The organism is Candidatus Nanosynbacter sp. HMT-352 (genome assembly GCF_021222645.1).
GTDB lineage: Bacteria > Patescibacteriota > Saccharimonadia > Saccharimonadales > Saccharimonadaceae > Nanosynbacter.
Genome location: NZ_CP089520.1, coordinates 631,974 through 677,938, shown reverse-complemented (window position 1 = coordinate 677,938; position 45,965 = coordinate 631,974). Strand labels below are relative to the sequence as shown.

45 protein-coding genes and 6 tRNA genes (1 of these 51 only partly in view) are annotated in these 45,965 nt (G+C 41.4%); 24 read left to right on the top strand and 27 right to left on the bottom strand.

Annotated elements, in window-relative coordinates; translation table 11 throughout:
• The first annotated feature begins 19 nt into the window (after positions 1–19).
• Entirely contained in the window at positions 20–631 is a 612-nt protein-coding gene (locus tag LR957_RS03645) for a hypothetical protein (RefSeq protein ID WP_232272969.1), read from the top strand.
• Here LR957_RS03645 and LR957_RS03640 read toward each other — a convergent pair.
• Together LR957_RS03640 and orn are read right to left on the bottom strand one after the other, a co-directional pair.
• A complete protein-coding gene (locus tag LR957_RS03640; protein WP_129635327.1) occupies positions 628–966 on the bottom strand; it encodes an MmcQ/YjbR family DNA-binding protein in 339 nt (112 codons plus the stop codon). The two genes, LR957_RS03645 and LR957_RS03640, sit on opposite strands and share 4 nt — an antisense overlap.
• The gene (gene orn, locus LR957_RS03635; RefSeq protein ID WP_232272968.1) at positions 963–1,514 is read right to left on the bottom strand and encodes an oligoribonuclease; all 552 of its coding nucleotides are present in this window, start codon (positions 1,512–1,514) and stop codon (positions 963–965) included. The genes LR957_RS03640 and orn overlap by 4 nt, the downstream gene beginning before the upstream one ends.
• 43 nt (positions 1,515–1,557) lie before the next feature.
• On the opposite strand from orn, the gene pyrH reads away from it, so the two are divergent.
• Positions 1,558–2,262 carry a UMP kinase gene (pyrH, locus tag LR957_RS03630; RefSeq protein ID WP_232272967.1) on the top strand — a complete coding sequence of 235 codons (705 nt, stop codon included), beginning with the start codon at positions 1,558–1,560 and terminating at the stop codon, positions 2,260–2,262.
• Positions 2,263–2,266: 4 nt separating this feature from the next.
• Here the strand turns inward: pyrH and LR957_RS03625 are convergent, their stop codons facing one another.
• From LR957_RS03625 to LR957_RS03580, 10 genes are all read right to left on the bottom strand, one after another.
• Positions 2,267–2,704 carry an MscL family protein gene (locus tag LR957_RS03625; RefSeq protein ID WP_232272966.1) on the bottom strand — a complete coding sequence of 146 codons (438 nt, stop codon included), beginning with the start codon at positions 2,702–2,704 and terminating at the stop codon, positions 2,267–2,269.
• A 34-nt stretch (positions 2,705–2,738) separates the two neighbouring features.
• Positions 2,739–4,370 (bottom strand): arginine--tRNA ligase, encoded by a 1,632-nt coding sequence (gene argS / locus LR957_RS03620; protein WP_232272965.1) that lies wholly within the window; start codon positions 4,368–4,370, stop codon positions 2,739–2,741.
• A gap of 45 nt (positions 4,371–4,415) precedes the next feature.
• Positions 4,416–4,574, bottom strand: a complete 159-nt coding sequence (locus tag LR957_RS03615; RefSeq protein ID WP_164999857.1) for a hypothetical protein — start codon at positions 4,572–4,574, stop codon at positions 4,416–4,418.
• Between the two features lie 89 nt (positions 4,575–4,663).
• The gene (locus tag LR957_RS03610) at positions 4,664–5,635 is read right to left on the bottom strand and encodes a hypothetical protein (protein ID WP_232272964.1); all 972 of its coding nucleotides are present in this window, start codon (positions 5,633–5,635) and stop codon (positions 4,664–4,666) included.
• A gap of 66 nt (positions 5,636–5,701) precedes the next feature.
• Entirely contained in the window at positions 5,702–6,607 is a 906-nt protein-coding gene (locus tag LR957_RS03605; protein ID WP_232272963.1) for a hypothetical protein, read from the bottom strand.
• 62 nt (positions 6,608–6,669) lie between these two features.
• The gene (locus LR957_RS03600; RefSeq protein WP_129634555.1) at positions 6,670–6,849 is read right to left on the bottom strand and encodes a hypothetical protein; all 180 of its coding nucleotides are present in this window, start codon (positions 6,847–6,849) and stop codon (positions 6,670–6,672) included.
• Positions 6,850–6,900: 51 nt separating this feature from the next.
• Positions 6,901–7,296 carry a pyridoxamine 5'-phosphate oxidase family protein gene (locus LR957_RS03595; RefSeq protein ID WP_232272962.1) on the bottom strand — a complete coding sequence of 132 codons (396 nt, stop codon included), beginning with the start codon at positions 7,294–7,296 and terminating at the stop codon, positions 6,901–6,903.
• A gap of 14 nt (positions 7,297–7,310) precedes the next feature.
• Complete coding sequence (locus tag LR957_RS03590) at positions 7,311–8,288, bottom strand: ribonucleotide-diphosphate reductase subunit beta (RefSeq protein WP_039327939.1); 978 nt, start codon at positions 8,286–8,288, stop codon at positions 7,311–7,313.
• 13 nt (positions 8,289–8,301) lie between these two features.
• Positions 8,302–10,704, bottom strand: a complete 2,403-nt coding sequence (locus LR957_RS03585; RefSeq protein ID WP_232272961.1) for a ribonucleoside-diphosphate reductase subunit alpha — start codon at positions 10,702–10,704, stop codon at positions 8,302–8,304.
• Positions 10,705–10,960: 256 nt separating this feature from the next.
• Positions 10,961–11,050: transfer RNA gene (locus tag LR957_RS03580), tRNA-Ser, on the bottom strand.
• A 78-nt stretch (positions 11,051–11,128) separates the two neighbouring features.
• On the opposite strand from LR957_RS03580, the gene LR957_RS03575 reads away from it, so the two are divergent.
• Both LR957_RS03575 and LR957_RS03570 read left to right on the top strand, forming a co-directional pair.
• Positions 11,129–11,923: an ABC transporter ATP-binding protein gene (locus LR957_RS03575; RefSeq protein WP_232272960.1), complete on the top strand. Its 795-nt coding sequence runs from the start codon at positions 11,129–11,131 to the stop codon at positions 11,921–11,923.
• A complete protein-coding gene (locus LR957_RS03570) occupies positions 11,920–13,131 on the top strand; it encodes an ABC transporter permease (RefSeq protein ID WP_232272959.1) in 1,212 nt (403 codons plus the stop codon). The genes LR957_RS03575 and LR957_RS03570 overlap by 4 nt, the downstream gene beginning before the upstream one ends.
• 1 nt (position 13,132) lies before the next feature.
• Here the strand turns inward: LR957_RS03570 and LR957_RS03565 are convergent, their stop codons facing one another.
• A complete protein-coding gene (locus LR957_RS03565) occupies positions 13,133–14,173 on the bottom strand; it encodes a bifunctional phosphoglucose/phosphomannose isomerase (protein WP_146555084.1) in 1,041 nt (346 codons plus the stop codon).
• Between the two features lie 77 nt (positions 14,174–14,250).
• On the opposite strand from LR957_RS03565, the gene LR957_RS03560 reads away from it, so the two are divergent.
• Positions 14,251–14,766 (top strand): hypothetical protein, encoded by a 516-nt coding sequence (locus tag LR957_RS03560; protein ID WP_146555085.1) that lies wholly within the window; start codon positions 14,251–14,253, stop codon positions 14,764–14,766.
• Between the two features lie 60 nt (positions 14,767–14,826).
• Here the strand turns inward: LR957_RS03560 and groL are convergent, their stop codons facing one another.
• From groL to LR957_RS03545, 3 genes are all read right to left on the bottom strand, one after another.
• Complete coding sequence (groL, locus tag LR957_RS03555; protein ID WP_129632049.1) at positions 14,827–16,470, bottom strand: chaperonin GroEL; 1,644 nt, start codon at positions 16,468–16,470, stop codon at positions 14,827–14,829.
• Positions 16,471–16,486: 16 nt separating this feature from the next.
• Entirely contained in the window at positions 16,487–16,756 is a 270-nt protein-coding gene (locus tag LR957_RS03550) for a co-chaperone GroES (protein ID WP_232272958.1), read from the bottom strand.
• Between the two features lie 73 nt (positions 16,757–16,829).
• Positions 16,830–17,768: a hypothetical protein gene (locus LR957_RS03545; RefSeq protein WP_232272957.1), complete on the bottom strand. Its 939-nt coding sequence runs from the start codon at positions 17,766–17,768 to the stop codon at positions 16,830–16,832.
• 41 nt (positions 17,769–17,809) lie between these two features.
• Between LR957_RS03545 and LR957_RS03540 the strand changes: the two genes are divergently transcribed.
• Positions 17,810–19,099, top strand: coding sequence for a Mur ligase family protein (locus LR957_RS03540; RefSeq protein WP_232272956.1), 1,290 nt, complete (start codon positions 17,810–17,812; stop codon positions 19,097–19,099).
• Here the strand turns inward: LR957_RS03540 and LR957_RS03535 are convergent.
• Positions 19,056–20,372, bottom strand: a complete 1,317-nt coding sequence (locus LR957_RS03535; RefSeq protein ID WP_232272955.1) for a UDP-N-acetylmuramoyl-L-alanyl-D-glutamate--2,6-diaminopimelate ligase — start codon at positions 20,370–20,372, stop codon at positions 19,056–19,058. The two genes, LR957_RS03540 and LR957_RS03535, sit on opposite strands and share 44 nt — an antisense overlap.
• Positions 20,373–20,413: 41 nt before the next feature.
• Here LR957_RS03535 and tsaD point away from each other — a divergent pair, with 41 nt between their 5' ends.
• The 3 genes from tsaD (at position 20,414) to LR957_RS03520 (ending at position 25,147) form a co-directional block, all read left to right on the top strand.
• Positions 20,414–21,484, top strand: a complete 1,071-nt coding sequence (gene tsaD / locus LR957_RS03530; protein WP_232272954.1) for a tRNA (adenosine(37)-N6)-threonylcarbamoyltransferase complex transferase subunit TsaD — start codon at positions 20,414–20,416, stop codon at positions 21,482–21,484.
• Positions 21,485–21,502: 18 nt separating this feature from the next.
• The gene (locus LR957_RS03525; RefSeq protein ID WP_232272953.1) at positions 21,503–22,429 is read left to right on the top strand and encodes a lipid II:glycine glycyltransferase FemX; all 927 of its coding nucleotides are present in this window, start codon (positions 21,503–21,505) and stop codon (positions 22,427–22,429) included.
• A 162-nt stretch (positions 22,430–22,591) separates the two neighbouring features.
• A complete protein-coding gene (locus LR957_RS03520; RefSeq protein ID WP_232272952.1) occupies positions 22,592–25,147 on the top strand; it encodes a valine--tRNA ligase in 2,556 nt (851 codons plus the stop codon).
• Position 25,148: 1 nt separating this feature from the next.
• Here LR957_RS03520 and LR957_RS03515 read toward each other — a convergent pair whose 3' ends face one another.
• Complete coding sequence (locus tag LR957_RS03515) at positions 25,149–25,490, bottom strand: hypothetical protein (RefSeq protein WP_232272951.1); 342 nt, start codon at positions 25,488–25,490, stop codon at positions 25,149–25,151.
• A 142-nt stretch (positions 25,491–25,632) separates the two neighbouring features.
• On the opposite strand from LR957_RS03515, the gene LR957_RS03510 reads away from it, so the two are divergent.
• Positions 25,633–26,715, top strand: a complete 1,083-nt coding sequence (locus LR957_RS03510; protein ID WP_232272950.1) for a VanZ family protein — start codon at positions 25,633–25,635, stop codon at positions 26,713–26,715.
• Between the two features lie 53 nt (positions 26,716–26,768).
• Here LR957_RS03510 and LR957_RS03505 read toward each other — a convergent pair.
• Positions 26,769–26,858, bottom strand: a tRNA-Ser gene (locus tag LR957_RS03505).
• Between the two features lie 17 nt (positions 26,859–26,875).
• A tRNA-Ser gene (locus LR957_RS03500) sits at positions 26,876–26,968 on the bottom strand.
• Between the two features lie 72 nt (positions 26,969–27,040).
• On the opposite strand from LR957_RS03500, the gene LR957_RS03495 reads away from it, so the two are divergent.
• The 5 genes from LR957_RS03495 to LR957_RS03475 all read left to right on the top strand — a co-directional run bounded on the left by LR957_RS03495 (position 27,041) and on the right by LR957_RS03475 (position 28,748).
• Positions 27,041–27,448: a hypothetical protein gene (locus tag LR957_RS03495; RefSeq protein WP_232272949.1), complete on the top strand. Its 408-nt coding sequence runs from the start codon at positions 27,041–27,043 to the stop codon at positions 27,446–27,448.
• A gap of 35 nt (positions 27,449–27,483) precedes the next feature.
• Complete coding sequence (locus LR957_RS03490; RefSeq protein ID WP_232272948.1) at positions 27,484–28,002, top strand: hypothetical protein; 519 nt, start codon at positions 27,484–27,486, stop codon at positions 28,000–28,002.
• A gap of 108 nt (positions 28,003–28,110) precedes the next feature.
• Positions 28,111–28,187, top strand: a tRNA-Arg gene (locus LR957_RS03485).
• 12 nt (positions 28,188–28,199) lie between these two features.
• Positions 28,200–28,287, top strand: a tRNA-Ser gene (locus LR957_RS03480).
• 8 nt (positions 28,288–28,295) lie between these two features.
• Positions 28,296–28,748, top strand: a complete 453-nt coding sequence (locus LR957_RS03475) for a 23S rRNA (pseudouridine(1915)-N(3))-methyltransferase RlmH (RefSeq protein ID WP_232272947.1) — start codon at positions 28,296–28,298, stop codon at positions 28,746–28,748.
• Here the strand turns inward: LR957_RS03475 and LR957_RS03470 are convergent.
• On the bottom strand, positions 28,743–29,408 hold the full coding sequence (locus LR957_RS03470; RefSeq protein WP_232272946.1) for a ComF family protein: 666 nt from the start codon (positions 29,406–29,408) through the stop codon (positions 28,743–28,745). The genes LR957_RS03475 and LR957_RS03470 overlap by 6 nt on opposite strands.
• 113 nt (positions 29,409–29,521) lie before the next feature.
• On the opposite strand from LR957_RS03470, the gene LR957_RS03465 reads away from it, so the two are divergent.
• Positions 29,522–30,022, top strand: a complete 501-nt coding sequence (locus LR957_RS03465; RefSeq protein WP_232272945.1) for an Hsp20/alpha crystallin family protein — start codon at positions 29,522–29,524, stop codon at positions 30,020–30,022.
• Between the two features lie 102 nt (positions 30,023–30,124).
• On the opposite strand, the gene LR957_RS03460 is transcribed toward LR957_RS03465, so the two are convergent.
• From LR957_RS03460 to LR957_RS03435, 6 genes are all read right to left on the bottom strand, one after another.
• Positions 30,125–30,508, bottom strand: coding sequence for a pilin (locus LR957_RS03460; RefSeq protein ID WP_232272944.1), 384 nt, complete (start codon positions 30,506–30,508; stop codon positions 30,125–30,127).
• Positions 30,509–30,569: 61 nt separating this feature from the next.
• Entirely contained in the window at positions 30,570–30,995 is a 426-nt protein-coding gene (locus LR957_RS03455; RefSeq protein ID WP_232272943.1) for a pilin, read from the bottom strand.
• Between the two features lie 8 nt (positions 30,996–31,003).
• The gene (locus LR957_RS03450; protein WP_232272942.1) at positions 31,004–31,384 is read right to left on the bottom strand and encodes a pilin; all 381 of its coding nucleotides are present in this window, start codon (positions 31,382–31,384) and stop codon (positions 31,004–31,006) included.
• 1 nt (position 31,385) lies between these two features.
• Positions 31,386–31,673 (bottom strand): hypothetical protein, encoded by a 288-nt coding sequence (locus tag LR957_RS03445; RefSeq protein ID WP_232272941.1) that lies wholly within the window; start codon positions 31,671–31,673, stop codon positions 31,386–31,388.
• On the bottom strand, positions 31,670–32,131 hold the full coding sequence (locus tag LR957_RS03440) for a pilin (RefSeq protein ID WP_232272940.1): 462 nt from the start codon (positions 32,129–32,131) through the stop codon (positions 31,670–31,672). Before LR957_RS03440 ends, LR957_RS03445 begins: the two co-directional genes overlap by 4 nt.
• A complete protein-coding gene (locus tag LR957_RS03435; protein ID WP_232272939.1) occupies positions 32,131–32,502 on the bottom strand; it encodes a hypothetical protein in 372 nt (123 codons plus the stop codon). Before LR957_RS03435 ends, LR957_RS03440 begins: the two co-directional genes overlap by 1 nt.
• 103 nt (positions 32,503–32,605) lie before the next feature.
• Between LR957_RS03435 and LR957_RS03430 the strand changes: the two genes are divergently transcribed.
• The 8 genes from LR957_RS03430 to LR957_RS03395 form a co-directional block, all read left to right on the top strand.
• A tRNA-Asp gene (locus LR957_RS03430) sits at positions 32,606–32,683 on the top strand.
• A gap of 159 nt (positions 32,684–32,842) precedes the next feature.
• The gene (locus LR957_RS03425; protein WP_232272938.1) at positions 32,843–33,997 is read left to right on the top strand and encodes a hypothetical protein; all 1,155 of its coding nucleotides are present in this window, start codon (positions 32,843–32,845) and stop codon (positions 33,995–33,997) included.
• Between the two features lie 31 nt (positions 33,998–34,028).
• Positions 34,029–36,908, top strand: a complete 2,880-nt coding sequence (locus tag LR957_RS03420; RefSeq protein WP_232272937.1) for a type IV secretion system protein — start codon at positions 34,029–34,031, stop codon at positions 36,906–36,908.
• Between the two features lie 69 nt (positions 36,909–36,977).
• A complete protein-coding gene (locus LR957_RS03415) occupies positions 36,978–39,512 on the top strand; it encodes a TrbL/VirB6 family protein (RefSeq protein WP_232272936.1) in 2,535 nt (844 codons plus the stop codon).
• A gap of 29 nt (positions 39,513–39,541) precedes the next feature.
• Positions 39,542–40,459: a PrgI family protein gene (locus tag LR957_RS03410; RefSeq protein ID WP_232272935.1), complete on the top strand. Its 918-nt coding sequence runs from the start codon at positions 39,542–39,544 to the stop codon at positions 40,457–40,459.
• Positions 40,460–40,468: 9 nt separating this feature from the next.
• Positions 40,469–41,344, top strand: a complete 876-nt coding sequence (locus LR957_RS03405) for a TraC-like domain-containing protein (RefSeq protein ID WP_232272934.1) — start codon at positions 40,469–40,471, stop codon at positions 41,342–41,344.
• Positions 41,344–43,203, top strand: a complete 1,860-nt coding sequence (locus tag LR957_RS03400) for a VirB4-like conjugal transfer ATPase, CD1110 family (protein ID WP_232272933.1) — start codon at positions 41,344–41,346, stop codon at positions 43,201–43,203. The genes LR957_RS03405 and LR957_RS03400 overlap by 1 nt, the downstream gene beginning before the upstream one ends.
• Positions 43,204–43,220: 17 nt before the next feature.
• Positions 43,221–45,965: the 5' portion of a M15 family metallopeptidase gene (locus LR957_RS03395; RefSeq protein ID WP_232272932.1), read on the top strand. Its footprint extends 264 nt past the window's final position; only the first 2,745 of its 3,009 coding nucleotides appear in the window; its start codon is at positions 43,221–43,223; the stop codon falls past the right edge of the window.

Below are 45,965 nucleotides of genomic sequence, written 5' to 3'. Positions count from 1 at the left end.
TTTGTGGTTAAATAGAAATATGTATCCTGACAATTTGAACAACCAACCTCAAGGTATCGATTACCTAAATCAAATTGCCACACCTCCGCCAGCGGAAGGTTTTGATAAAAAAACCAAAATTATCATCGCTATTTTGAGCCTTATCGGCTTGATAACCCTGATCGCGATATTTGTTTTTTCACAAGACTCTATGCCAAATACTAGCCCATCACAAGTTGCAGCGCGTGTTAATAAATTACTCACTATTTCCAAAAAATACAATAATAAGTTCCGCTCGACCAGTTTACAAACCACCAATAGTTCTCTGGTTGCAGTGCTGACCACTGCGAATGCCTCAATGGGCGAAGCGCTTCAAGCAACCGGCATCAATTATAAGGAGAAACAGAAGGACATCCTCGCTCTAGATCCGTCAGAAAAATTAGAGAAAAAATTGGACGAAGCCCTTCTGAACACGCAATTGGATATTACCTATGCTCATGAGATGAATGTGCAAATAACAGATACGATCAACATGATGAAAAAGGTATATAAATCCACCAAGTCAAAAAAGATGCGCGAATGGCTAGTAAAAACTGCTGGCGATTTAGAAAATATCCAGAAGCAGATCAATCAAATCATTAAAGCAGATTAAGCTTCCGAGACTAATCGATAGCTCAGCCTCGCCAAGTCAAAGACTTCTTCGTCGGTCAATTGACCTGAACAAATAATTGTATTCCAATGCTTCTTGTTTAAGTGATAGCCCGGTAAAACCGTTTCGTATTTTTCTCGTAAATTCTGCGCCAACAACGGATCGCATTTTAGGCTTACTCTGAGCGGCTTTGAACCTTCCGTAACCAATGCTACCATTTTCCCCGCACCGTCATTATCTCTACCAAATTTATATACCGCAACATCCTCACCAAACGGATAATCCAGCCATACGCCCGGCAAACTTAGGATAAATTCTTCAAATTGTTTATGTGTCATACCTTTACCTTTTTCAAATAATATTCAAGTTCCATAATACTGCCGCGGATGTCTTCCAGCGCTCGATGATCTTCCGGCTTGGCGAATTTCTTACCGTATTTGCCTTCAAACACAACCTTCCAAGCACTCACATCCAACACACGATAATGTAGTTTTTTTGACAACGTCGGCCACCATTGATCAATAAATCGTCTATCCTGATGGATTGAATTACCTGCTAACAAAATCTTCGTTTCACCCGTAAAATACTCATCACAAAACGCCAACAATTCGTGCTCTATTTCCGCCAAAGGCTTGCCCGATTCATTCTGCTCCTCCAGCCCGCGTCGCGCTTCCGGATTCTCATTCCAAAAACCAGCATTTCGGTCCAACAACTTAGCCAGCTTTTCCGAATCGTGACGCACAATTCCTTCGTACGTCGCAATTTCCTTAAAATTCCAATCCGTCGCAATTGCCGCCACTTCCAAAATCTCATCACGCACTGGATCCAATCCAGTCATCTCCAAATCCACCCATAAAATCTTTTTCGGCTTAAAACTTGCTTTCATATCTCTATTTTACCACTTCCATAAGGCGTGCTAAACTAAAATCATGACAAAACGCATCCTACTCAAATTATCAGGTGAACAACTTCAAGGCGAATTCGCCAGCGGCTTCGACCCAAAACGCGCTCGCTGGATTGCTGAACAAATTCGACCAGCGCTGGACGACGGGGCTGAAATTGTAATTATGGTTGGTGGTGGCAATTACGTTCGCGGCAATCAAATCATTGGTCACGGAATTCAACCTGTTTCCGCACATAATATCGGCATGCTTTCTACGCTAATGAATGCTATTGCTCTAGCTGACGTGTTAAATGACGCAGGACTGCCAACTCGCGCATTATCTACGGTTGAAGTCAATCAATTTATCGACCACTACACTTTCCGACGCGCCATTAGCCATATTAAGAAAAACCGCATTGTAATCGTGGCCTGCGGCACCGGCAGACCATTTCTAACTACTGATACTGCGGCATTAAATCTAGCACTGGAAATGCAATGTGATGCCGTCGTTAAAACGACAAAAGTCGACGGAGTTTATGATAAAGATCCTATAAAATTCCCTGACGCCGTAAAAATTGATCATTTATCTTACCAAGAAGCCCTAACAAATCCTAATATTGCCGTTATGGATAAGGCGGCAATTGGACTAGCAATGGACGAACATATTCCAGTTGTAATTTGTGATTTGCTTACAGACGGAAATATTCTCCGCGCAACCCGCGGAGAATCAGTAGGCACGCTTATTAGTTAAGGTTTTAATCCTTTTTCTTATCTAATTTATCGAGTTTCAAGAAGTGAATGATTGCATATACAACAAACGCAACGGCTATCAACGTGATTAACGAGCTAACAAATGCGCCGTATAAAAACTCACCTTTACGTCCAGCAACTTCAACTGTGAATGAAGCTGATTGTAACCCTTGCTGAGAACCAACAACCAGCTGCACTAGCGGATCAATAAATGCTGTTACCAATTTTTTCACAGTATCACCAGCTGCGGTACCAATCGCCAAACCTACAGCCAAACCGACAACACCCTGTTCACGGATAAAATTTACAAACCCACCCATATGGGTGTCTTTTATAACTGCACTTACTATTTTCTTTTCTTTGATGGTAGCAACTTTTGTAGCCGCTTTAGCGCTCTTAGAAGCCAACTTTTTAGCTGATTTATCGATACTAGGTTTTACCATAATAAATTCTCCTTTTATTATTTATTATTGAATATTATATCTTATTTGGTGCCATAATCCCTAAAATAGCCAGTCCAGCCTTAAGAATGTCAGCGTAAATTGCCACGATTCCTACACGATGTGCTTCTTTGTCACTACCAATAACCTGATTTTTCTCGTAATATCGATTAAATTCCTGCGCCAATTCAAACAAATATGTACAAATGTGATGAGGCTCCAAACTCTCCTTAGCGCGGTCAACCACGTCCACATACTCACTCAACTTTCTGACCAGCATCTTATCTTCGTCAAACAACTCTGTCGGAAAAGCAATTTCTTTATCGGATTTAGCTAAAATACCTCGCGCTCGAGCATGGGCGTATTGCAAATAGCTTCCCGTATTTCCCGTCAAACTTACCGCGTCGTTAATATCAAATATGACGTCGCCGCCGATCTTCACTTTCAAGAATTGATAACGGAGTGCGCCAGCAATCACATCATCAGTTGGTTCGCCGCCAGCATTTTCAATTGCCTTCTTAAACTCATCAAACAGCCAGCCAATTGTAACAACTTCACCCGTTCGCGAACTCATTTTCCCAGTCGTCAATTTAACCAAGCCAGTCGCGTAGTTGAATAATTTTCCTTTCAAAGCCGGAATCGACAATTCACTAGCCGCAATCACGCCGCGGAAGTACGCTGCTTGCTCCTCGCCATTTACCGTAATCGATAAGTCCAAATTTGGGTAGTCCTTATACTTCAGCTGAATCAATCCCATATCATGCGCCCCATAAAGACCATTGCCATGAGATCCAATAAACACGTTGTCGAACGCGCCATATTTGCTACCCTTAAAAACATACGCACCGTCAGATTTGGTAAACACCTCTGGAGTTTTCTCTTTAATTAAAGATTTTCCCAATTCTTCAGTTTCGCTCTCAACGTAACGTCTCTCAATCGGCACGTTTCCAAGCCGCCCAACATTAGAGTCAATTTCGTCAAAACTCCAACTTTTACAGATTTCGTAAACTTGTTTATATAGTGGATCATCCAGGATGAATGATTGTTTAGCTAGTTCATCAATTTCTGCCTTTGCCTCTGGAGATTCTTTAGCCGCACGCGCACCTTCAACGTACATGCGACTCATAAATTCATTTCGCTTATCAGCTGGGATTTCGTTCAATTTATTTACATCGCCGTCAATCTCACGCAAAATCGCCCACATACTTTTACCGACATGTGTTCCGACATCACCGTGATAACTCACTCGATGCACAATTGCACCATCAACCGCCAGCAAGTTAGCCATCGTGTCCGCCAAAATCGCATTCAAAGCGTGTCCGATATGCATAGCCTTAAATGGATTCGGGCAATTGGTTTCAATTACAACCGTCTGACCAGCGCGCTTCGTCGTTGGCTCTTTTTTCAAAGAATTTAGAACGGATTGATCGCTCAGTTTTACATTGATAAAACCTGGACCAGCCACGCTTACTTCGCTAAAATCTTCTTCCTTGCGCAGATTTTCAGCAATCATCTCCGCAATTTCACGCGGATTCTTCCCTAGCGGCTTAGCCAATTGCAACGCCACATTTGTAGCAAAGTCACCAAACTTCGGATCAGGACGCGTTAATTGTACCGATATATCCTGATCAAAAAGTTGCTTCACTACTTGAGAAATAATCTGTTCCATACTGTCTAGTATACAACAGAGGTGGACTATTATCTAGCTAAATCCCTACGCAGTTTCGTCAAGCTCTTCCAGTTCCAGACTTAATTTCGTCGCCGAACTTGGGCTAGATCCTTTCACGTGTTGCAATACGTAAGTCAACGCCGACATATCGTCTCGACTCAATACGCCTTCGGTAAGTCCGTGAATATCTTTTTCTTCAGCCATTTTATTCCTTTTTATTTTAATTTTTTATATAGTAAAATGATATCACATTATTTTTAATTTGTCAATAACTAAGACTTCAGTGTCGCTCGCTAGACTTTATTTTTGTCTGACCGGCGCTTATATTCTTCTGCTATAACCCTACCTATTTTGCTGTCTTTTAAGTACTCTTTACATGATGATAATAACCGCTCGGATGCAGCAGAATCCTTCATCTTTAGCGCCTTTCTATATGAATTGATAAACGCCGCAAATATACCGTCCTCATCTTCCATGACTCTAATAGTAAGTTTCTTGCCCTCTGACGATACGTAAACAAATATCAAATCTGCGCCAGATTTCAATGCTGTATGAATCGCTGCAGAGCCCATTTCACTGCGAGGCTTTGAGCCTACTGAGTCATCTGCTGAATATCCAGCCAAAACCAAAGATCCACCATCCTCAATAAATTTAACCGCTTCTTCGTAATGATCTGTTGAGAAGTGAACCGGTTTTTTACTCTTTTCATCTACCCATTCATATGGCACACCAAAAAAGTTTTTAGCGCCAAACGCAAGATACTGTATAGCCTCTATGTTGATTCCGCCAACGCCCTTCTTAATCCAATCTCTATTAGTTGACGCTACGCCAATATTAATTTTGTTCAACAGAGACGCCAAATAACTAGCCGTAGGAACATCTTCTCCATTGAAATGCGTTGGCGCTATAACACTTCCCTTACCTTCTTCTTTGGCCTTTTTGGTGACTTCAATTAAGATATCTTCGCCAATTATTTCAACTTCCTTTTTGCCATGCATTAGACCCATCAGCAGCTTAAGTCCAGAGGAAAGCCGAACGTCTGTTTCTGACAGTCCCAATTCTTCTCCAGCTGCCTCAAGTTTTTCTACCGCCGAATTGTTAGTTAGTCCAAAAGATTTGCTGTGCTTTTCTCGTCTACCACGCACCCATTTCTTAAGAGCACCAATCGCAACCGACAGAGAAAAACCCTCTCTCTGTAACTTTGATTCTTTTACGTCAATATCAGACTCTTCAGTGATGTCTGGATAGAAAACTTTATTGAACAATTCTTACTCTTCTGGGGTTGGAGTAAATTTATCTATTCCTGCAGTCATTTTAACTATCTCTCCTTATTACGCAGCCAATACCGGATCATATTTATCACGCATATACCCCAATATCGCCTCCCCACCAAACGCCTCCAATATGCGACACTGCTCTTCACGAGCCGCCTCTGCGTAAGACGCTTCACGCGAAACATTGGCATAAGCTTCAACTTCATCAGGACTAGGCTTAATGATCTCACCAAATACCAGTCGCACAACTTTTTTACCCAAAGACCATTTTAGATGTATCGCATTGTCATTGAGTTGATTAGGATTTCTCCTTTGACCCTCAACCTGCATAAGTACAGGAATTATGGCAGCATCCGTTGCTAGGCTTAGATGAGGAGCTAATTTACCCGCCTTTTCTGGCAGTTCACCGTTATTTTTCATCCTAATATTGCTCATCGGGTTATGCGCTGCAGTAATAACAGAAAGTCCACCATCTGTTATTTTTTCTTGCAGACCTAAGTAATCGTCACCATTAAACGGCAACGCGTACTTATTATCAATGGCATCTTCTTCTACAGACGGATCTCTTCCATACGGAACCTGAAAAAAGTTATCCATCCCAACAAGTTCATATGGTATCCTCTGATGCCAAAGATCCATATTAGTGGAGGCTACTGTCATGCCTATATGTCTAAGCTCAGAAACTACGCTAGCAACAGTCGAAACATCAACGTCCGTTAGGTGACTCGTAGCAAATATAATACCCTCGCTCTCCTCGGTTTTCTTAGCTGCCTCCAAAAGATTATCAGCCCCCTCAACAACAACATCCTCCACATTACCAAGAAGCAAATCAGTAACCAACTCAAGAGGAACGCGCAGTCTTCTTGAGCTCGGATAATACAGACCTTCAGATGCGCCCTTTTTAGCGCACTGTTTAATCTCTTTTATAGCCTCAGATCCTGAAAAAGTCTCAATTGTTTTCACGATACTCTTAGCTATACAATATAAAGCCCTATATTGTCAATAATCAGATCTGCTGGTAGACCTTATTCGCAACCGTCACAAATAGTCAGACTTGCCGGGTCAACTGGTGCCGCAACAGTGCCGTTCGATTTTGCTTGATCATCAGCCGCTTCTTGTGCCGCTTTAAGGGCTGCATCAATGGCACTCAATTTCTCTTCCAAAGTCATGTCATCAGTAATAATCTGATTTGCGTTCATTTTCATTTTCCCCTATATTTAGTAGTTACTTAACCAATTTTACGCTAGATATAGTGCTTATGCAATAAAATGCAGCCAATTGCCCGTTGTAGTTTTTTCATCAAGTTCACCAATTGACACAACGTATAATTGCGGATTTTCACAACGCGGCATAAAATCAGCCAGTTTCTCTTTATAAGCCGCTATTGCTGCCTCTTTCTCAGATTCTGGAAGTTCAGTCACGTTAGTTTTTAAGAAAACTGCTCGCTTTTTGTCGTCCCAAACCACAAATTCCGCCTTACCGTTTCGGAACGCATTTTCTGAATGACGTGCAGTCGGCTCTGATATCCAAATTATAGAATTACCAAAACGCGCAAAGTGCAGCGGCGTTACCAGAGGTGTCCTATCAACATTCACCGTCGCCAACGCACCAACTTCGACTGTATCTAATATTTCTTTCGCTAATTCGTTCATATCATCAACTCCCATTACTTCGTGGTATTAACTTCGTAACTAGTGTTTGTGCTTTCAAAGAAATTCACCAATTCCAGCGTATCATTGGCGGCTGCCATCCATTTGGCTGGATTTGGCACGTTATATTCAGGCTCAAAACCTAACTCCTGCAAGCGGCGGTCGGTCATGTGCATGACATATTGGTTCACGTAATCAGCATTCAATCCCAAAATTCCCTTTGGTAGCATATCTTTGTTATAAGCCTTCTCAAGCTCCACTGCCTGCAAAATCAAGCCACGGATTTCTTCTGCAAATTCCTGTGTTTGCAATTCTGGATTCTCGTCCAAAATCGTCAAAAGCAAATTGATACCAAACGTCAAATGAAGATTTTCATCGCGAGTAATCCAGTCCAGCAGTGAGCCAACATTACGCAACAAATTACGCTGGCGGAAGCTCATGCCAACCATAAAGCCTGAATAGAACCAAATTCCCTCCAGCACAATGTTATATGCCACCAAAGACCTAACAAAGTCCTTCTTACCTTCCAGAGAATAAATATCCAAATTCGGATCAAGCATTACGTCCAGGTGTTTATTCTGGAAGTCAGCCTTATCTGCCAATGACTTTTTACCGAATCCCGCAGCGTAAATTTCCTCACGATCAAACGGAAATGTCTCAATAATGTATTCAAACGTCATGAAGTGGTTAGCTTCTTCCCACATCTGTTTTGATAGATATAGTTGAGCTTCCGCTGCGTTCACATATGGATAAATACCGAACGCTAACGATTTATTGATCAATAACTCGTTTGGGTTCAAATAACTAATAACTGTTTTCAATGCGTGCTTTTCATCATCTGACAATTTTTCAAAATCTGCCAAATCTTGAACTAATTGAACTTCATTTGGAAACCACGTGTTAGCCACTGCTTGATTATAAAGATCATATGCCCAAGGGTAACGAATTGGGTGAAGTGACAATCCATCGCGTAATCCTGAACCTAAAATTCCCATCTTAATTTCCTCCTTATTTATTAATTTTCGCAAATCCAAATCCGCGCACCTTACTATTTGTGCGGACTTTTTGTTCTGCAATTTTATCAACTGAAACTGTCGTTTGCTCCGACTGATGACGCGGCTTAACGTGTAGATAATATGTCGTTTTCAAGCCACGCTTCCACGCTTCCGAATAAATCTTCACATATTCATCAATATCTCGCGTCTCCAGGTACATATTTCGAGAAATCGCTTGATCAACCCACTTCTGAGCCCTAGCCGCCACCTCAATAAACGCGTACGGACTGAGCTGGAAGCTTGTTTTATAAACATCCTTGATGTTTTGCGGAATGCCGTCAATATCTTGAATATCGCCTTGAGCTGCAAAAATCTCATCTTTCAAATTGTCCCACAGACCAAGCTTTTTCAAATCGCGAACTAAATTATGGTTCACTTCCAAAAACTTTCCATTCAAAGTTGAACGACTGAAAATCTGTGCAAATTGCGGATCAATTCCAGGAGTCGTTCCCGCCACATGCCCAATATTAGCCGTCGGCGCAATTGCCATAATAGTCGCATTTCGCATTCCCTTCTTCACCTTCTTTCGCAAACTGTCCCAGTCCAGTCGCGTCTTTTGGTCTATTTTCACCTTCACGCCGCGATCTTTCGACAATTTATCAACCGTATCAATCGGAAGAAGGCCCTTGCTCCAGCCGCTACCCGCGAATGTTGGATAACTACCCAATTCCTTTGCCAAATCAGCCGACTGGTCAATCGCGTGATAGCTAATAAATTCCGTCAATTGGTCAATTAAATCATAAGCTTCTTTTGATTCATAACAATAGCCCAATTTTTCCAGCACGTCAGAAAATCCCATTATACCCAAACCAATTGCTCGAGTTTGCTGATTCGAATGCATTGCTTCTGGAATTGGCGTTTGAGTAATATCGCACAAATTGTCCAATTGTCGCACCGCCGCACGAGCCGCTTCTTTCAATCTATCCCAATCCCAAGTCTTATCCTCACCGATGAATGCCGACAAATTGATACTTACCAAATTACACGTTGCAATGTTGTTTTTATCTTGCGGTAATGTAATTTCCGTACACAAGTTACTGAGGTGAATTGTGCCCGTATTATTATTTAATGCTCGCACGTTAATCGTATCTTTCCAAGTCAGCCACGGATGTGATGTCGCCTGCAAACTGGTCAAAATGCGCTTAAACTGCTGACGAGCTGGAACTTTATCAAACGTACGCAATTTCCCAGCTTCCGCCATTTTTACATATTCTTTGTATCGCGCCGAAAACGCTTCACCATATAACTCTGTCAAATCTGGAGTTTCTGCAGGATCAAACAAATACCAATCTTGGTCTTTCTCTACTCGCTTCATAAATTCGTCAGATATAAATACTGCGGTATTTGCAAATCTGGTTCTTAGATATGGGTCGCCAGAGTTTTGACGAAGATCGACAAATTGATCAAAGTTCAAATGCCAGTTCTCTATGTAAATCGCAGCCGCACCAGCTTTTTTACCTTTACGAGAAACCGCAAAAAGCGCCGTATCAATCATCTTCATAAATGGAATTGGGCCGGTCGATTCAGTATTAGTGGTTTTAACTGGACTACCTGCCGCACGTAGCTTTGTAAAACCAATGCCAATTCCGCCCGTGCCTTTAGCAATCCACATTGTGTCGCGAACAGCCTTAGCAATTGACTCCATGTCATCATCGACGTTAAGCAAGAAACAGTTACTGAGCTGTGGGAACGAACCGCCAGCATTAACTCGCGTTGAGCCGCCTGGGACATACTCCAAATTGCTCATGTGATTATAAAACTCAATCGCTGCAGTAGTCGGATCAGCCTCGTTGTAGCTAAGACCCATAGCAATTCGCATGTGCGTAAACTGAGGCGTTTCAATTGGCGAGCCGTTTTGCTTACGAAGAGCGTAGCGATTTTTATTAGTCACCACACCCAAATATTTACTCAAATCATCACGCGCTGGATCAAGTTCCGCCGCCAGCTTTTTCAAGTCAAATCGACCGTCAGCCATGCGCTTATCCAGCAAACCTTCTTTTACTGCCGCCTTAACGAACTTCGGAAATTCGCGTGCATGAAGCTTTTTCAATTCTTCTGCCGTCTCGTAATCGCCCAAAATCTGCTTATAGACAGTTTTCAATAATAATCGTGCTGCAATTTTATCATAATCTGGGTCGTCCTTAACGTTTTGAAGAACTGTTTGAATGACAGCCTCGTCTAGTTGTTCGGTCGTAATTCCATCGAATAATGTTAATTGCAATTCAGTCGCCACCTGAACGACCTTAGAAATTTGGTCCGGCAAACCTTCGCACGATTTTAAAATAGCCGTGTTAATTTTGTTAGCATCAAACGGTTCTTTTGTTCCATCGCGCTTGACTACATTAATTTCTTTCACATACCCTCCTTAATTTACCCTCTTAAAAACAAACCACCAACACCTCACCTGATGGCTTATCTTTGTAGCTTGTGTTTTTGTTTATTTATGGGCTCGCTATATATATAGCGTACAATAATAACTATAGCCGCTATATCTAGTGTTTTGCAAGCTATTTAGTAAAAATTACAACCTATTTATTTCGTGATCAGATAGAAATGCTTTTCCAATTAAAAAATACCGACAATACTTAAATACTGTCGGTAAATAATCTTCTTGGCGGAAGGAGAGGGATTCGAACCCTCGAACAGATTGCTCCGTTACACGCGTTCCAGGCGTGCCAGTTCAACCACTCCTGCACCCTTCCTTGTTGATAATTATACCACAATTTTATTATCTCTTATGGTTGCACTTACTAACGCTCATTCTCTATAATGAGTCAAAGATGAAAGAAACTATTCCACCACGCATTAGGCTTATTAATATCACCAAAAAATTTGGCTTTGGCGATGCTGAAATTCGCGCCTTAGATAACGTTGATTTAACCGTTAAAAAGGGCGAATTTATCGCTATTATGGGCCCCAGCGGCTGCGGAAAAACTACTTTATTAAACACCCTTGGGCTATTAGACCAGCCGTCAGAGGGCGAATACTATCTGGACGATGTCGCTGTCGATAATCTTAGCTCACGACGACGTGCCAAAATTCGCTCCAAACACATCGGCTTCGTTTTTCAGAATTTCAATCTTATTCCTCGTCTGACTGTAATTGAAAACGTAGCGTTACCGCTAACGTATAAAGGACTTGGGAAAGTCAAACGACTCCAAGAAGCTAGCCGCATTCTGAAAACTTTTCATCTGGGACAGCGTGAATATTATATGCCACATCAATTATCTGGCGGTCAGGTTCAGCGCGTAGCAATTGCTAGAGCGTTGGTTAATAGTCCGTCAATTATCTTAGCCGACGAACCAACAGGAAATTTGGATAGTAAATCGAGTCATCTCATTATGGAAGAATTGTCCGACCTACACCGTCGCGGCAATACTATAATTATGGTTACTCACAACCCAGAATTGACCCATTATGCCAGTCGCGTCATCACTATGTTGGACGGAAAAATCGACACTGACGAGCATAAGGAAAAGCGCAAGTTTACTAAGAAGTTAATTGTAGACGACGAAAAAGAAGAAAAACCTAAGAAGCAAAAATCTTCAAAGAAATCGAGGGCGAAAAAATCGTGAAAATATTAGTAAAAAATCATTTTGAGAACGCTACTCAGGCGCTACGAGCTAATCGTGGACGAACATTTTTGACAATTGTGGGCGTAGCTATTGGTATCGCCAGCATCACCATGGTTCTATCTCTGACTGGCGGATTCAATCACCTATTCGGCGACAATTCCAATCAATCAGACGCTCCTGTCGCCATCGTTAAGTCTGGCAATCAAAAAGCCGTCCCGAACCTACTGACCGAATCCGATAATACGACGACGGTCAACACATTAACCGAAACGGACGCCAGAGATATAGGGAAAATTGCTAATACGAAGGCCGCGCCAATCGCCTTCCTACACGCCGAGTTGCGCGCCCGTGAAGGTAAAGTCGATATCCAAAACGCTGCATTAATCGGCAGTACGGAATCGCTAAAAGACGTCGCCAATTTGCAAATTGCCACTGGACAATTTATTAACGACATCGGCGGAGTTGTCGTCGGTCAGCAATTGTCGGTCGATTTGTTCGGCACCGAAAGATCCATCGGAAACGTTATTTACATCCGAAATCAACCATTGACTGTTGTTGGCGTGTTGAAGAATATTGAAAATCCAGCCAGTTATTTGGACGTGAATTTTAATAACGCCGCCATTATTCCATTATCTGTGATTAAAAAATTCACCCAAGGCACGCCGCAGATTCAGCAAATCATCGTGACTACCAAAGACCAGAAAAACCTCAAATCAGTCATAAAATCGGCTGACGATATTTTGAAGAAGAATCATGATAGCGATAAGAATTATCGAATCGTTTCTGGCGAAGAGATAAACGAAAAGAAGTCTAATGTCGCGAAATTCCTCTCGATAATCTTAACTGTCATCGGCATTATTTCTCTGTTAATTGGTGGAATAGGCGTTATGAACGTGATGCTTGTCAATGTCGCCGAGCGCCAGCGTGAAGTCGGCGTTAGACGAGCCGTCGGCGCCACGGGCTGGGATATCATCAATCAATTCCTAATCGAGGCAGCAATTATCGGATTCCTCGGCGGAATATTGGGCTACGGCTTAGGCTTGGCGGGAGCTTATATTGCCAGCTTATACTTGCCACTCACACCTTATATTTATTGGCAAACAGCCGTCTTATCAATTGGACTGTCAATAATCATCGGCGTAATTTCTGGTGTATATCCAGCAGCCCGCGCCACTAGACGCGACCCAATCGAATCTCTACGATATTAAATTAGCTAAGTTCCGCTTTTAATTTTTCAATCAACTGAACTGGACCAGGATTGACTCCATTAAGAATGGCTGTGTAAATACTAGCCGCGTCAGCCAGCACCAAGCCCCACAGCAATTGTTCCATAAGCGTCTTTCCTCGAAGCTCCAACACGTGCGCCTTTGGTCGCTTGCCACTCAGCAAACGATCACTCAGCTCCATTCGCTCACGAATCCTGTCACGCTCCAAATTGCTACGAATATCAAAAACCGTAAACGGCTTCTCTACTGGATGCGACGACCAGCCGATAAACTCGTTATGATTAAATTCTGGATATTGATTCGAGAACGCCAAATTCTTCGCTGATTCATTCCAGCTAATTTTCCACTTATACGCCAGCGGCCAAGTCAATTCACCACCAAAAACAACCAGCGTCTTGCCAATTGTTAATTTCGCAATCTGCTTCGCCAAATTATCAGCTTCTGGTATTTTAGTCGTCCAATTAGATATCTCGCCCGCCAACCAATCAGCACTATTTTTCACCTGATCGTACAAATCATTATCAATCACCCAAAAATGTTGCAATAGTTTCAATAATCCTCGCAGATGATAAACCGTCGACATCCGTGGCTGCGCGCCAGCTGGAACTTGAGCGTAAGTTATGTTGTCATTCTTTGCTCGCTCAATCAACGCTCCACCAGTCGACATAGCTGCCAAACACGCCTTCTTCTCCAGTGCTTGCTGATAGCAGCTCAGAGTTTCCTCGGTATTACCCGAATGACTAACCGCGATAACCAACGTTTCCTCGCTCACGAACCCCGGCAAATCATAGCCCTTCACCACTTCAAGCGGAATGTGCAACCAGCCCGCGGTCAAAACTCGAACCATATCAGCCGCTAAAGCCGAACCGCCCATTCCCGCGATTACGATATTCTTAAAATCTCGGCGCTGATTCGCACCTTCGTGGATCAACACTTCATATCGAGCTTGTTCTGGAATATTCAAAACGCCGCTTAAAACGTCGCCTGGATCATATTGTTTTATCACATTCATATCATCTAACATCTTGCGCTCCTTAATTAACTCATGTTATAGTGTAACATATATAAGCTTAAACAATTTAATATATAAGGTGGGTTATAATGGATTCTCAAGCTAATCAATCATTCAGTGACGACCAAGAACTGGCTAAGGTATTAGCTGGCGTGTCACAAGATACAGACAATAATTTACAATTCGAAGAAACAAATGCTACAGCTTCACCTGTAATTAATCCTGCAACCATATCACCAGATCCTATTGCTACAGATTCAGACGACAGTCAGAAGTCTGTCGAAGCTACAGTAGAATCTACTGATCCAGAGCCAGTCATGCCAACTCCAACAGTCAGCACACCAGCTGCAGCCGCAGCCGCAGATCCTGCGCTTGATACAATTAAGCAAACTGCCTTGAACGAATTACGTCCATTAGTCGATAAGCTGGAAGTTTCTCCAGAAGAAAAGTTTGACACTTATCTATTACTTCTTCGTTCTACGGACGACAAAACTCTGATCGCACCAGCACACGACGCTGCCGTAGCTATTGTTGACGAAGCTCGCCGCGCACAGGCTCTACTGGATATCATTAAAGAAATCGACTATTTCTCAAATCCTCGTTAATTCATTCCTCCAAAATAAAATCCCGCCATTTTCGGCGGGATTTTATTGCTCGGGGCAGATTTACATCATACCCATTCCTGGCATGCCGCCAGGAGCAGCTGCAACTTCAGCCTCTGGAATATCAACCACCAAAGCACCCATAGTTGCCGCAGTTGACGCAATCGACACTGCATTTTGAACAGCCTCTTTAGTCACACGAGCTGGATCAATAACACCAGCCTTCTTCACGTCAATCAGACCGTCTTCTGGCTTCATAACGTTAACGCCGAATCCAGGTTTGCCAGATTCAACTTGAGCAAGCAGTGCATCAGCATTCAACCCGGCGTTTTTCATAATCTGCAAGAACGGTTGCTTCAGAGCGTCTTTTAGGATTTGTCGACCGACCGACAAACTATCTGCGCCGCTAACTTTTAGATTACCAGCCAAATTAACCAAAGTTACGCCGCCACCAGCGACAATTCCCTCAGCCAAAGCCGCCTTAGTAGCCGCCACGGCGTCATCAACGCGGAATTTCTTCTCGTCAATTTCCGTCTCAGTCGCGCCACCAACTTTAATAACCGCAACTTTACCAGATAGTGCCGCGGCACGCTTATCGAATTGTTCTTTTTCATACTCGCTTGAAGCATTCTCTGAAAGCGACTTAATCTCAGCAATTCGTTCTTTCACACCTGAAGGTTTGCCTGCGCCTTCGATGATTGTTGTTTCATCCTTGCCGACAATCACCTTACGTGCCGAGCCCAAAACTTCTAAGCCAGCGTTTTCGAATGTCAATCCGTGATCCTCAGAAATCACAGTCGCGCCAGTCAGCACAGCGATATCACGAAGTACATCTTTGCGACGATCACCGAAACTTGGCGCCTTAACAGCTACGGTATTAAATACGCCCTTCAATTTGTTCAAGACCAAAATACTCAAAGCTTCGCCTTCAACTTCATCGGCAATCAGAACAACGTCCTTTTTACCGCTTTGTGCCAATTTTTCCAACATTGGCAAGAATTCTTGTACACTAGAAATCTTCTTATCGGTGATTAGAATTGCTGGCTTTTCGTATACAGCCTCCTGACGACCCGCATCAGTGACAAAGAACGGACTCACCCAACCCTTGTCTAAGCTAAAACCTTCAACAACTTCAGCTTCTAGTTCCAAACCTTGACCAGCCTCAACAGTAACTACGCCATCTTTACCAACTTTCTCAATCACGCCAGCAATCAATTTACCAATTTCTGCATCACCCGCCGAAATCGTAGCAACTTCAGCCACGCGGTCAGACTTGCCTTCAATCGGCTCAGCCAATTTGTTCAATTCTTTAACAATTTCCGCGCCAGCTTGCTCGATGCCTTTCCTAAGTTCCATCGGATTATGTCCAGCCGCAATCAATCGATTCGCCTCTTTCAAAATCGAGTACGTCAACACCGTTACAGTCGTTGTGCCGTCGCCTGCTTGCTTATTCAAGTTCTTAGCAGCCTGCTTGATTAAATCGGCACCGACTTTATAACCTAGCGTTTCGTCATCATTTTCTGGCAATTCAATTCCTTCAGCCACCGTTACACCGTCATGAGTAACAGTTGGTCCACCAAAACCTTTCGCAATTACAACATTGCGACCCTTTGGACCGTAAGTTACCTTAACTGCGTCGTATAGTGACTTAGCTCCACCAAGCACGCGATTTCGCGCATCATCATCATAAAAAACTTTTTTTGCCATAATTAAACTCCCCTTTTTATCCAACAACCGTTGCTAAAATATCTTCTTCGCGAACAACCAAATATTCCGTGCCGTCAATTTTCAAATCCGTAGTCGAATATTCCTTATAGACAATCCGATCACCGACTTTGACATTCTTCACATCGCCGCCAACTGCTTTAACTTCCGCAACTACTGGCTTTTCTTTAGCATTATCAGGCAAGTAAATTCCGCTCGCTGTCTGAGTCTTTGCTTCTTCACGCACCGCTACAACACGGTCGCCAAGAGGCTTAATAGGTGTACTCACGTTATCCTCCATTTCGTTAACAATACATACATTGTAACGCACCAATTTAGCACTCGTCAAGTGTGAGTGCTAATTATCTCCTGCGTCTTGACTTTCTAGATTTTTTATAATTTTTTCCCCTAACCAGTTCTTCGAGCTCTGCTTTATAAAATGAACGCACCATTTTAACAGCTTTATTACTCGGCATTAAATTGTCTCCATAAGAGCCAAAGTCACCCAGTCTATGATCGAAACCAGACCAAATAGCGTAATACCCCTCATCACGGTCACTATTATTAGCATTGCGCGCAGAGTCTGGCGTTGATTTTATATCAAGACCAATTATATACTCGTTACCATATTTATCTCTATACTCAACGATAAGATCTATTCCAGAGAGATCGTCGTCAACGCTAGCCATATAGACAGCTCGTACTCCCCTAGTTTTTCTTAAAGCTATTTCAGCGGCGATTTCATGACGCATACCATTAATCACGTGAGCTAAGAATTTATATGCATTTTCAATTTCCTCATCGCTATAACCAAGACACTCCATAGCGCCTTGAACATCCGATATAAGCTCTGATTTGCGAGTATATTGCCCCTTGCTAATTATGTCTCGTACAACCTTATTAAAAGCTACAACTGTCTCTTTTTCTCTTATCTTATTATTGCGCTCATAAAATACCCCATTCCTATAAGATTCAAGTTTTTCTTCCGCGCAAATCCAATAAGGCATCTTTTGTATCAACTCTAGTATTTTATATTCTGGTGCTTTATCCGTGTCACCTCTCTCTTTTAAAATATCATCCGCAACACCTGACGCAACATATCTATCCACTAATCGATATGAACTTTCCGGATTAAACTCTCTGGTTGCAGCTCGCCCTATTCCCCGTATAATTCTACGCTGTCTTTCTTGATATTCGGAAGATTCAACAATCCCCCAAGCAATCTCAGCTACTCCTGATCCTCTAGCAATCTCCATACAATGGTTGCTATAATACCATAAAATCATTAAAAAGGCAATCACACGCCTCATTCTATTATCTCTCAATCTGTTATAATAACTCCATGCAATTATTCAAACATCTCTTAGAAACAATTCTCGGCTCTTATGTAAAAAAATATCTTAAATCTCATTCTGACGCCAAACTAATTGTCGTAGTCGGCAGCGTTGGTAAAACTAGTGTAAAATCAGCAACCGCCACTGTTCTATCAGAAAAATTCACCGTGCGCCATAGTCGTGGCAATTTGAACACAACCTTAAGTGCGCCGCTGGAAATCTTAGGCGTAGACGGACCAAAAAACGCCAAATCTCCCCTAGCCTGGCTAAAAGTCTTCTTCGCAGCACACGCCAGCATAAAAAATCCCAAATCTCCAGATATAATCATTCAAGAATGCGGCATTGATTGCCCTGGTGAAATGGCTACTTTTATGCGCTATATTCAGCCCGACATTGCCATAATTACCTCTGTTGCCCCTGAGCATATGGAGTTTTTCAAAAATATGGATACGGTAGCTCATGAGGAATTGTCCATTAGTCAAGTCGCTAAAAAAACCATCTTCAACCTTCACGATATCGATGAAAAATATCATAATCTCATAGTTGGAAATCGCGTGAGTTACGGCGACGAATATGCCGACGTTTTCCTGGAAATTAAAAAGACTACAGATGCTGGTTGTATTGTCAATCTAAAACACTCCGAAGAAACTTCTCGGGATGTTAACATTTCCGTATTAGGTAAACATAATATTCGCTCAATCACTGGCGCGGCGGCGGCAGGATTAGCTTGCGGAATGAATATTGAAGAAGTTGCGGCGGCTTTAACAAAAATCAGACCAGTTTCAGGAAGAATGAATATTTTACGTGGCATACGCGGCTGCACATTACTGGACGACACTTACAACGCCAGTCCTATTGCCATGGAAAATTCACTAAAAACTCTCTATTCCATCTCCGCTAATCACAAGATTGCCGTATTGGGAGATATGAATGAACTGGGCGAAACATCCGAATCAGAGCATAAAAAAATCGGTGAAATTTGCGATCCTAGCCAATTAGAGTTGCTTATTACTGTTGGCAAAATGTCAAAAAAATACCTCGCACCAATCGCTGAAAAAAATGGCTGTAAAGTAATCTCTTTTGATACGGCGCTTGAAGCTGGAAAATTCCTGAAAAATAGCGACATTAAAGATACGACGATTCTGTTCAAAGGCTCACAGGGCGGCATTTACCTTGAAGACGCCGTGAAAGAATTACTACTCGACCCAAGCGATGCAGAAAAATTAGTTCGCCAATCACAAAGCTGGAAACAGATTAAAGCGAAATTTTACGACTCTTTTTCTCAATCTCAGAAATAATTTCCTGAACGACCTTCTTGTCGTTCCACGGAATTCGCTTGCCATTCACAATTCGGTACTGTTCATGACCCATACCCGTAATCAGAACCGTATCGCCACGAACAGCCGACCTCAGAGCCTGGTAAATCGCCTGTTTTCGATCAGCAATTTCCGTCATTTTATGAGCCTTTTTCGTTTGCTCAATTCCCTGACGAATCATTGCCCGAATTTTATCTGGATTTTCGTTATAGCTCTCCTCGTCAGTTAGGAAAATCCTATCTGCCAAATTAGCCGCCAGCTCGCCCATAATCGGTCGCTTTGTCTTATCTCTATCGCCGCACGCACCAAACACCAAAGTTAATCGCCCCTTGGTAATTTTATGAGTGGTTTTTAGCAATTTTTCCAACGCGTCTGGCGTGTGGGCATAATCCACAATAATATCAATTCCAAGCTTATTTTCTACTCGCTCGAATCTTCCAGGAATCGCTTCCAAATTCGCCACACCTTCTTGGATATCTTCCAACTTTATACCCAACAAATATGCCAACGACACCGCAGCCGACATATTCATCACGTTAAATTCGCCAGGCAAATTAGTCGCCAACTCCAAATGAGTTTGATGATCAATCAGCAAACTTGCCTCTGTTCCCTTTTTATACAACTTAACGTGCGTTAAGTGAGCTTCAGCATCAGGATTCGTCCCGTAAGTCATTTTCTCGCCAGAAGCTGTAAACTTATCAAAGTATTCAAACCATTCATCATCACGATTCAGCACGATATATTTCGGCTTTTTCTCAAACAATTTAGCCTTAGCTGCCGCGTAAGCTTCCATTGTTTTGTGATAATCCAAATGGTCTTGAGTCAAATTAGTCATCACCGCCGCCTCAATTGGTACGCCGTCAAATTTATGCTGCGACAGAGCGTGACTTGTCGCCTCTAAAATCACATATTCCACGCCTTCACGCTGAGCCGTCTGGAAAAAACTAAACAGCCTTGCTACAGTCGGAACTGTCGCATTCAAATCATTTATCTTTTCCTCGCCAGCAATTTCAATCACCGCCGTCGTAAATAATGCAGTCTTAAAGCCAGCCTCTTTCAAGATCTCATTGATATAACACGCAGTCGTAGTTTTACCATTTGTCCCTGTTACCGCAATAATTCTCAAGCCACGAGCTGGATTGCCATATCTTAGGCTAATCATCTTCGTGCGCGCAACTCTATAGGCGTTTTCGGTTTTTTCCAAAGCTCCTTGAGGTAGCGTTTTTCTAGCAATTTTTACCAACTCGTTTTTCATAATACCCATTTTACCACTTATATTTGCTATAATAAAAACAAATGAGGATTTTGGGAATCGAATCCAGTTGCGACGAAACAGCGGCGTCAATAGTTGAAGATGGCGAACGCTTGCTTTCAAATGTCGTCAATTCACAAATCGATATTCACGCAGAATACGGCGGAGTTATTCCAGAAATTGCCGCTCGCAGCCACTTGGAAGTTGTAAATCCCGTCATTAAAAAAGCATTGTCTGACGCAAATTGCACCTGGGATGATATCGACGCCATCGCCGTTACTTACGCGCCAGGGCTTATTGGCTCGCTATTAATCGGCACTCTCGCCGCTAGAACTCTCGCTATTATTCACAATAAACCGCTCTTTAAGATTCATCACGTAGAAGCTCACGTGTACGCCAATTTTATCAATAAGCAATCCGACAATTTATCTCTAACATTGCCGAAACAACAGCCGTCATTCCCTATGCTCTCATTGATTGTCTCTGGTGGACACTCGCAACTTGTTCTGTTTAAAAATCACGGCAATTATCAACTTATCGGACAAACTCAAGACGACGCGGTTGGCGAAGCGTTTGATAAAGTTGCTAAAATCATCGGCTTACCTTATCCTGGCGGCCCAGCCATTGCTAAAGCTGCTGAGCTTGGTGATCCACACGCGTTTCACTTACCTATCGCCAAACTATCCGGCGAATACGATTTTTCCTTCTCTGGGCTTAAGACAGCCGTTTTGAGAGCCGTTCAGCACGAAGTCGGTAAAGACTTCACTTTTCCCTCTCATGAGCTTCCAGCGCTCGTAGATGACGAATTACGACGTAATATGGCAGCGAGTTTCCAGTATACAGCTATAAAAACTCTCGTAAATAAGACCAAGAAGGCGTTTGACAATTTCCAGCCAGCCTCCGTTGTAATCGCTGGCGGAGTCGCAGCCAATCAAGAATTGCGCCGTCAATTACGCGAAGCTTTGCCAATTGACATCGAATACACCCCTATTCAACTCTGTACAGATAACGCCGCGATGATCGCTACTCTCGGTTATTTTAGATCTCAAATTGACGAACCGACAGATCCATACGATTTAGAAGTTCAGCCAAGTTTATCAATGACAGCAATATAACGTTGTGAGGATTACAACATGAATCAACATTTTCTACAATCATCAGCCTGGGAAAAATTCCAACAATCGCTCGGTCGAAAAGTCTTTCACAACAGAGGTGAAGGATGGGAATATTTCGCAATATTAGAGCACGGCACGGGCAATTCTCGCTTATATTGCCCTTTTGGACCAACCGCCACTAATGAGAAAAATTTGCAGTTGGCATTAAAAGATCTTACTGATCTGGGTAGAAAACTTGGTGTTACTTTCCTTAGAGTCGGACCAATTAAACCCACCTTTTCTAAGGTATTATCTGATGAGCATTGGAAGAAAGCCACTTACGTTCATTTACAGCCAGAACATACGCACATTATCAATCTCCAGCAACCAGAGGAAGAAATTGTAGCAAGCATGGCGCAACCTGTAAGGAATTGTTATAGGAATTATCACAAAAAAGGCGTAACTATTCATCAATCTCAAAACCCAGAAGATATCAAGTATTTTCTTGAACTAATCCATGAAGTTGCCAAAAGAACCGGCATGTCGCCGCACCCAGATTCATATTTTCATAAGCAAGCTGGTTCCCTACTTCCATCCAAAGATGCTTCTTTTTGGTACGCAACATACGACAATAAAGTAATTGCTACTGCCCTATTTTTCGACTCAAAAACAACTCGAATTTACGCGCATGCAGCAGCAAATTCTACACCAGAATATCGTAAGCTTAACGCTGGAACTGCCCTGCTCACCGAAGCAATAATCGATGCAAAACATCGTCAAATGGAGAAAGTCGATTTATACGGAATTGCGCCTGAAAACGCACCAAAAAATCACCCATGGGCTGGCTTTACGAAGTTTAAGCGATCATTCGGCGGCGAAGATGTCTACTCTGGGTTAACCTGGGAGCTTCCCTTAAAGCCACTTCAATATTGGTTATATCGAGCGTATCAGACGATCAGAAAATAACCTTAATTTCACCCATCCCGCCGCATAAATTTGTGGTATAATTAAGATGTAATATAAACATGTGGAGAAATTAGAGGATTACATATTTAAGGGCTTTTGCACGTGAAAAGCTACTTTGTTTTCTTTTGTCTTTTTTCACATGAAAAAACCATGGAATAACTTATGCAGCTAGCTAAACAATACATACCAAACGATTACGAACCGAATATTTATGCCCTATGGGAAACCAGTGGCGCATTAAAGCCAACAGGGGTAGGTAAGCCATATTCAATCATTATGCCACCACCTAACGCTAACGGCAATTTACATATTGGACATGCTCTTGATATGAATCTGAAGGATATTTTGATTCGCTATCACCGAATGAAGGGTGATGATGCCGTATTTATTCCAGGGGCCGACCATGCTGGGTTTGAAACTTGGGTTGTGTATGAAAGAGAATTGACGAAACAAGGGAAGAGTCGCTTCGATTTTTCACGTGACCAATTGTATAGTCAAGTTTGGAATTTTGTACAAGAAAAACGCGGCAATATGGAGCTGCAATTGCGCGCATTAGGTGTTAGTGCATCATGGAAGCATCTGACATTCACTCTGGACGATAAAGTTATCAACACTGTATATGACACATTCAAGAAAATGTGGGATGATGACTTGATTTACAGGGGTGAGAGGATTGTTAATTATTGCACCAAACACCAAACCAGCTTTGCTGACATCGAGGTAGAACATAAGAATGAGAAAGGGAAGTTGTGGAAAATAGCTTACCCGACATTAGATAAAATTGGCGAAATTATCATTGCTACTACGCGCCCAGAAACTATGCTCGGCGACGTTGCTGTTGCGGTTCATCCAGACGATGAGCGATATAAAAAATTGATTGGAACTCGCATTTTACTGCCGATTGTCAATAAGGAAATTCCTATCATCGCGGACGAATATGTCGACATGAGTTATGGTACCGGTGCGGTTAAGATTACGCCGGCGCACGACCCGAACGACTTTGAAATTGCAAAACGTCATGATTTACCTCTAGAGTCAATTATCAGCCCAGAAGGGAAGATGATAAACGTGCCAGCGCAGTTCTTGGGATTAACTCCTGTAGAAGCTCGCGCTCGAGTTTTGGAAGCACTGGAGGCATTAGAGCTACGCCGCGGTGAGACTGAAATTGAACACGCCGTTGGACATTGTTATAAGTGTGGCAGCGTAATTGAGCCAATGATTAAAGAGCAGTGGTTTATTAAGACACAATCACTCGCACAACCAGCAATTGATGCACTCAAAAAAGAAGAAATCACTTTTTATCCAGCATCCAAGCGCAAAGAACTCATCGCATATCTTGAGCAATTGAAAGACTGGAATATTTCACGACAGATTCCATGGGGAATACCGATTCCTGCATTTGTAAATGAGAACGACCCTAAGGATTGGATATTCGACACTCGTACTAACGAGCAAAGTATTGTTGTAAATGGCACAACATATATTAGGGAAGAAGATACCTTTGATACCTGGTTCTCATCCGGTCAATGGCCATATATCGTAACGGATTATCTGACCGATGGCGATTTAGCCAATTATTTCCCAACCGATATGATGGAAACTGGTATGGATATTATGCGCGCATGGGTTTCACGAATGATTATGCTCAGTCTGTACCGAACGGGTAAATTGCCGTTCAAAGAAGTTTATCTGCACGGAATGGTTAATGACGAACATAATCAAAAAATGTCTAAGTCTAAGGGTAACGTCATTAATCCAATGGAATTGGTTGCAGAATTTGGATCTGACGCCACACGCATGGGAATTATCGCTGGACGGGCGCCGGCTCAAAGTCAGGCCTTTAACCGCGGCTCTGTTATCGCTGCTCGCAACTTCTGCAATAAGCTATGGAATATTGCCAGGTTTGTTGAAGCGCAAATTGGCGATAATCACCAAATTGTCGACTTAGAGCCGCAAACTCCGGCCGATCACTGGATTATTCGCCAATTGAATGACGCCGCCAACAACATCGCTGTTCGATTAGAGCAATATCGCTTCTCAGAGGCATCAGAAACTGTTTATCACACCATCTGGGACGACGTAGCTGACTGGTACATTGAATCGTCTAAAACCGCGATCAATCGTCCATTGCTATCTTGGGTTTTGGCAACTTCTCTGAAAATCGCTCATCCATTTGCGCCGTTCGTTACGGAAACGATTTGGCAAACACTCAATTACACCGACGGCATTTTGATGCGTGAAGCTTGGCCAACTCCAGAAAAATTCGATCCGATTGCTGCCGAACAATTCGAGCAACTTAAACTCTTGGTTGCCGAAGGTCGCTGGGTGATTGCTGAACTGCCAGGGAATAAGAAATATCGATTGTTATACGGCAACGACAGCCTTATTGCAGACAATCAGGACACAATTAAGCATCTTATGCGGCTTAAGGCAATTGAGTACACAGATCAGCCGCATGGACTGAGATTGGCAGCAGCGAACAGGGAAGCGTGGCTAGATATTGATAGTGAAACTCTATACCAACATCAGGAAAATCTGGAAATGCGCCTAGCCGAAGCACGTCAGAAATTGGCGGGATTAAAGAAGCGCCTGGAAAATCCGACTTACATTGAGAAGGCGCCAGCTCACCTTGTTGAGGAAACTCGTGAGCAATTAGCCGAGCAAGAAAAAATCATTACTCGGCTTGTTTCAGAACTGGAAGTGATTAGCTTAAAATAGCCTAACTTATACCCTCAAGATCAAGATGATATCCATCAAAAACATGTTGACCACGAGCCGCGTATTTTTGACGCAATCGCTTCTTATCGTTATTACGAGGCGTAGTTCGCGGTCGTGCTGAACCCTCTTTCAACACATTAGACAATTGGGCATGTTCTGGATGAGTATGGGGCTTTGTCTCTGGCATTTTAGTTTCGCTTTCGGAATTTCCATGAACGTTCTGTATTTTCCAGGACGATAAAAACGCCTTATCCATATTGGTATCGTGCAGCAGCACACCAAACGCTATATTCAAACTGACAAACATAGTTGTAGCGGTAAAAAACTGTTGTACTAAATTCATTTTTATTCTTTCTTTTTTGTATCTATTTTTAGAATACTGATTACAATGTTAGCATAAGATTTGTTTTTTGTCAAGTATATTTCCCAGCATAGAAACAGTCATCCTGAATTTTACAGAGAAAATGTTTAGTATAATGGAGTTTATGGGATATCTAATTTCTATTAAGGTCGCACTAATCCTTTTCCCAATTTTGGCTTTTCTTATCACGTTGCCGTATATGATTGCGAACTATCGAAAATACGGCTCTGTCAATAAGCTGCGGACTTTGATTTTCTATTCCTTTATTCTGTATTTATTAACCGTATATTTCTTAGTTATTCTACCGTTACCAAATCCAGAATCCGTTCACATAACTTACGCAGAAAATCTGAATTTAATTCCGTTTTCATTCGTCACAGATTTTATAAAGAACAATCCACTTGTATTAACAGATAGTTCAACTTGGATTACGGCGATGAAACATTCCACTTTCTACGTTCCGGCTTTCAATATTTTAATGCTTATTCCGTTCGGAATTTACCTGCGCTATTATTTCAAATGTAGCCTTAAAAAGACGTTATTATTGACGGCTACTTTAAGTTTATTCTTTGAGCTAACTCAATTATCTGGACTTTATTTCATCTATTCAAGACCCTATCGATTAGCCGACGTCGACGATATCATCCAGAATACGATAGGCGGATGCGTCGGTTACTTTCTGGGCTGGTTTGCGACGTGGCTACTTCCGTCCAGGGAAGAAATAGATAAAAAATCCCTTGAGGCGGGTTCGCGAGTTTCTGCAATCCGCGTTAGTTTATCTCTAATAATAGACACTGTTATTGTCTATATTCCCTACACATTATCAAAAACCCAACTCCCGTTTTCGCTATTTTTAGCCCTCTATTTCAGCCTAATTCCTCTACTGAATGGTAAAACTTTTGGTAGCGCATTATTAAAGTTTGGACTAATATTTGAAAATAGAAAATGGATTCACACAATTTTCAGAGGAATTTTACTCACGATATATTTTTGCATCATTCCCGCAGGCTTACTTTACTTTGCAAATGAATTTAATAAAGAAGCAGACTCTCTGCTGTTTCTTTGTTTATTCGCAATTACATTCTTAATATTTATATTGTTCATATTATTTACAATTGTCGTAGCGTTATTTAACCGACGTTTTATATTTGATCGTCTGTCTGACACAAGTTACAAAAGTACAATTCAATTCAGTCAAGAGAAATAAAAAATAGAAGATTCGCGCGAATCTCCTATTTTTCAAATTCAATAGCACTATTTTGGCGGAAGGGGAGGGATTCGAACCCTCGGTACGTTTTACCGCACGCCGGTTTTCAAGACCGGTACCTTCAACCACTCGGTCACCCTTCCGTACTATCTCTGAATCTTGGCGGAGGAGGGGGGATTCGAACCCCCGCTACAGATCTCTCCATACTAACGATTTAGCAAACCGTCCCCTTCAGCCACTTGGGTACTCCTCCAAATTCACTATTTAGTGTACCATAGAAGTGTAATTATTAATAGCTTTATCGCAAATAGGGTATAATAGAATTATGGTAAAAGGATATATTTCTAAAATTATAACAGGACTACTTACAGTCGGATTCGGCGTAGCTTTGGTGACTGCTCCAGTTTCCGCATTAGGTGAAGGCGGTGCGCCAGCCGGAATTAACGCAGCACGTGGTGACAATACACCGTCCAACTTAGTTAATGGTGATTCATCAATCGTAAGACGAGCCATCAATATTATGCTATTCGGCGTCGGCGTCTTAAGCGTCGTTATGCTAATCTTCGGTGGTTTCCGCTATGTAATCTCTGGCGGTAAAAAAGAATCCGTAACAAATGCCAAAAATACAATTTTATACGCGATTATCGGTCTATTAGTCGCGGTCTTTGCTTACGCGATTATTAACTTTATTCTTGGCGCAGCTTTGAGCGGCGGATCAACCACTAACGTTTAATTGTTCACTGATTCTCATCGTGATATACTAGCGTCATGAATGATAGTCCAGAAAACCAAGACTTTGAAGTACCATCACCTGACAGGATTGATTTGACTGAGCCAATAGCTTGGAATGCACCAGAAGGTATGCAAGTTAAGCGCGGTAAAATGTGGTATGTGTTTTTTGTCATTGTGTTGATAGGATTAATGGCTTTGGCAATTTTAGTATTTAAGAACTGGACTTTCGCAGTTTTATTGCCAATTATGACTGTAGCCTTGTTTGTGTTATCAAACAAAACCCCACAAGTAATAAACTACGCGATTAGCCCCAAAGGCATTTACATCGCCGATGTTTTACACGATTTTAGCGAATTTCGCGCATTTGGATTAATCCATGAGAACAACCAACATTCGATTCTATTATTGCCAGTAAAACGATTTTCGCCAGGTTTAACTATTTACTTTTCCGAAGCAGAGGGCGAGAGAATCGTCGATATGCTCGGAGCACGCCTACCAATGCAAGAAATTAAGCCAGACGCCTTAGAGAAGTTTATTCGGCTGATAAAGCTATAGCTTGATTGACTATATTTTATGTGGTAGAATACAAAAGTTCAGTGCTTTATAGCAATGAAGGTACCTTATATTTTATGTTATGGCCAATCGATTTTCGAAAGGCTGTATGCACCCGTAGCTCAGCTGGATAGAGCGCTGGCTTGCGGAGCCAGAGGTCGTAAGTTCGAATCTTGCCGGGTGTACCACATTAGCTTTATGGAGAGGTGCAGGAGTGGTTGAACTGGCCGCTCTCGAAAAGCGGTATGGGGCAACTCATCGAGGGTTCGAATCCCTCTCTCTCCGCCATAGATATTATGAAGATCACCATTATAACAATCGGAAAAAAGCACGAAGCCTGGGTTCAACCAGGCATTTCTCGTTTTTTAGAGCGTCTACGAGCACCATTTGCTGCGGAAATGATTATTCTACCGCATTCAAACTTTGAAGGCGACAGAGCGCTCCAGGAAGAGTCTGAGCGTATTTTTTCACGCCTTAATTCAGATGACTTCGTTATTTTGCTCGATGAGCGCGGTAAAAACTTATCATCACCGGAATTATCTGACCTAATAACCGATCATATTGACAAGCACATTGTCTTTATTATCGGTGGTGCTTACGGAGTTACACACGAACTTCGCCAAAAATCCAACATCGTCTGGTCGTTATCAAACTTAGTATTTCCACACCAATTAGTTCGTCTTATTCTAGCTGAGCAATTATACCGCGCCCAAGAAATTCATCGCGGCAGTCATTATCATCACTCATAGCTTCGGGCGCCCGTGCCTGGCAATAACCGCAATTTCCACATGTTTGGCGCCATTTTTCTTCAAACATTCCACCGCCGCCAACACAGTTGAGCCAGTCGTAAAAATATCGTCGATAATGATATATCGCTTATTTTTATCAATTTTACCCGCAATTTCAAAAAACTCCTTTGCTTGGCGTTTCCTCTGGGCGGAAGACTTCGTAAAGTGCTGAGTTACGTTATTTCTACGCCGGAGCAGGGAGTAACAATCTATTTTTCTACGTCGAGATAGTTTAATAGCAATTTTTCGGATATGATCAAATCCACGACGCCGAATATTCTTAGAAATTGTAGGGATTGGTACGATTACTGTATTTGGCGGCAATTCAGGCAGAGCTTCGTCTAAAAATTCGCTTAGTAAATCAGCCGCCGCCTGAACACGGTTAAACTTATAATCATCAATAATCTTTGCGACAACACCCGTACGCCGCGAAAAACACCAGATCATATCACAGGGAAGCTTATGTTTTTTACATAAGTTGCCATTTTCCAGCAAATCACCACACATGACACATACATCATATTCCCGGCTTATGATGTATTTTTTACAATCTAAGCATAAAATACCGCCCATTTTACCACACTTATAACAGTGGTGAGGGGCGATGATTGATAATATCACGTCAAACATTGTAATTTTTACGTTTTAAGCCTTTCACTGTTGATTATACCGCATATTATAGTTATACTAATAAGGACTTTGTCAATGAGCCTATTATAAAAGTGGAGGAAATTATGGCCCGAAAACAAGATGATAATATACTATTAACGGAGCAGGAATTGGTTGCGGCGTTTATTGACGATGATAACGATGACCTACTGCCTGATTCTAACAGTAATAACAATACAAGTAATACCAATACGCCGGCAGTTCAGCCTGACGACAATTGGGAAGATGAAGCCGACGACATGATGGGTCAATTGGCTGTTGACGTTTTTGAGACAGAAAATGACTTAGTTATCAAAGCTCGCACTGCCGGAGTAGACCGTAATGATCTAGATGTAAGTATCTCTGATGGCATCTTAACAATTAGCGGCACACTGTCTAGCGGTGACGAAGCAGATGTTCGCCAATGGCACATCCAAGAATGCTACTGGGGTGAATTCAGTCGTACATTAGCATTGCCAACCGCTGTAAATGAAGAGGGCGTTAAGGCAGAATTAAAAGATGGCGTTTTGACAATTACTTTTGAAAAGATAAAGCAAGAAAAAGCAAAGAAGATTCAAGTTCTATAAAAAACCATTTTACAGAAAATACCGTCACAAGTTGGCGGTATTTTCTTAACTGCAATAAAAAAGAGCCTCATCAGCGAGGCTCTTTTTTATTAATATAGAAGGCTACGACCCTGATGTAAACTTACCAATAACCATATTGACGATTGCGTATGCCAAAATAGCGATTACCAAACCAACAATTGCATACAAAACCGTGTTCTTAGCAGCTGTAACCTTATTGCTGTCACCAGCTGAAGTAGTATAGCGTATACCACCCCAAATAAGCATAATAACACTCAATGCACCAACAGCAAACAAGAATATATTTACAAATTGCTTAACCAAAGCTTGAGGATCTGAAGCGGTTTCACTTACGCCTTCTCCTTTTGCACTATTTACGCCATTAGTTAAGGTAAAATCACCTTCGGCACTTGCCGCTGGAGCTACAGCCAAAGCAACAGTTGGCACCATCAATAGTCCCGCCAAGATTAATTTTAATTTATTCATTGTTATTTTCTCCTTGTTTAATGATATTATTATTATACATTTTTATCTGTTATTTGCAAAACTAATTAAAGGCTATGGACGAGTCTGTAGCGTTAGACGACGTCTTAACTCCAATCCGATCCAGTACCATATTAACAATAGCCCAAGCAAGGATAGCTACAATCAAACCAACAACCGCGTAGGTAAGTGTAGACTGGGCAGATTTCGTCTTTGCGGCGTCACCAGCTGAAGTAATATAGCGAAGACCAGAGTAAATAATCATGATAACTGACAGAATACCAACGGCCCATAATAGGATGTTGACAACTGATTTTATTAGACCATTCGGCCCATTAATACTTTTGTTTTGCATCTCCGATGTTGTGGCGGTCTTAATACCATCAGCTACCTGGGCCGAAGCTGTAGATGGCAATGAAACCGCAGAAATGGCTGATAATCCAAACATAGAAAACATTATTATTGAAGCTGACAAGATTATTTTTTTCATATCTCCTCCTATTTAAACCCATCAAATACAAAATTAACAATAGCTGAAGCAAACACAGCAACTACTAAACCAACAACCGCGTATAAAATAGTATTTCTAGCCTTAGCCGCTTTCTGGGCGTCACCACTAGAAAGTGTAAACATGATACCACCAATAACTATCATAATGACCGAAATAACACCAACAGCGGTCAATAAGACTTGGACAATATTACCTATAATACTATTAACTTTAGTTTCACTTCCAGCTTTATTTTTACAATAAATAGAGTCTTTACCATCGCCAGAGCAAATATCAATACCATTAGTTGCAAAAACAGGCGGAGTTAATATTCCGAATAGTCCAAATATCAACGCTCCAGTAATTAAAATCTTTGTAAAAATCTTCATCCTAAACCTTTCCTATAATATAACCCGTTATAGCAATCGCACTAGAAACAATAACCAAACCAATGACAGAGTATAAAATAGCGTTCTTTGCACTAGCAGTCTTAGCAGGGTCACCGGAAGACAGGGAATAGTTTATTCCAGCAATAATAACAATAATAACAGCTATGACACCAGCTACCCAGAAAACTAAATTGATAATTTTCATTATATCTACATCGTTATTATGTGGCACGCCAAGATCGTCTGCTTCTCCTAGTAATCTAGCAGCAAAAAGCTCTATATGTCTCATAGCGAAACTCCTATCCTTGAAGATACGAATCCAACAATAGCAATTGATACTAATGCAATAACCAATCCAATTGCCGCACTCATGATAGTTTTTCGTCCATGTGCCGCTTTTTCTGGAGCACCATTACTGGTCATCATCAGAAAACCACCGTACATGATATATCCAGTAGTCGCGTAACCAACAATTTGTAATAAATCTTCAATTATATTAAGTGCAATTTTCCAAATATAGTTTGCCTGAGCATTAGCATCTGTACCCGGAGTTTTAAGAGAGCAATCATTTTTTTCCATCAGTCCATCATACCAAGGCTTTAGCGTCAAAATTTTTCCACTAGGGCATTTTTTGTCGTCACTGGCGGCAGGTTTATTATCATCCGCCATAGAGATAGTTGGTGAAAGAATACTTACTCCAACGGAGCCTATGACAATTAAAGTTATTGCTATTATAATTTTCTTCATCAATCAAAAACTCCTCCTGGAATAATAAAGTTAGTAATTAGCACCATGAATGCAAACATCAATAATCCAATGACTGTGTTCGTCCAAATTTCACGTGCTTTTTTAATCTTATCCGGGCTACCTTCAGAAGTGGTATATAAAAATGCACCGTATATAACAGCCCCAACAGCCGCGATTCCAATTCCCGCAGTTAAGATTTTAATGACTTGCTTGATTATGTTGATAATTGCCGTGCTACCCGTGCCGTCACAAGAAATAACAGAAGTTTCCGCGCCACCACAGTTGGCAGCCAAAGCTATTCTGGGTATAAAAACACTTCCTGCGATTACTGTTGTGATAAATATGCTAATTATAATATTTCTTTTTGTCATAAAATTTTCTCTTATACAGAAATTGTAAAATAGTCAAGCGAAAAAAGCAAATATTTTCCTTGAAAAGACGTGGATTATCTGGTAATATGAAAAGTATTGATATGCGCTCGTAGTGAAGTTGGCCTATCACGCCTCCCTGTCACGGAGGAGATCGCCGGTTCGAATCCGGTCGAGCGCGCCACAGATGATTCACCCTAATAGGGTGTTTTTTATTATAATTGAGTTATGACTATTGCATTTATGTAAAGTTTATGTTATGATATCTCCAATTGGACTAAAAAGTCTAAGAAGTTTTTATAATAAAATACCTGACAATGTCAGAGGAAGGATCCCAAGCGTTATGGCTCGAAATCATGAACTTAACCCAAGCGATTCAAAAGAAACAAACCCTTTACTAAGAAAAACTATAGCTACGCTCACTATTGCTGCTGCCAGCATATTACCACTGTCAGCGTGCGGTGAGACTCACAGCGAGTCAACTCCAGATACAACAACATCTACAGCGCAAGAAACACAGAATCCAGCATCAACTTTAAGCCCAACCCCATCTCCTGAAGCCAGCACAACTAAGACTGAGAAAAACATACCTCAAGAAATAATCGATAAATATAAAGACGTAAATCTATCTGGCATCAGAGGTCTTTTAGAAAAAGAAAAAAGTGGTGAAGAAGTTAGCTATAACGAATGGCAAGTTAATCTTGTTGATCTTGTAAATAAGACTACGCCAGATGAAAACGCTAAAGTTGTCACCGATGAGAACGGACTAATAAAAACTACTCACGATAACCTTGCTGAAGATATGAACTCCGCCACTCTAAATAATATCTACTCTATATTGTATACAGGAGCAATATATAAAGATAGTCAGCTTTATAACCATCCATTATCAGCAAAAGAGGCTGAAGAATTCAAAAATCACGTATTAGACACGATGACAGGTCAAGCTCACAGTCTTTTTAAAGCTTTACTAGAACCTGGAAAAGACAACTATGCTTCTTTATTTAATATTACACCATCAGACCTCATATTAACCGTAAAATTTACAAGCAGTGGTAAAGACGGGACGTATGCTACTTACGTATTCGACCCTTCTTATAAAACAGACAAATGCTCTGTTGCGGGTAATATTGCTGACTGCAAAACGGAAGGTTATCCGCGTAGAGGGGTTGATACACCTGAAACCCAGATGGTTGTTAATGTAAAACACGCCAACAGCAAGGGTGAACCGACCTCTACTGATATGGTATTTAGAGCGTTTACTGACGGCGCCTTCCCAGAAAATGCTAGTGATTTAGATAAGCCAGGCATTGAACCTGCAAATAAAGTTTGGTATGATAATAGATTCAGTTTCGGTAATGAAGAGATACTCACGACTGTCACATTAGGAGGAGCCTCAAAATTAACTAAAGAGTCCTTCGACAAAGAATTTCTAATCCAAAATGGTAAGCTTATGGCGCCAAGCGATATACCTGGAATAGATAAACCAGAAAATTAGTCCTTGCATAAACACCTTCATATGTGATTAAATGAAGGTGTTTATGTTTATTGAGAAGCAGGTGATTAAAAAGGTGGGGCGACTCAAGAAGCCTATTATAATTTTATGTGCGTTTGCGCTCTTTATATTACCGATAACAAATATTTTATTAGCCCATCCCGCGTTAGCTTCAAAAGACCCGAGCAGGTTTAGTAATCTAAAAGAGAATGACCAATACAAGTTCTTCACGTACGCCTCTGCTATGGCACAATGCTTCAATGGTGGTTTACAGGTGCACACTGACGTTGATGACCAGATGTTGCATGATAATGTAGTATTCGCGTCGTGGGGGAATGCTTATGTTTATGTAGGTACATATCCAGAAGTAAAGGGGTTTAATAAGGGTGGAATAAAATGCAATGATACAGGATTTCAGCAAGAGGCTTTTAATACATTTGGAATTTCACCAAATGAGTTACTGTGCTATATGGGCTACCCAAAGAACGGTTTAAAAGGAAAGAATGATAGTAATACAAAACATGAAGAATGTGTTGCCTTAGGATTAACTAACGATTTCACCTATAATGGTATGCCTGAGAATGGCAAAGAGAATTTTTTAAACGCGCTTACGACATTAACAGGATATGATCGCAACGTAGCAGAAAAAAACGCTTACATAAAATATAGAAAATATTCAGACTGGATTAAGGGTTGTGTGGATGGTGAAGCAACCAGTAAGTCTGACAACACATGGAAGGTTTCTGTCATTAACACAGACACTAAAAAGGTTGATACGATATACAAGCCAAAAGGCAAAACTGAATACTTGTATGCCGGAGGATCTACCGTATATGCTAATAAGCCTGAGTTTTCATGTAGATCAGTTGAAAGTGAACTGGCAATTGCAGCTAAAAAATATTTAAATGTTCTAAAAGCAAGTGCAGTAGATACTGCCTGTGCAGGACTGGCAGGAGACAAACTCAAAGCCTGCAAAGACGGAGCAAATCACAAGGGTGATTCTACATACTGCGAAACAACCTATGAGAACACAGAAGATATAAACGCCTGTAAACAAGGTCAGACTGCCAAAATTGAAGCCCCAGCGGAAGGTGACGGAGAAGAAGAGAAAAATTCGTGTGGTATTGATGGAATAGGGTGGTTGGTTTGTCCAGTAATGAACTTCGTGGCCGGTATCAACGATGCTGCGTATAGTGCTATTTCCGGATTTTTAGATATAAAGCCAGCCATACTCTCCGATGGAAATAATTCTGGAGCAAAACAAGGTTGGGAGTTTTTCCGTAATATAGCCAACGCCATATTCGCTGTAATATTCTTATGGATTATATTTTCTCAAATCTCTAACGTTGGCGTTAGTAATTATGGCATTAAGAAAATCCTACCTCGCTTAATAATAGGAGCTTTACTAGTTAATTTATCTTATTATCTTTGTCAGATTTTTGTAGACTTATCTAATATATTAGGGCATACATTAAAGGACGCCTTAGAATCTGGAGCGGGAGAGATAGGTGCCAATTCTGAGGCTACGGGACTAGGCAGCGAGATAATTGCTAAAATATTAGGCTTAACCGGAGCAGGCCTATTCATTGCCTTAGCAGTCGGATTACCTACTCTTGCTGCTGGATTTTTGGCAATTATGACAGTATTTATTATTCTAGTAGTTAGACAAGCAGGTATCATACTATTAATAGCCATGTCTCCCATGGCCTTCGCAGCATGGCTACTGCCAAATACAGAAGACTTATTTAAAAAATGGATAAAAATGTTCCGGGGGTTATTATTAGTATTTCCTATAATATCTTTATTGTACGGGGCAGGAAAATTAGCTGGTGCAGTATTGGCATCAAATGCAACAGTTGATCCGAATAATCCAGACGAAACCATGCAGCTAGTTGCTTTAGCAGCCACCACTATGCCACTCATCGCCACTCCTTTTGTATTGCAAAACTCCTTAAGTTCGCTAGGTAGTATTGGTGCAAAGATAGGAAAAATGAGTGCTAATGCCCACAGTCGATTCGCCGGAAATGTAAAAGGCACAGCAAAAAGACGTGTTGACAATTCTGTTATTGGCGATACGAAAAGAAAATATTCAGACTTCATGGATAGAAGACGCGCAAGCAGTCGAACGGGTAAAATTGCGACATGGAGGGATAATACTCCACTCGGTAAATTCATGGGCTGGGATAAAGGTGGAGCACGCGCCCGCGCAACTGTAGCTAAGGCGTTCGAAAGCGACGTTGAAGACGCATCCACAATGCTACAAGGTATGACATCGAGTGAAATAGCTGCTATCGCCATAACGGGTAAAACCTCTGATGATAAAGAAGTCTCACGAAGTATGCGTGCAGCCACAATAGACCATACTATGGCTAATGGTGGTTTTGAACAACGTATGAATGTGCTGAGTAAACTAAAAGGCACAGACGCTTCTATAAAACAACGGGCGATTAAAGCTGCATTTGCAAAGGGAGATAATAATATACTAGGTAACGGATTCGGAGATGATATTCTCAAGGATGAGATTAATAGTATGGAAGATCTATCTAACATGGCAGTAAATAATGCCGAGTCTGGAAGTCTACAGGCAGAACACTTAGTGCAGAATGGAGCAGCAACCGGATGGCTATCTAAAGCTATTGCCGATAGTAAGAATGAAAGAGCTTCGGCTGCATTTAAAAAAGCAGGAGAAGTTGCCGTATCAAATCCAAATACTGCGAAAAATATAAATCAAACAATATCCGATGCGTTAAGTGCTCACGGAGTGGTTGTCGAGAATACGTCACAGAATACATCTTCCTCTAATTCTCAACAATCACCACAAAATAACCAACAGAGCAACAGTAGCTCTGGGGGAATAATTATTGCTACATCTCAAGAAGATGTAAGAAAGGCATTAGAGGATTCTAGACGATGAGGTAGCTAAACGCATGCTTCATACGCTCTCTCTTGACTTTTTCCATCAAAAATGCTAATATAACCCTAGATGGAGTGGTTAATTTCCCGTAAGCAGCTTCTTAACAAGTGGCTGCAGTGGTTTGTATTGCTGATAGCAGGGATGCTGGTGGGCATTTTTCTTAATACCTTAACACACTCAACCTCTGTTTACGCCGTAGACGCAGAATGGAGCGGTCATAATTTAACCTATAATAAAGAAAAATATACAAAGGTAAGTGATGATAAAAAGATCAAACAATTTAACCTACCGGATAATTCGCTTGTTTATGTTAATGAAGATAAGAATAAAAAAGAAACAAAGGTTATTTATTTCCCATCAAGCGAAATATCTTCACTAAGTTCCGCAACTTACGCGGTTTATTCATTTACGCCACCAAACACCTATGAACAAACCAGCACCTCAACTATTTCAATTGAATCGCCATCTGAAAATTCAACCAGCACTTCCTGTGATGTACAGGGAATAGGTTGGATTATCTGTCCACTCTCCAATTGGTTAGCTGATGGCATAGATTATATGTACAGCGCGCTTCAGGAGTTCTTAAAAACTAAGCCATTAGAAACAACCAACCAAAACAGTGGAATTTATCTGGCGTGGGTCATTATGCGCAACATCAGCAACGTGGCGTTTATCGTAGCGTTTTTGGTGATTATCTACTCGCAATTGACCTCTGTAGGAATTAGCAATTACGGTATCAAAAAAATGCTCCCTAGGTTAGTGATTGCGGCAGTGTTAGTCAATTTATCGTTTACGTTTTGTGCTATTTTATTAGATTTATCAAACGTAACTGGCTACGCTTTTCAGGATGCCTTCATGGGAATTAAAAATACCATATCCACTGTAGGAGAAAATACGAGTGTAGGTTGGACGTGGTCAGAAGTTATTGTGATGATATTATCCAACGGAGCTTTAGCTGGTGGAGTGGTCGCAACAGTAGCCATGGGGGCAGAACTGCTACCATTGGCACTATCCGCATTAGTGGGGATAGGTCTAGTGCTTCTCTTAGTGCTTCTAATTATGGCAGCACGTCAAGCTTTAATTGTAATCTTAATTATCATTTCACCTTTAGCCTTCGTTTGCTATTTACTTCCTGGCACAGAAAAATGGTTTAAGAAATGGCGAGACTTATTCCTCACGATGTTAGTATTTTTCCCGGCATTCGCTGTAATATTCGGTGGGGCGCAATTGGCTGGAATAATAATTATCCAAAACGCTACAGGAGCAAATGGTGGAATAATGCAGATTTTAGGTATGGTAGTTCAAGTTATACCATTAGCTTTAACGCCTATAATCCTGAAACTTAGCGGCGGAGTATTAGGTAAGTTCGCTGGGTTTGTTAATGATAAGAATAAAGGTTGGTACGACAAGTCTAAAAACTGGGCTAAAGATCGTCGCGAGATCACTAAAAACAAGAAGTTGGCTAACCCCAATATGGCGCGATTCAACCCAAATCGTTTACGCCGTTGGGCAGATCATAGTGGTAGATTACGCAAAAAAGATCTGGAAACTTCACAGAAAAATGCCGAGAATTCATTTAGAAATACAGCCAGGTATAAGAAGTCAGACTTAGATGCCAGACAGGCTTCCAGACGATCCGATCTATTATCCGCACAAGATGATAATCGCTACACCGAAGCTACACTGGGTCACGCACCAACTGATACGTATGGAAAGAGACCTCTGTACGATCGTGCTTTAAGGGGAGTATCGGCTACATATGCAACTCGACAAGATTTGAAATCTCATCAGAAACAAACTGCATTTATGAATGACATTAAAGATCTAGAAACCGAAATTGCAACGGCAGGTCTGATTAAAAATAATGCTCAACGTCAACAACATAGTGAATTTGCAGAGCAATTGATAAGTAATAAAGAACTTCGAGAAAAAGCTGGCGGCAATGTATTTACAGACGAGAATGGCAATTTGATTGGTGCAAATGCAGCCTTAGCTTCAGCCATAGCAACCAGCCGTAGCGAATATGCTAAGTCAATTGATGAAGCTCGTCAAATCATAAAGCACTATAAATTGGATGCAAAACATAGGCAGGGATTAGCCCTGAACAAATTATCTATACCCCTTCCTGGTGGAGTTAATTTATCTGGAGATAGCATATTCGTACGTGAAGCCGCAATTGAAGAGCAATTTAAATACGGTACTGCGACGGAAATCGCTGAACTTCTTAGTGAATTGCCACCAGAATTCTATTCTTCTGCAGCTTCAGGATTAGCGGAATCTGGTATAAAGAACAGAGCGTCCTTTATAGGAGGTAAGCTCATCGACGACATGCTGAAGGGCGATATTAATAACAGGGGAGATCTAATGAACTACTTTGCTGAATGGTTGCAGAGTGGTAAATATAAACCTGAAACTTTAGCGTCTACAGATGCCGACGCTGTTAAATTGTTAATAGAAGCTGTAAATACCACCTCTATTATTACAGACAATAAACGTCAAGATATCAAGGGTGTTATCAATACAATTCTTACCGACAGGAGGTTATCTGCAAACGTAACAGATGCCGCCAAAGAACAATTTGAGATTTTCCGCAACATGTTATAATCTCCATATTTTGATATAATATAAGCAGTATGTCGGTGTATAAAGTTCCTCAAGATGTCGAGGCGGAGGACAAACTGCTCGGGCCGTTTAGTTTCCGACAGTTTGTGTTTTTAATTATAGCTGTTATCGGAATCGCTATTGCGTACGGTTTGAGTACAATTTTACTACCTTTGGCAATAATTCCTGTGCCGATAATTTTATTCTTTGGAGCGCTGGCTTTACCGCTTAAAAAAGATCAGCCAATGGAAGTTTATTTAGCAGCAGTTATTTCTTTTATGCTAAAACCAAAAAAACGACTATGGCAGCCTGATGGAATTGAAAGATTAGTCGAAGTTATCGCGCCAAAAGTCGAGGAGAAGAATTACGGAAATAACTATGACCAAGCTGAAGTTCAGAGAAGATTATCGTATTTGGCAAATCTGGTAGATAGTCAAGGTTGGTCGATTCGTGGCGTTAATAATCCGAACAGTTCAATGCGTGCCGATTTATTCAACGAAGGACAAGCAGCTAACGACATTTTAGATGAAAATAGCACTACGGCGCAAAATATCAATCATTTAATAAATCAATCAGATGTTCGTAGGCGACAAGAAGTTATCCAAAAGATGCAAACAGGGCAATCTGCTACGCCACCTCCCGTACAACCACCTCAACCATCTCAACCAGATAATCCTGCTCCAGCCACACCGCTTCAAATGAATCCGTACCCAACAATGCGTCAATCTATATTAAATCCGATATCCAGACAATCAGCCACCCCCACTTCTACTCCAATTCAAACTCAACCGACAACCATGCCACAATCTAGCGTAAACGAGGTGTCACCTGCTATAATAGAACTGGCAAATAACCACGACCTCTCGATTGAAACGATTGCGCGTGAGGCAAATCGAATTCAGCAAGAAAATAAATTATCAGATGAGGAAGTGGTGATTTCACTACGTTAGGTGGGGTTTATGCAACCAGAGTTACAAAATCAACAATCTTATCAGCAGGTTCCGCAAACCAATGCGGCTCTTCCTGATGTCTCTCAGCAGCCATCAGTAGCAATTGGTTCGGGACCAAATCCAGCCACACCAGCTCCAGATAAAACCCCTGATGACAAGAAGCAAAAAGGACCAATTAGCACCCAGAACACACTGCTTTTCTCTGAAATGCGCGAAAATATGATCATTATGAGTGATGGCAGTTTTCGGGCGGTGGTAGAATGTGAATCAATTAACTTCGACCTTATGAGTTCACGCGAAAGAGAGGGAATTGAGTTTAGCTATCAAAACTTTATCAACTCTCTATATTTCCCAATTCAAGTTCTTATCCGTTCACGCCGCGTGGATATTGGCCCATATCTGGACAGATTGGCTGAAATTCGCCGCAATCAAGACAATATGCTTCTCAATGTCCTAATGGACGATTATATGGATTTCATTGATATTCTGGCACAAGAGGCAAACATTATGGATAAGAGTTTTTATGTTGTCGTTCCATATTATCCAGCTGGCGAGGAAAATGCCTTCAAGCAGCAAACTAAGGGATTATTCAATAGCTTCTTCAGTGGAAAAAAAGAGGCAACCGTAACAAAAATTGACCAAGTCACCTATACCAAAGCCAAAGATGAAATTAAGAACCGTATTGATTTGGTTATGAATGGTCTATTCCAAATGGGCGTAAAAAGCTGGCAATTAAATACCAGGCAATTGGGTGAGCTGTTCTACACCTCATATAATCCAGACACTTCATCGCGTGAATCATTGGCGGCAATTGATCCAAGTGAACTTACAACAACTTACGTAACTAAGGGTACAGGTCAACCGCCATCAGGAGGTATAAAATAATGGCAAAGAAGAAATTAGATGCTGTTGATATTGCCGCTCAGCAACGAGCACGAGAGCAAGCCGAAGTCGAACAAGCCTTCTTAACTGGTGTTAGAACTTTGCGTGATTTTATTGCGCCAAGTAGTATTGAGCTTCATTCTGACCATTTTCGACTTGGCTCAAAATATGGCCGCACGATGTATGTTTATGGCTATCCTCGTCAAATTTACACTGGATGGCTTAGCTCGATAATTAACATCGATGAAGTGCTGGATATTAGTATGTTTATTTATCCAGTCGATACGCAAATTGTCCTAAATAACCTGCGCAAAAAAGTTACTCAGCTGGAAGCAACCATGAACATAAACACGGAAAAGGGAAGGGTGCGCGATCCAGGCTTAGAAGCGGCATTACAAGACGCCGAAGAATTGCGCGATCAATTACAGATTGGTGCTGAAAAGTTCTTCCGTTACGGCTTATATATAACACTTTATGCAGATAGTTTAGATGAATTAAGCTTCATCCAGCATAAAATTGAAACTATTTTTGGTCAGCAATTGGTGTTCTCGAAAGTAGCTTCCAGTCAGCAGGAGCAGGGATTAAACAGTTCTATTCCGCAGTTAACTGATGAACTACAAATTCGCCGCAACATGAATACTGGCGCAATTTCAACCAGCTTTCCGTTCACTTCAGCCGATTTGACGGATAATAAGGGCGTACTTTACGGAATTAACATGCATAATAATGGCTTGGTAATTTTTGACAGATTCTCTCTGGAAAACGCCAATATGGTCGTGTTCGCTAAGTCTGGTGCTGGTAAATCATTTACCGTTAAATTGGAAGCTTTAAGAAGTATGATGGTCGGGGCTGATATTGTGATTATTGACCCAGAAAATGAGTACCAAAAACTATGCGACGCAGTTGGTGGCAGCTATATTCGATTGAGCTTAAGTAGTGACACGAGAATCAATCCGTTTGATTTACCGCGTGTTATTGATACTGATGAGGCAGATGACGCACTGCGAGCTAATTTAGTGACATTACACGGGCTACTCAGGCAAATGCTGGGTGGTGCAGGAGCAGGAGCTGGTGGACAAGTTGTAGCAGGACTATCGCCAGCGGAAGAAGCTGATATTGATCAAGCATTAATCGACACTTACGCGCGCGTTGGTATTACTTCGGATCCACTAACACACAATTCTACGCCACCGACGATTTCCGACTTATACGACACCTTGCTTCATATGGGCGGAACTGGTCCAAGCCTAGCTCAGCGACTTCGCAAATTTACTTCTGGAACGTTTGCTGGAATATTCTCGCAACAGAGTAATATTGATATTAATAATAATATGGTTGTCTTTAACATTCGCGACTTGGAAGATGAACTGCGACCAACGGCGATGTATATTGTTCTGAATCACATCTGGAATATTACGCGTACCGACCAAAGAAAGCGTATGTTGATCGTTGACGAGGCTTGGCAATTAATGAAATATGATGATTCCGCCAACTTCTTATTCTCTCTAGCTAAACGTGCCCGTAAATATCAATTAGGCTTAACGACTATCACGCAGGATGTGGAAGACTTCGTCGGAAGTAAAATGGGTCGAGCAATCGTTTCCAACTCCTCAATGCAGCTACTTCTGAAGCAGTCCGCCAGCGCCGTTGATGTTTTAGCACAAGTGTTCAAATTGACAGATGAAGAGCAGAAACGTCTAGCTAATTTCCCAGTTGGGCAAGGATTATTCTTTGCTGGACAAAATCACGTTCACATTCAGATTCAGGCTAGTGACACCGAATATAATTTGATTAATACAAATCCTGCATCACAACAAGTAAAACCGTCAGATTCACCGATCGGCGGCTACGGGGCAGTGTAAAAAAATAACGAAAAAATATGGCGCGAGTTGATTATACGACAGATTCCGAGACTGATAGCAGATTAAATCCTGCTGAACAGGCTCAATTTGATCAAATCGCAGCCGAGGTTGATAGCGGATCAGAACTAAGCGATCGGGAAAGAGACGCCATTAATGATCTTGAGTCTCAGTTTAATGATAATAATTCCGACCTCGACCCTAACCAAAATGATTCTGCCAGCGCTGCCGTTAATGACCAGGAATCTTCTATTCCTGACAACGGCTTTTATGAACCGTCCAATGACAAAAAACGAAATAATTTAAAATCTACCCTAAAGCTTGCAAAAAAAAGTAGAGGCATAATAGCTATAGTTGGTATTCTACTTTCCATAGCGGCTACTTTTTCGGCTCTTCTACCATTGAAATTAAATTCTTTACTAGACAATATAGATCAGCAAATCGGAAGTGTTGCTCATTATTCAGTAGAGGAGCGTTTGCAATATATAACCACACGCTGGTTAGCTATGAGAGTTATGAAAGAAGCTTACCCAGGGGACGAACATATAGTTTTCTGTAAGGGCGGCGGCATATTATGTTCACTAACTTCAACAAAATATTCTGTTTGGTTTGAAAAAATGCTTGATGCTAAATTTGAAAAAGAAGGCGTCAATGTAAAAGTAGTCATAAACTCTCACGGGCGTTCAGGCCTAGGAGGCAAGGCTTCTCATTTCACTATCAAAAACGTTAACAAAGACCTTGACAGTGTAATGAAAGGCGTAGAAAAAGAGGTTGGACATAAGGAAATAAGGAAAAGAATTAAGAATGATATAAAACGAGTGCACGGTCGTAACTATTTAATGCGCTTTATATCCAAACGTATTCTATATAATAAATATGGCGTAAAATCGTTTAATATTATACCCGAAAAACACGTTAGAGCATGGAAAGATTTTAAGGCGAAGATTAAGTCTGAATTCGCTTCTCGTGCCATCGCAAAAATATCACCAAAACTTGCCGCCGTCTTATCGTGTATTAATGGTAGAGATGCCTTAGGTTGTGCAGAAACACTCGATAAGGTTAAAACCAAACTAGATGGAGATGTAGAAAAAAAAGAGAATGCCCTTAAGGAAAAACCCAACGATCCTAAAGCAAAATTGGATTACGAAGCTGCTAAATCCAACAAAGATACTTTTAGTAAACTTACCGATAATCTAGCTAATGGCGACGGTCTTATTGCAAAAATAATAAACAAAGAGCTAATGAAAAAATTCACAACTGGTTCAGCTATCGTAGGAGCCATTGATATGGCTGCTGGCTTCATAGGCGCCCTAGATTCAGGTACTCTTGAAGTTATAGGACGAGCTCAAGTCGCCCAAACCTACGCCTCTTTCGCTTACGATGAAGGTATTAGTCCAGTTGTAGTAAATGACATGATGAAAACTGGAGACTTACAAGATATTCGATATTTAGAGCTTGCGACAAGCTTATTTGACGGGGCAGAATCATCACCGCTGTACAGTGAAATTCAGGCTGGCGGGCTCACATCATCCATACTTCCGATCCTATCCGGAAACAGCGTATCAGCATCTGGCGGAATACGAACTAAATGTACTGTTGACGGCAAAGAGAAGGTTGTTACGTTAGATCCAGGCGAACTTGTTTGTCCTGAGAAGAAAGTTGTCCAGGATTATACAGCATTTACCAAAAATCCAGCATGGCAAGTACTAGCCGCAGTAGCTAGCTTTTGGAATAATTCTATAGGAGCTGTAATTGACGTAGCTGGTGATATAGTATCTCAAATAACGGGACCTATTGTAAACTTTGTAACTCAATTACCTGGAATTAAGCAGGTAATGGACTTTTCGCAGGACATAATGGGCACCTTAGTGCAATGGGCGATTAGCTATATATTTAATATTCCAAACGTTGGCATTGACGCTCCAGGAAATAATAATTACGAAGCTCTAGTAGGCGCACAGATGGTCTCAACGGCGGATAGTCTAGAAAACGGCAAAACAGAGTCTGGGTCTGGTATCGGTGGTAAATTATTGAGCGATAATGAATTGGCGATGATAGCAACAAAAACAGAAAAGGAAGATAAGGAAGATTTTGAGCAACAGCCAATGCTAGCAAAGATATTTGATCCAAACTTAAAAAATTCAGTAGCAAATCAAATGCTTGCTATAATGCCAATCGGTAAAAAATCTGCCATTAATTTCTTAGCAAAAACACCAGCCTTATTATTGTCGCCATTAATGCCGAACAATCGAGCTTCAGCTGCTACTAATAGATTAGCCGTCATGAAATCTATGGGAATACCTTGGTATGGATATACGGATCCTGAAGTGCTAAATGCCGACCCAAACAAATATACTGCAGAAACCTGTAAGACATATGATGAAACTCGAAAGAAAAGCCTGGAAAGAGATAGAAGTACAGGGTATGTAGTTCCTGTTTACAAGACCTCCGATCCTTGCGCTTTAGAGGAGGTAGTAGCCGGCATACTAGCTGAAAGAGCTGGAGATACTGATAGTAAATACTACATTAAAGACCCTGGCGGTGGTAGTGGTAGTTCAAAATCTTCAACATCAACCGGTAAAGCCGTCGGAGAACCCGAACTGGAAGAGGCTCAATCAGGATGGGGTAATCATAGTAACGGCGAAATTCCAGATTCAGATCTACAATCTCTATCTTTTTCTCCTGAAAGCAAGATGAATAAACAGGCGGCAGCGGCTATGGAGGAAATGAACAAGGCCTACAAATCCGATACTGGCTCTAATTTA

What these genes read in the sequence shown, in the direction of transcription:
- LR957_RS03645 (WP_232272969.1), top strand. Translation starts at nt 20, where the DNA reads ATGTATCCTGACAATTTGAACAACCAACCTCAAGGTATCGATTACCTA.
- LR957_RS03640 (WP_129635327.1), bottom strand. Translation starts at nt 966, where the DNA reads ATGACACATAAACAATTTGAAGAATTTATCCTAAGTTTGCCGGGCGTA.
- orn (WP_232272968.1), bottom strand. Translation starts at nt 1,514, where the DNA reads ATGAAAGCAAGTTTTAAGCCGAAAAAGATTTTATGGGTGGATTTGGAG.
- pyrH (WP_232272967.1), top strand. Translation starts at nt 1,558, where the DNA reads ATGACAAAACGCATCCTACTCAAATTATCAGGTGAACAACTTCAAGGC.
- LR957_RS03625 (WP_232272966.1), bottom strand. Translation starts at nt 2,704, where the DNA reads ATGGTAAAACCTAGTATCGATAAATCAGCTAAAAAGTTGGCTTCTAAG.
- argS (WP_232272965.1), bottom strand. Translation starts at nt 4,370, where the DNA reads ATGGAACAGATTATTTCTCAAGTAGTGAAGCAACTTTTTGATCAGGAT.
- LR957_RS03615 (WP_164999857.1), bottom strand. Translation starts at nt 4,574, where the DNA reads ATGGCTGAAGAAAAAGATATTCACGGACTTACCGAAGGCGTATTGAGT.
- LR957_RS03600 (WP_129634555.1), bottom strand. Translation starts at nt 6,849, where the DNA reads ATGAAAATGAACGCAAATCAGATTATTACTGATGACATGACTTTGGAA.
- LR957_RS03595 (WP_232272962.1), bottom strand. Translation starts at nt 7,296, where the DNA reads ATGAACGAATTAGCGAAAGAAATATTAGATACAGTCGAAGTTGGTGCG.
- LR957_RS03590 (WP_039327939.1), bottom strand. Translation starts at nt 8,288, where the DNA reads ATGGGAATTTTAGGTTCAGGATTACGCGATGGATTGTCACTTCACCCA.
- LR957_RS03575 (WP_232272960.1), top strand. Translation starts at nt 11,129, where the DNA reads ATGAAAGAAACTATTCCACCACGCATTAGGCTTATTAATATCACCAAA.
- LR957_RS03565 (WP_146555084.1), bottom strand. Translation starts at nt 14,173, where the DNA reads ATGTTAGATGATATGAATGTGATAAAACAATATGATCCAGGCGACGTT.
- LR957_RS03560 (WP_146555085.1), top strand. Translation starts at nt 14,251, where the DNA reads ATGGATTCTCAAGCTAATCAATCATTCAGTGACGACCAAGAACTGGCT.
- groL (WP_129632049.1), bottom strand. Translation starts at nt 16,470, where the DNA reads ATGGCAAAAAAAGTTTTTTATGATGATGATGCGCGAAATCGCGTGCTT.
- LR957_RS03540 (WP_232272956.1), top strand. Translation starts at nt 17,810, where the DNA reads ATGCAATTATTCAAACATCTCTTAGAAACAATTCTCGGCTCTTATGTA.
- LR957_RS03535 (WP_232272955.1), bottom strand. Translation starts at nt 20,372, where the DNA reads ATGAAAAACGAGTTGGTAAAAATTGCTAGAAAAACGCTACCTCAAGGA.
- tsaD (WP_232272954.1), top strand. Translation starts at nt 20,414, where the DNA reads ATGAGGATTTTGGGAATCGAATCCAGTTGCGACGAAACAGCGGCGTCA.
- LR957_RS03525 (WP_232272953.1), top strand. Translation starts at nt 21,503, where the DNA reads ATGAATCAACATTTTCTACAATCATCAGCCTGGGAAAAATTCCAACAA.
- LR957_RS03520 (WP_232272952.1), top strand. Translation starts at nt 22,592, where the DNA reads ATGCAGCTAGCTAAACAATACATACCAAACGATTACGAACCGAATATT.
- LR957_RS03515 (WP_232272951.1), bottom strand. Translation starts at nt 25,490, where the DNA reads ATGAATTTAGTACAACAGTTTTTTACCGCTACAACTATGTTTGTCAGT.
- LR957_RS03510 (WP_232272950.1), top strand. Translation starts at nt 25,633, where the DNA reads ATGGGATATCTAATTTCTATTAAGGTCGCACTAATCCTTTTCCCAATT.
- LR957_RS03495 (WP_232272949.1), top strand. Translation starts at nt 27,041, where the DNA reads ATGGTAAAAGGATATATTTCTAAAATTATAACAGGACTACTTACAGTC.
- LR957_RS03490 (WP_232272948.1), top strand. Translation starts at nt 27,484, where the DNA reads ATGAATGATAGTCCAGAAAACCAAGACTTTGAAGTACCATCACCTGAC.
- LR957_RS03475 (WP_232272947.1), top strand. Translation starts at nt 28,296, where the DNA reads ATGAAGATCACCATTATAACAATCGGAAAAAAGCACGAAGCCTGGGTT.
- LR957_RS03465 (WP_232272945.1), top strand. Translation starts at nt 29,522, where the DNA reads ATGGCCCGAAAACAAGATGATAATATACTATTAACGGAGCAGGAATTG.
- LR957_RS03460 (WP_232272944.1), bottom strand. Translation starts at nt 30,508, where the DNA reads ATGAATAAATTAAAATTAATCTTGGCGGGACTATTGATGGTGCCAACT.
- LR957_RS03455 (WP_232272943.1), bottom strand. Translation starts at nt 30,995, where the DNA reads ATGAAAAAAATAATCTTGTCAGCTTCAATAATAATGTTTTCTATGTTT.
- LR957_RS03450 (WP_232272942.1), bottom strand. Translation starts at nt 31,384, where the DNA reads ATGAAGATTTTTACAAAGATTTTAATTACTGGAGCGTTGATATTTGGA.
- LR957_RS03445 (WP_232272941.1), bottom strand. Translation starts at nt 31,673, where the DNA reads ATGAGACATATAGAGCTTTTTGCTGCTAGATTACTAGGAGAAGCAGAC.
- LR957_RS03440 (WP_232272940.1), bottom strand. Translation starts at nt 32,131, where the DNA reads ATGAAGAAAATTATAATAGCAATAACTTTAATTGTCATAGGCTCCGTT.
- LR957_RS03435 (WP_232272939.1), bottom strand. Translation starts at nt 32,502, where the DNA reads ATGACAAAAAGAAATATTATAATTAGCATATTTATCACAACAGTAATC.
- LR957_RS03425 (WP_232272938.1), top strand. Translation starts at nt 32,843, where the DNA reads ATGGCTCGAAATCATGAACTTAACCCAAGCGATTCAAAAGAAACAAAC.
- LR957_RS03420 (WP_232272937.1), top strand. Translation starts at nt 34,029, where the DNA reads ATGAAGGTGTTTATGTTTATTGAGAAGCAGGTGATTAAAAAGGTGGGG.
- LR957_RS03415 (WP_232272936.1), top strand. Translation starts at nt 36,978, where the DNA reads ATGGAGTGGTTAATTTCCCGTAAGCAGCTTCTTAACAAGTGGCTGCAG.
- LR957_RS03410 (WP_232272935.1), top strand. Translation starts at nt 39,542, where the DNA reads ATGTCGGTGTATAAAGTTCCTCAAGATGTCGAGGCGGAGGACAAACTG.
- LR957_RS03405 (WP_232272934.1), top strand. Translation starts at nt 40,469, where the DNA reads ATGCAACCAGAGTTACAAAATCAACAATCTTATCAGCAGGTTCCGCAA.
- LR957_RS03400 (WP_232272933.1), top strand. Translation starts at nt 41,344, where the DNA reads ATGGCAAAGAAGAAATTAGATGCTGTTGATATTGCCGCTCAGCAACGA.